This is a genomic window from Rhizobium binae, assembly GCF_017357225.1.
In the GTDB taxonomy this organism is placed as follows: Bacteria; Pseudomonadota; Alphaproteobacteria; order Rhizobiales; family Rhizobiaceae; genus Rhizobium; species Rhizobium binae.
On the sequence record NZ_CP071604.1, the window covers coordinates 65001 to 122671 of the forward strand.

The 57671-nt window shown below is 60.8% G+C and carries 44 protein-coding genes, 2 tRNA genes and 2 rRNA genes; 27 read left to right on the forward strand and 21 right to left on the reverse strand.

Going from position 1 to position 57671, the window contains the following annotated elements; genetic code table 11:
• Positions 1–371 precede the first annotated feature (371 nt).
• The 3 genes from J2J99_RS00320 (at position 372) to J2J99_RS00330 (ending at position 3880) form a co-directional block, all read left to right on the forward strand.
• A 23S ribosomal RNA gene (locus tag J2J99_RS00320) occupies positions 372–3258 on the forward strand.
• 217 nt (positions 3259–3475) lie between these two features.
• Positions 3476–3590, forward strand: a 5S ribosomal RNA gene (rrf, locus tag J2J99_RS00325).
• A 213-nt stretch (positions 3591–3803) separates the two neighbouring features.
• A tRNA-Met gene (locus tag J2J99_RS00330) sits at positions 3804–3880 on the forward strand.
• A gap of 375 nt (positions 3881–4255) precedes the next feature.
• Here J2J99_RS00330 and tnpC read toward each other — a convergent pair.
• From tnpC to J2J99_RS00350, 4 genes are all read right to left on the reverse strand, one after another.
• Positions 4256–5842 carry an IS66 family transposase gene (gene tnpC / locus J2J99_RS00335; RefSeq protein ID WP_207600943.1) on the reverse strand — a complete coding sequence of 529 codons (1587 nt, stop codon included), beginning with the start codon at positions 5840–5842 and terminating at the stop codon, positions 4256–4258.
• Between the two features lie 51 nt (positions 5843–5893).
• Positions 5894–6247, reverse strand: a complete 354-nt coding sequence (gene tnpB / locus J2J99_RS00340; protein ID WP_168302461.1) for an IS66 family insertion sequence element accessory protein TnpB — start codon at positions 6245–6247, stop codon at positions 5894–5896.
• A complete protein-coding gene (gene tnpA, locus J2J99_RS00345; RefSeq protein WP_205919397.1) occupies positions 6228–6647 on the reverse strand; it encodes an IS66-like element accessory protein TnpA in 420 nt (139 codons plus the stop codon). Before tnpA ends, tnpB begins: the two co-directional genes overlap by 20 nt.
• A gap of 120 nt (positions 6648–6767) precedes the next feature.
• A complete protein-coding gene (locus tag J2J99_RS00350) occupies positions 6768–10175 on the reverse strand; it encodes a DEAD/DEAH box helicase (protein ID WP_168295814.1) in 3408 nt (1135 codons plus the stop codon).
• Positions 10176–10709: 534 nt separating this feature from the next.
• Here J2J99_RS00350 and J2J99_RS00355 point away from each other — a divergent pair.
• Positions 10710–11489: a helix-turn-helix transcriptional regulator gene (locus J2J99_RS00355; RefSeq protein WP_168295813.1), complete on the forward strand. Its 780-nt coding sequence runs from the start codon at positions 10710–10712 to the stop codon at positions 11487–11489.
• 53 nt (positions 11490–11542) lie between these two features.
• Here J2J99_RS00355 and J2J99_RS33845 read toward each other — a convergent pair whose 3' ends face one another.
• Positions 11543–11863, reverse strand: a complete 321-nt coding sequence (locus J2J99_RS33845; RefSeq protein ID WP_168295826.1) for a hypothetical protein — start codon at positions 11861–11863, stop codon at positions 11543–11545.
• A 386-nt stretch (positions 11864–12249) separates the two neighbouring features.
• Here J2J99_RS33845 and J2J99_RS00360 point away from each other — a divergent pair, with 386 nt between their 5' ends.
• The 5 genes from J2J99_RS00360 to J2J99_RS00380 are packed head-to-tail and all read left to right on the forward strand — an operon-like array spanning position 12250 to position 17656.
• A complete protein-coding gene (locus J2J99_RS00360) occupies positions 12250–13272 on the forward strand; it encodes a UDP-glucuronic acid decarboxylase family protein (protein WP_168295812.1) in 1023 nt (340 codons plus the stop codon).
• A 1-nt stretch (position 13273) separates the two neighbouring features.
• On the forward strand, positions 13274–14257 hold the full coding sequence (gene galE, locus J2J99_RS00365) for a UDP-glucose 4-epimerase GalE (protein ID WP_168295811.1): 984 nt from the start codon (positions 13274–13276) through the stop codon (positions 14255–14257).
• Positions 14254–16125 (forward strand): glycosyltransferase family 2 protein, encoded by a 1872-nt coding sequence (locus J2J99_RS00370; protein ID WP_168295810.1) that lies wholly within the window; start codon positions 14254–14256, stop codon positions 16123–16125. Before galE ends, J2J99_RS00370 begins: the two co-directional genes overlap by 4 nt.
• Before the next feature lie 34 nt (positions 16126–16159).
• Positions 16160–16681, forward strand: coding sequence for a DUF995 domain-containing protein (locus tag J2J99_RS00375; protein WP_168295809.1), 522 nt, complete (start codon positions 16160–16162; stop codon positions 16679–16681).
• 3 nt (positions 16682–16684) lie between these two features.
• Entirely contained in the window at positions 16685–17656 is a 972-nt protein-coding gene (locus J2J99_RS00380) for a glycoside hydrolase family 26 protein (RefSeq protein ID WP_168295808.1), read from the forward strand.
• 103 nt (positions 17657–17759) lie between these two features.
• Here the strand turns inward: J2J99_RS00380 and J2J99_RS00385 are convergent, their stop codons facing one another.
• Positions 17760–19046 carry an ABC transporter substrate-binding protein gene (locus J2J99_RS00385; protein WP_168295807.1) on the reverse strand — a complete coding sequence of 429 codons (1287 nt, stop codon included), beginning with the start codon at positions 19044–19046 and terminating at the stop codon, positions 17760–17762.
• 144 nt (positions 19047–19190) lie between these two features.
• Here J2J99_RS00385 and J2J99_RS00390 point away from each other — a divergent pair, with 144 nt between their 5' ends.
• From J2J99_RS00390 to J2J99_RS00400, 3 genes are read left to right on the forward strand one after another with little or no spacing between them, the layout of a single operon-like run.
• Positions 19191–20222, forward strand: a complete 1032-nt coding sequence (locus tag J2J99_RS00390; protein WP_168295806.1) for a LacI family DNA-binding transcriptional regulator — start codon at positions 19191–19193, stop codon at positions 20220–20222.
• A gap of 4 nt (positions 20223–20226) precedes the next feature.
• Positions 20227–22083, forward strand: a complete 1857-nt coding sequence (locus J2J99_RS00395; protein ID WP_168295825.1) for a DUF2264 domain-containing protein — start codon at positions 20227–20229, stop codon at positions 22081–22083.
• Positions 22080–23090 (forward strand): hydroxyacid dehydrogenase, encoded by a 1011-nt coding sequence (locus J2J99_RS00400; RefSeq protein WP_168295805.1) that lies wholly within the window; start codon positions 22080–22082, stop codon positions 23088–23090. The genes J2J99_RS00395 and J2J99_RS00400 overlap by 4 nt, the downstream gene beginning before the upstream one ends.
• Positions 23091–23110: 20 nt before the next feature.
• Here J2J99_RS00400 and J2J99_RS00405 read toward each other — a convergent pair whose 3' ends face one another.
• From J2J99_RS00405 to J2J99_RS00425, 5 genes are all read right to left on the reverse strand, one after another.
• Entirely contained in the window at positions 23111–24388 is a 1278-nt protein-coding gene (locus tag J2J99_RS00405) for a Gfo/Idh/MocA family protein (RefSeq protein ID WP_168295804.1), read from the reverse strand.
• Between the two features lie 153 nt (positions 24389–24541).
• The gene (locus tag J2J99_RS00410) at positions 24542–25366 is read right to left on the reverse strand and encodes a sugar phosphate isomerase/epimerase family protein (RefSeq protein WP_168295803.1); all 825 of its coding nucleotides are present in this window, start codon (positions 25364–25366) and stop codon (positions 24542–24544) included.
• A gap of 26 nt (positions 25367–25392) precedes the next feature.
• Entirely contained in the window at positions 25393–26556 is a 1164-nt protein-coding gene (locus J2J99_RS00415) for a dihydrodipicolinate synthase family protein (RefSeq protein WP_168295802.1), read from the reverse strand.
• 3 nt (positions 26557–26559) lie between these two features.
• Positions 26560–27708 carry a Gfo/Idh/MocA family protein gene (locus J2J99_RS00420; protein ID WP_168295801.1) on the reverse strand — a complete coding sequence of 383 codons (1149 nt, stop codon included), beginning with the start codon at positions 27706–27708 and terminating at the stop codon, positions 26560–26562.
• Between the two features lie 131 nt (positions 27709–27839).
• Positions 27840–28517 (reverse strand): TetR/AcrR family transcriptional regulator, encoded by a 678-nt coding sequence (locus J2J99_RS00425; RefSeq protein WP_168295800.1) that lies wholly within the window; start codon positions 28515–28517, stop codon positions 27840–27842.
• A 304-nt stretch (positions 28518–28821) separates the two neighbouring features.
• On the opposite strand from J2J99_RS00425, the gene J2J99_RS00430 reads away from it, so the two are divergent.
• The 7 genes from J2J99_RS00430 to J2J99_RS00460 all read left to right on the forward strand — a co-directional run bounded on the left by J2J99_RS00430 (position 28822) and on the right by J2J99_RS00460 (position 37602).
• Positions 28822–30108, forward strand: a complete 1287-nt coding sequence (locus J2J99_RS00430) for an ABC transporter substrate-binding protein (protein WP_168295799.1) — start codon at positions 28822–28824, stop codon at positions 30106–30108.
• A 6-nt stretch (positions 30109–30114) separates the two neighbouring features.
• Entirely contained in the window at positions 30115–31074 is a 960-nt protein-coding gene (locus tag J2J99_RS00435) for a carbohydrate ABC transporter permease (RefSeq protein WP_168295798.1), read from the forward strand.
• Entirely contained in the window at positions 31067–31954 is an 888-nt protein-coding gene (locus J2J99_RS00440) for a carbohydrate ABC transporter permease (RefSeq protein WP_375337293.1), read from the forward strand. Before J2J99_RS00435 ends, J2J99_RS00440 begins: the two co-directional genes overlap by 8 nt.
• A complete protein-coding gene (locus tag J2J99_RS00445) occupies positions 31954–33051 on the forward strand; it encodes a Gfo/Idh/MocA family protein (RefSeq protein WP_205918699.1) in 1098 nt (365 codons plus the stop codon). The genes J2J99_RS00440 and J2J99_RS00445 overlap by 1 nt, the downstream gene beginning before the upstream one ends.
• Positions 33052–33100: 49 nt before the next feature.
• On the forward strand, positions 33101–34177 hold the full coding sequence (locus tag J2J99_RS00450; protein ID WP_168295796.1) for an ABC transporter ATP-binding protein: 1077 nt from the start codon (positions 33101–33103) through the stop codon (positions 34175–34177).
• Between the two features lie 98 nt (positions 34178–34275).
• Positions 34276–35151, forward strand: a complete 876-nt coding sequence (locus J2J99_RS00455) for a choline/ethanolamine kinase family protein (protein WP_168295795.1) — start codon at positions 34276–34278, stop codon at positions 35149–35151.
• Positions 35152–37602: a GcvT family protein gene (locus tag J2J99_RS00460; RefSeq protein ID WP_168295794.1), complete on the forward strand. Its 2451-nt coding sequence runs from the start codon at positions 35152–35154 to the stop codon at positions 37600–37602.
• 70 nt (positions 37603–37672) lie between these two features.
• Here J2J99_RS00460 and J2J99_RS00465 read toward each other — a convergent pair whose 3' ends face one another.
• Positions 37673–39130 carry a mannitol dehydrogenase family protein gene (locus J2J99_RS00465; protein WP_168295793.1) on the reverse strand — a complete coding sequence of 486 codons (1458 nt, stop codon included), beginning with the start codon at positions 39128–39130 and terminating at the stop codon, positions 37673–37675.
• Positions 39127–40542 (reverse strand): glucuronate isomerase, encoded by a 1416-nt coding sequence (gene uxaC / locus J2J99_RS00470; RefSeq protein ID WP_168295792.1) that lies wholly within the window; start codon positions 40540–40542, stop codon positions 39127–39129. The genes J2J99_RS00465 and uxaC overlap by 4 nt, the downstream gene beginning before the upstream one ends.
• A 403-nt stretch (positions 40543–40945) precedes the next feature.
• Here uxaC and J2J99_RS00475 point away from each other — a divergent pair, with 403 nt between their 5' ends.
• Positions 40946–41155 (forward strand): SlyX family protein, encoded by a 210-nt coding sequence (locus J2J99_RS00475; RefSeq protein WP_010055195.1) that lies wholly within the window; start codon positions 40946–40948, stop codon positions 41153–41155.
• A gap of 46 nt (positions 41156–41201) precedes the next feature.
• Here J2J99_RS00475 and J2J99_RS00480 read toward each other — a convergent pair whose 3' ends face one another.
• Together J2J99_RS00480 and J2J99_RS00485 are read right to left on the reverse strand one after the other, a co-directional pair.
• A complete protein-coding gene (locus J2J99_RS00480; protein ID WP_207600944.1) occupies positions 41202–42683 on the reverse strand; it encodes an NAD-dependent succinate-semialdehyde dehydrogenase in 1482 nt (493 codons plus the stop codon).
• Positions 42684–42740: 57 nt separating this feature from the next.
• Complete coding sequence (locus tag J2J99_RS00485; RefSeq protein WP_168295790.1) at positions 42741–44021, reverse strand: 4-aminobutyrate--2-oxoglutarate transaminase; 1281 nt, start codon at positions 44019–44021, stop codon at positions 42741–42743.
• A 164-nt stretch (positions 44022–44185) separates the two neighbouring features.
• Between J2J99_RS00485 and J2J99_RS00490 the strand changes: the two genes are divergently transcribed.
• The 3 genes from J2J99_RS00490 (at position 44186) to J2J99_RS00500 (ending at position 47550) form a co-directional block, all read left to right on the forward strand.
• Positions 44186–44992, forward strand: coding sequence for a MerR family transcriptional regulator (locus J2J99_RS00490; protein ID WP_168295789.1), 807 nt, complete (start codon positions 44186–44188; stop codon positions 44990–44992).
• A 105-nt stretch (positions 44993–45097) separates the two neighbouring features.
• Positions 45098–45724, forward strand: coding sequence for a ribonuclease D (locus J2J99_RS00495; RefSeq protein ID WP_168295788.1), 627 nt, complete (start codon positions 45098–45100; stop codon positions 45722–45724).
• 275 nt (positions 45725–45999) lie between these two features.
• The gene (locus tag J2J99_RS00500) at positions 46000–47550 is read left to right on the forward strand and encodes a hypothetical protein (protein WP_168295787.1); all 1551 of its coding nucleotides are present in this window, start codon (positions 46000–46002) and stop codon (positions 47548–47550) included.
• A 78-nt stretch (positions 47551–47628) separates the two neighbouring features.
• On the opposite strand, the gene rpsA is transcribed toward J2J99_RS00500, so the two are convergent.
• Positions 47629–49332, reverse strand: a complete 1704-nt coding sequence (rpsA, locus tag J2J99_RS00505; protein WP_097608069.1) for a 30S ribosomal protein S1 — start codon at positions 49330–49332, stop codon at positions 47629–47631.
• 176 nt (positions 49333–49508) lie between these two features.
• Positions 49509–50156, reverse strand: coding sequence for a (d)CMP kinase (cmk, locus tag J2J99_RS00510; RefSeq protein ID WP_168295786.1), 648 nt, complete (start codon positions 50154–50156; stop codon positions 49509–49511).
• Positions 50157–50485: 329 nt separating this feature from the next.
• Between cmk and J2J99_RS00515 the strand changes: the two genes are divergently transcribed.
• Together J2J99_RS00515 and J2J99_RS00520 are read left to right on the forward strand one after the other, a co-directional pair.
• Positions 50486–50869, forward strand: coding sequence for a TIGR02300 family protein (locus J2J99_RS00515; RefSeq protein WP_085776500.1), 384 nt, complete (start codon positions 50486–50488; stop codon positions 50867–50869).
• A gap of 148 nt (positions 50870–51017) precedes the next feature.
• Positions 51018–51093, forward strand: a tRNA-Ala gene (locus J2J99_RS00520).
• 503 nt (positions 51094–51596) lie between these two features.
• Here the strand turns inward: J2J99_RS00520 and J2J99_RS00525 are convergent.
• Positions 51597–53387, reverse strand: a complete 1791-nt coding sequence (locus J2J99_RS00525) for a hypothetical protein (protein WP_168295785.1) — start codon at positions 53385–53387, stop codon at positions 51597–51599.
• A gap of 262 nt (positions 53388–53649) precedes the next feature.
• Between J2J99_RS00525 and J2J99_RS00530 the strand changes: the two genes are divergently transcribed.
• Together J2J99_RS00530 and J2J99_RS00535 are read left to right on the forward strand one after the other, a co-directional pair.
• A complete protein-coding gene (locus J2J99_RS00530; protein WP_168295784.1) occupies positions 53650–54117 on the forward strand; it encodes a hypothetical protein in 468 nt (155 codons plus the stop codon).
• A 141-nt stretch (positions 54118–54258) separates the two neighbouring features.
• On the forward strand, positions 54259–54768 hold the full coding sequence (locus J2J99_RS00535) for a CYTH domain-containing protein (protein WP_168295783.1): 510 nt from the start codon (positions 54259–54261) through the stop codon (positions 54766–54768).
• 24 nt (positions 54769–54792) lie between these two features.
• On the opposite strand, the gene J2J99_RS00540 is transcribed toward J2J99_RS00535, so the two are convergent.
• The 3 genes from J2J99_RS00540 to J2J99_RS00550 are packed head-to-tail and all read right to left on the reverse strand — an operon-like array spanning position 54793 to position 57500.
• Complete coding sequence (locus tag J2J99_RS00540) at positions 54793–55731, reverse strand: DUF2950 family protein (protein ID WP_168295782.1); 939 nt, start codon at positions 55729–55731, stop codon at positions 54793–54795.
• 29 nt (positions 55732–55760) lie between these two features.
• Positions 55761–57143: a DUF3300 domain-containing protein gene (locus tag J2J99_RS00545; RefSeq protein ID WP_168295781.1), complete on the reverse strand. Its 1383-nt coding sequence runs from the start codon at positions 57141–57143 to the stop codon at positions 55761–55763.
• Between the two features lie 42 nt (positions 57144–57185).
• Positions 57186–57500, reverse strand: coding sequence for a hypothetical protein (locus tag J2J99_RS00550; RefSeq protein ID WP_168295780.1), 315 nt, complete (start codon positions 57498–57500; stop codon positions 57186–57188).
• Between the last annotated feature and the right edge of the window lie 171 nt (positions 57501–57671).

Genomic DNA, 57671 nt, shown 5'->3' on the forward strand with positions numbered 1-57671 from the left:
TTTGGGTTTGATCTGGCGTCCGAGCCCAGTTCCAATGATGTCGTGGATGGTCTAGCCGACCGGAAACGAAAGAGGGACTGGAGGGTGGTAGGAAGCTTGTCACTCTGGATCGTTTGTTGTTCGCTGCCTTCGGGTAGCGTCTGATGAACGATCGGATTACCGTTGCCTGACCGCGCGGTATCGGATCCAATCTCGAGAAGCTGGTCTTAAGACAGGCTGCAAGTGGGCTGCTCGGCGTAGCTCCAATAAAGCAGACCTGTCGAACACGTCGATGGCATTGTTGGATTGACTGGGTTGTAAAAGGTAACCCGGTCTGTTGCCGTTTCCTTCGGGAGATGAGCAACGAGATGATGAGCATTGGCAATGAGAACGATTAAGTGTCGTAAGGGCATTTGGTGGATGCCTTGGCATGCACAGGCGATGAAGGACGTGATACGCTGCGAAAAGCCGTGGGGAGCTGCGAATGAGCTTTGATCCATGGATCTCCGAATGGGGCAACCCACCTTAAGATACTTGGGAATCTGATGCGCCGTTGGTGCATGAGCGAATAGTTCTTGGCGAATAGCGAATAGGGTTCAAAAAACTATTCGCTACTCGCTATTGGCTATTCGCCCATGTCGAAGACGCATGAGGTTCCAAGTATCGATAATAAGGTATCTGCACCTGAATACATAGGGTGTAAGAAGCGAACGCAGGGAACTGAAACATCTAAGTACCTGCAGGAAAGGACATCAACCGAGACTCCGCAAGTAGTGGCGAGCGAACGCGGACCAGGCCAGTGGCAATTGTGATTAAAGTGGAACGCTCTGGAAAGTGCGGCCGCAGTGGGTGACAGCCCCGTACGCGTAGATATCACGATTGTCCTAGAGTAGGGCGGGACACGAGAAATCCTGTCTGAACATGGGGAGACCACTCTCCAAGCCTAAGTACTCGTGCATGACCGATAGCGAACAAGTACCGTGAGGGAAAGGTGAAAAGCACCCCGACAAGGGGAGTGAAATAGAACCTGAAACCGGATGCCTACAAACAGTCGGAGGGGGCAACCCTGACGGCGTACCTTTTGTATAATGGGTCAACGACTTAGTGTAACAAGCAAGCTTAAGCCGGTAGGTGTAGGCGCAGCGAAAGCGAGTCTGAACAGGGCGATATAGTTTGTTGCATTAGACCCGAAACCGAGTGATCTAGCCATGAGCAGGTTGAAGGTTGGGTAACACCAACTGGAGGACCGAACCCGCATCTGTTGCAATAGATTGGGATGACTTGTGGCTAGGGGTGAAAGGCCAATCAAACTCGGAAATAGCTGGTTCTCCGCGAAATCTATTTAGGTAGAGCGTCGAGCGAATACCCCCGGGGGTAGAGCACTGGATGGGCTATGGGGACTCACCGTCTTACTGATCCTAACCAAACTCCGAATACCGGGGAGTACTACTCGGCAGACACACGGCGGGTGCTAACGTCCGTCGTGAAAAGGGCAACAACCCTAACCTCCAGCTAAGGTCCCCAAGTCATGGCTAAGTGGGAAAGGATGTGAGGATCCCAAAACAACCAGGATGTTGGCTTAGAAGCAGCCATCATTTAAAGAAAGCGTAACAGCTCACTGGTCTAAATAAGGGTCTTTGCGCCGAAAATGTAACGGGGCTGAAGCCATGCACCGAAGCTGAGGATTTGCGAGCAATCGCAAGTGGTAGCGGAGCGTTCCGTAAGCTGATGAAGGGAGACCCGTGAGGGCTCCTGGAGGTATCGGAAGTGCGAATGTTGACATGAGTAACGATAAAGAGGGTGAGAGACCCTCTCGCCGAAAGACCAAGGGTTCCTGCTTAAAGTTAATCTGAGCAGGGTTAGCCGGCCCCTAAGACGAGGCGGACACGCGTAGTCGATGGGAACCACGTTAATATTCGTGGGCCTGGTGGTAGTGACGGATTGCACAAGTTGTTCTGGTTTATTGGATTATCAGGGCAGCGGAGCGGTTCCAGGAAATAGCTCCACCGTATAGACCGTACCCGAAACCGACACAGGTGGTCAGGTAGAGTATACCAAGGCGCTTGAGAGAACTATGTTGAAGGAACTCGGCAAATTGCACGCGTAACTTCGGAAGAAGCGTGACCCCATTTTACGCAAGTATGATGGGGTGGCACAGACCAGGGGGTAGCGACTGTTTATCAAAAACACAGGGCTCTGCGAAGTCGCAAGACGACGTATAGGGTCTGACGCCTGCCCGGTGCTGGAAGGTTAAGAGGAGAGGTGCAAGCTTTGAATCGAAGCCCCAGTAAACGGCGGCCGTAACTATAACGGTCCTAAGGTAGCGAAATTCCTTGTCGGGTAAGTTCCGACCTGCACGAATGGCGTAACGACTTCCCCGCTGTCTCCAACATAGACTCAGTGAAATTGAATTCCCCGTGAAGATGCGGGGTTCCTGCGGTCAGACGGAAAGACCCCGTGCACCTTTACTATAGCTTTACACTGGCATTCGTGTCGGCATGTGTAGGATAGGTGGTAGGCTTTGAAGCGGGGACGCCAGTTTCCGTGGAGCCATCCTTGAAATACCACCCTTATCGTCATGGATGTCTAACCGCGGCCCGTCATCCGGGTCCGGGACAGTGTATGGTGGGTAGTTTGACTGGGGCGGTCGCCTCCGAAAGAGTAACGGAGGCGCGCGATGGTGGGCTCAGACCGGTCGGAAATCGGTCGTCGAGTGCAATGGCATAAGCCCGCCTGACTGCGAGACTGACAAGTCGAGCAGAGACGAAAGTCGGTCATAGTGATCCGGTGGTCCCGCGTGGAAGGGCCATCGCTCAACGGATAAAAGGTACGCCGGGGATAACAGGCTGATGACCCCCAAGAGTCCATATCGACGGGGTTGTTTGGCACCTCGATGTCGGCTCATCGCATCCTGGGGCTGGAGCAGGTCCCAAGGGTTTGGCTGTTCGCCAATTAAAGCGGTACGTGAGCTGGGTTCAGAACGTCGTGAGACAGTTCGGTCCCTATCTGCCGTGGGTGTAGGAATATTGACAGGATCTGTCCCTAGTACGAGAGGACCGGGATGGACATATCTCTGGTGGACCTGTTGTCCTGCCAAGGGCATAGCAGGGTAGCTATATATGGACGGGATAACCGCTGAAGGCATCTAAGCGGGAAACCCACCTGAAAACGAGTGTTCCCTATCAGAGCCGTGGAAGACGACCACGTTGATAGGCCGGGTGTGGAAGTGCGGCAACGCATGAAGCTTACCGGTACTAATAGCTCGATCGGCTTGATCGTTCTCATTGACCATGCTCATCAGCCAAAGGCTGATGATGCCTGACCTTGTCCTGACGCGCCAGGGGCGCTGCGGACGGCCCGCCAAACGAGTGGCGACACGCCTTGCGCTTGCGGCCTACGGCCGAAAGTGCCACGCGAAAGGTCATGAAAGACGTGTTTAAACAAGCAGGCCTTCGGCCTGCACCAGCTTCTCAAACAACAAGTTGCGCTTTGCCGACCTGGTGGTTATGGCGGGGTGGCTGCACCCGTTCCCTTTCCGAACACGGCCGTGAAACGCCCCTGCGCCCATGGTACTTCGTCTTAAGACGCGGGAGAGTAGGTCGCTGCCAGGTCTGCAAAGCGCAACTTAACTAAACAATCTTCTCATTCACAGCCAACGGCCCAAAGCCGAGACAAAAAGGGCCGCCCACAAAGCGGCCTTTTGTGTTAGAATACCTGCCATGGAAACACGAGACAAATTGCAAGCAATTTGCTCGGGCAGTAGCGTAAATCGCCAAAGGCGCTTTACGCAGTCGGTATTTCGCCTGATGGCAAATACCTGGTAACGCGGGGTGGAGCAGCCCGGTAGCTCGTCAGGCTCATAACCTGAAGGCCGCAGGTTCAAATCCTGCCCCCGCAACCAACTTCCCCGATCTCACCCACACCAGTTATCGCTGGCCGAAAAGCTCACCTTTCCCTGGCGATGGTAGCTCGTCGTTCGCAAAGCTCACCATAACCTCAAGGCCGCAGCTTCAAATCCTGACCCCGCAACCAAACAGATAGCCCGCCTCAAGCGGGCTTTTTTGCTTGGTAACGGGTCGAGGATTTAACGCCTCTTCAGGAGCCCGCAAGGAGGCAAAGCCGAAGAAACGGGATGGGAAACGACTAATCCTCCCCCCGCAATCAAACTTTCCCAAAAGCCCGCCGCGCACGGGCTTTCTGTAAGCGCGATTTTCAATGCGCATTGACGGCAGTTGACGGACACTTGCGCTTAGCTGGGTAGCAGTACCCAGCTTTATCAGGCCGCAGTGGTCTTGGAGTAATTGAAGGGCAGCAGGTCGCCGATGTCGTCGGCTTCGTCAAGCTGAGGCAGCTCAGTGAGGACGTGGCGCAGCCAAGAGAGCGGATCGACGCCACAGGCGCGGCAGGTCAGCATCAGACTGTAAATCACAGCGCTGGCCCTGGCTCCGTCAGCGGTATCGCTGAACAGCCACGATTTTCTTCCGGTGGCAAAAACTCTGATCTCGCGTTCCAGAATGTTGTTATCGATCGGCATCCTGCCATCGCTGGTGTAGCGCGTCAGATAATCCCATTGGTTCAGGGTGTAGGACACAGCATCGCCGAGCTTGGTATCCGGTACGACCTTCGGCGCGATGTTATCGAGCCACGTCTTTAGGGCGTTCAGGACAGGCAGGCTGTGCTGCTGGCGGAAACGGCGAATGCAATCGGCCTTTGTCTCCCCTGGATCTGGGGTCTTGTCTCTCGCCTGCCTTTCGATCCGGTAGAGCTGTTCGAAGAACCGGAGTGCCTGTTCCGGCGGTCCGCCTCCATTCTTTCTCGCCTTGAGGGCATCAACGAAGCGCCGCCTGGAGTGAGCCATGCATCCGACATGGGTTGCGCCATTCAATGTGCGCCAGGCAGTGTAGCCATCAGTGACGAGTATGCCACGGTAGTCACCAAGGAAGGTCTGCGGATAAATCTGACCGCGGCCGGGCTGGTAGTCGAGAAGCACGATCGGCTCGTCACTGTTCTCGCTGCTGCGGTACGCCCACATGTACGACGTGCTGGTGGCTTCCTTGTCCTTTTCCTTCAGCACCTGAACCGTCGTCTCATCGCCATGGATGAGAGACTGCGATTTCAGCCGCAGCTTCAAAGCATCATAGATGCGGTATAGATGCTTCTCGCTCGAGCCGATGACCCAATGCGCAAGAGCGCCACGGCTGATCGGAACGCCAGCACGCTCGAATGTCTGAGCCACGCGGTAGAGCGGCGTGCCATCTACGTATTTGTGGACGAGAGCAAAGGCGAGCGTCGACGCGGTGGCGATGCTGCCCGGCAGGGGTTGCGTGGGCATGGGCGCGATTACGACAGGCGTGTTAATCCCTGTACGGTCACAGTGCCGGCAGGCGTATTTGAACCGTACGTTCTGCAGGACCTTTGCCTTGATCTCGATATGGAGCTGCTCGCTAACGGCTTCGCCCATTCGATGCATTTGGCTTTTGCAGCACGGGCAAGCCTTCTGATCATCAGCAAGGTCGTATTCGACACGCTCGCGCGGCAGGTCTGCCGGCAGAGGCCTGCGTCCCCGCTTTTTGCCCGTAACGCCCTCGGCCGCAGGCAAGCCAGTATCCGGAAGCTCGACGTCATCGTCTTCCTCGCTACCACCTTCGACCGCAGCCTCTTCGGCCTCGTTGAAGAGACGATCAATGTGCTTCTCACTGCGGGGTGCAAAGCGATGGAGCTTTGCCAGTGCCAGTTCTTCTTCCAGCTTGACGACCCGCTGCGAGAGCGCTTCCTTCTCGGCTTTGAGCGCGGCGATTTCGGCAGCGTTGGCTGCTAATTGCGCCATCAGTTCTGCAATGCTCGGTTCGCCGGTGCGCGTCATCAGATTCTTGAATCTGAACCGCCCCTGCGCGTCAATCTCAATTCGCCATCCTCAGCCAGCAATCTGATACTGCCGCACGGGATGGCGGACCATCGCATCGATATCGATGCCGTCGAGGATCCAGTGGAGTTGCTCTGTCGTCAGCGTCACCACCGCAGTTTCCCGACGGGGCCACCTGAACCGGTCTTCCGTTAGCTTCTTCAGGACCATAACAAACCCGGACCGATCAAAGAACAAGAGCTTCACCCGGTCACGCCTGCGATTGCAGAAGGCAAACACCGATGGAGCAAACGGGTCCAGCTCCATCACCTCTTGCACAAGGACCGCGAGGCTGTTGATGCCCGCGCGGAAGTCGATGGGTTCCCGGTGGAGGTAGACCTGCAGATCAGCGCCCAGTCTGAACATGGCTCAACGCTCCTATGATTGCCGCCAGACCATCGACATCGCTGCATTCCAGCGTCAGGCTGACCCCGTTCGGCAGCACCGCGCTCAGCTTGGATGCATGAGATCGCTTGCCCACCGGCTCCACCTTCGTCAGTGGACCGCTGGCAGAAGACGAGTGCATATCCGTAGCTATCTGAACCGGAACGAACGTAGATACCGCAGGCAATGCACTATCTTCTTTGGCTCTCTTCACCCATTTGCGAACGAGATTGGCGTTGACGCCGTGCTCCAGAGCTAGACGCGAAACCGAAACGCCGGGCTCTAAACACGCTGCGACAAGCTGATCTCGGGAGGAAGGGTCATATCGACGGCGACCGTCGCGGCCAACAAGCCGCACCTGCAGTTTAGGAGCATCGTCCATGATTTGGTGTCCACCTGTTTTTGGTGGACACTTCATGCATCAGAGCACTCCGCTTCAAAAGGCGCATAGAAATTCGCGCTTACGGCTTTCTTAATTCCGAAAGACATCCTAGCAAAGCACTCAGTCCCAAAGGACCGTGTTCTGATCCCTGACGAGCGCATTCCGTGCCAGGAAATCCGCACCCTGGACCGTCTCCAGGGCGTTCGCCGCCTCTCTGAAATACGGCAGTGTTTGCCAGAGCGTGCGATCGCCGACGATGTAGAAACGGCGCTTGGCGCGCGTCAGCGCCACATTCAGGAGGTTCGGCTTGGAGGCGGCCCAGCCAGCCGCGCCGCGATGATCGGCATCGGCGCCGAGCACCATGAAAACCATATCCTCTTCCTTGCCCTGGAACGTATGCACGGTGCCGATCCGTTCCTGGAGCCACTTCTGCAGTTTCGGGGGAGATGCGCCCGTATATCCATCCTGGTCGACCCATCGCGCCTGGGCTAAAGCCCGTCGGAGGCTGTTCTTTACCTCCTTGAACGGCGAGATGATGTAGAGGTCGGGCAGGGCACCGGAGCGGCGGCAGGTCGCGGTGAGGAGATCGACGATGAAGTCCGTTTGCTCCGCAACGGCCTGTTTGCCCGATACCTTGCCCTTGACGTCGATCCAGGCGCTGTCGCCGTAGAAGGGCGGTGTGTCACCGGCCGGCCGGCGCTCTGCCAGGCCAAAAATCATCTTGTTCTGGTAAGCGATCTGGTTGGCGAGGCTGAACATCGGATCGAGGCAGCGTCGATGCACTCTGAGGGGGCTGCCGATCCAGAGCCCATCGCAATCCTCGCCTTGAAGTGTTGTTCCGTAGCGATTGGCGGCATCGGCCAGCATCTGCACGGACACCCTGTTCGGCGAATATTGGCCTTGCTCCGTGTGGGGTGATAGAGCCGCAGCGGCGCCAATCAGTGCGCTCGGAAGGGTGAAGACCGGTTCGATCTGCTGGGGATCGCCGATCACCATGACGCGGCGCCCCCGCAACAAAGCCCCGACGGCCGCCTGCGGTACGGCCTGGCCGGCTTCATCGATGAAGATCCAGCCGATCGAGCCGGGGTCGAGCCCGCGGAACTGCCGGGCAAAGGAGGCGAATGTCGTCGAGACGATGGGAACGACCATGAAGAGGCTTTGCCAGATCGATGCAATGGGTTTGTCATCGACGGGATTATTGTTGGAAAGCAGCTTGCAGATGGCAACGATATTGCCGCCGAAACCTCCGCCTTTTCGGCCAACCTCAGCCAGCCACGCTTCATGCAGCGTCAACGCTGCTTCGAACAATGCCGAACGCAGTGCCGCCAGTTCGCCTTGATGCCAGAGGCCGTCAATCTGCACCTGATCACTGTCAAGGTCGGCGAGGCGTTCCGGTGCGGCCGGATGACCGAGAATTTCTCCCAGCCGCTCGAGTTCCTCTGTTTTCGCGATCCAGATCTTCTGCCGTGACCGCAGTGCCCGTTCGGCTTGGTCATGCGCCCGCAAAGCGCCTTCCAGCGCGGGTTTCTCCGTCTTCGCAAGCCGGTGTTCGAATTCTGCCAGCGCCTTGCGCAGGTCGAGCTGCTTGCGCGCATTAACGACGACGTCTTGCCGATGCTGCCGGGCGGGGTTGGTCGCGAGCATCCTCTTCCATCGTGCAGGAGCGCTGCGGTCGAGCAGCTGTTCCTCCTCCTTCAAACAAGATAAGCGGTCCTTGATCCGGCCGATCTCGGCCATGACCTCGTCGCATCGGTTCTGCGCATGACGACGTTCGTCAGCAGCGGCGGCTAGCGTTTCAAGCATTTCGCGGCAGAATGCATCCTGGGTAACCAGCGCGATTTCATCGCGGAGATCGGCATAGCGCGCATATTGGCCGACCTTATCGCGAACCACGTCGTCGGCGGCGTGAAAGGCGGCCGATGCTTCGGCGAAGGTCGGTCCCTCGTAGCTCTTCAGCCATTCCCAGATAGTCTGCGGCTTCTGCGCGCCCGACCAGCCAGGCTTCGGCCTGTCGGGGATTTCCATGAAGGCGAAACGCTCCTTGAACGCTCGGCGATTCCTGGAATTGCCGAGCGCACAGGCGATCAATCCCCAAGGGCGATCGCCGTCGGAGAGTTCGATCACGCCGCCATTGTCCTTCTGGCAGGCGACTTTATGAGCGACAGTCCGCAGATAGTGGAAGGAAGACGTCTTGGAAATCGAGCGCTGCTTGGGAAGGTCGCGCGAGATATTCTCGACGGCGGCATTGTTGGAGGAAGCGACGATCATTTCGAATCCGGCGAGCGCCGGGATCAGCGCCGATAACGAGGCCGTGCTGCGGTCGGCGAAAGTAACGCGGCGCGGCGGGCCGTCGAAGGCATCGCGCGCCGTCTCGAGACCGCTCAAGATCCGGGCGCGCCGAACGATATTATCCGCGAACATGTCGCGCAGTAGGGTGGTCTTTCCGGTGCCGGGCGGACCGTTGACTGAGAAAAGCGCGGTTTCCGACCGGTCGCCGATGGCCGAATTGATCGCGAACTGTTGCATGAGGCTCATGGCGAGGTGAGGTTCGCTCAGCCAGCGTCCGCGGTTGAGATTGGCTGGATGCAGGGCCCGAACGATTGCGGCGCGCCCATCCGGCGAATAAAGGTCGACCCGCTTTTCATGGGCCAGCGGTGTGAGATATCGCCTGAGCGGCGCCGGGACTTTGCCCCGCTTGACGCAGATCATCGCCCGTTCAATGTCCTCGACGAAGAAGCTGTTCAGGATGCCAATGTCTTCTTCGACGTCTGCACTCTCGTCGTGCTCGTCGCCGGCATTGGGGGCAGTGTCCTCCTGTTGTGGCTGTAGGGAGATGAGATCGGGTCTCTCCGCTTTGTCCCGGTAGCGTATCTCGACGGCGGCAATCGGCTTTTCCTGATGTGAGGCAAAACCCGCCCAATCGCAGAGCAATTCGTGCAGCGCCAGGATTTCGCCGGCATCGATCGGCTGATCGGTGCTGGCCTCGAAGGATGAAGATGTCAGCTGTCGCTGCGACCGAAAGTTTTGAAGCAATTCCGACAGCTGCTGTTTGCTGCCGGCAAATGCCTCATGGCTGAGCGAGGCGAGCCCGGATTTCTGCACGCGGCCGATAGCCCATGGAAGCGTGGAAACCGCAAAGGTTTCGAACATCGGCTGCCCCAGGGGCGTGAGCTGCAGGCTGGCAAAGCAGGTATCGCCATCGAGATCGCCGCGTTCGGCATCCTCGTATTCGGCAATATCGGCCGCGACGCGGTCGAAGTGCCTGCGGATATCGGCAATTTCGGATTTGCTGAAAACACCGAGAAACAAGGTAAAGCCGGTAATCTGCTTCTCCTCGGGTACCACAGGACGGCTGAGTGCGGCGCCATCCTGCCACAGCGTTTTTGCATGCAGCCAGAAAACGGTCCGTCCATCAACTGAGACGAGGCGACTGGAGAGATCGTAAGGTATGAAAAACTCGATCTTGTGCCAGAAATCGAGAATCGCCAGAAGCCGTTCCCGTTCCGCCCTGTTTACATCGGTTTGCATGACGTCTCACTGAGGAGTTACCAAGTGACTTTCGCCTCTTTTAGCAACGATTGCAGCTCAAAATCAAAGATGAATGAGACTCGCTTCGACCGCACCAACCCGGCCGAGGTCTCGGCCGCAGATCAAACCGCGGAATGCGAGCAGCCGGGATTCCGCAGCTTACGCCAGCTGGCGCCGGGAGTTGAGCCACAACCTGCGAGGGGTCTGTTCGCCTTCATACTCTAGGGGCAAAGATGATATAAATATTACAATTTGTACTGAAGCATTACATTCGCTCGATTATCTATAGTGAGAGCAAATATAAGCCTACAGTGTGTATCATAGTGTAAATACAACCGAAGCGTAGTAACGTATCGTTTTTTGCCCCTGAAAACTAATCACTTTGGGCCATTTCCTTCCTTCTCAATCCGTATTAACATAATTAAGAAATGTCTAAAAAAGAGGGCGGTGACACCAAGGGGGCGGCATTTCATACTATCTTATACCCGCCATCGCTTCACGTTTGAGTAAAGTGTAACGCTAGGGGAGGCGTATATGTTCATGACAGGCTCAGGAACGGAGAATACCGAACAGGCGAAAAAGTCTAGTCCCTCCGGAGATACTATTCTTGTAGTTGCCAAGGCGGATCTGTTTTCAGAATGCATGGTAGAAGCGCTGGCAAAGAAATTCCCAAACTGCGACGTGCCAAGCATATCAAACACGAATCCGATGCTGGCAAAAGATACCAGCGATCTAAAACTCGTTTTATTCTACCATATACCCCAGCCTGAGCTTCAGGAAGCGTTGACGGCGGTGCGGGAAAATCACCCTGAGACCTCGATCGGACTTGTCGTCGAGGCCATCGACATGCTGGAACCCTATGTCAGCCGTTTGGTCGAGGCAAGGATCATCGACGGTGTCCTGCCGCTCAACCTTCGGCTCGATGTCTTCATGGCTGCGGTGGATCTGCTGATGAAGGGCGGGGAGCATTTTCCTTCGGCGCTCCTAAATCGCCTCGCCAACAAGAGCCAGCTGGAGCCTTCACTCTATCAGACGAAATCGGTCGATGCTGCGCGTAACAATGCGCTCAAACTGCGGCGCGACAGCATCTCTGCCTTGACCACCCGCGAGGTTCAGATTCTGGATCTCATCTGCAAGGGGACGCAGAACAAAATCATCGCCGACAAGCTCCATCTTTCCGAAAACACCGTGAAGGTTCACGTCCGCAACATCTACAAGAAGATGAACGTCCGAAACCGCACGGAAGCTGCGTCCCGCTTTTTCAATGAGCACTCCGCCGGCGATGACGAGATGTCCAGCCGTTGGCGCAACTGATTTGTTGCACGACGGCGCCTCTGTTCGGACGCCCAGGAACGCTGCAGCACATTTCAGGTCGACGGACGCGCAAAGCAGCGCGATTTCTGTCCGAAGCCGCTGGGAGAGCAGATATACGGGGCTGACCCGTGATAGGCGACGACGCGGGCAGGTGCCGCGGCCGGCCGAACTGCCCGGTTTTCTGGGTATGCGTATGCCTTTGAGACGCGGGGCGCCTCGACGACGACATTCTTTTTCGCGACGGCGGCTATGTCGTCATCAACGACTGCGCAGGCGGTCGGTCCGACCGCAAGAAGCGTCGTCCCCCAGGCAAACATCGCAAAATGAAATAGCCGCCAGCCTTTCGGCTGCGCCCCAACTTGTTTTTTCGACATGGCCAAACCCCTCGCATATGGCGTTTCCGGATGCAAGACCGGTCGTGAAGTCCCGCGCGGCCAGCCCTTCTTTTCTCTTGTATCCATTCTTTATTGAGCAAAGCTTGAGCAATCTATAGATTCCCGTTCCACGTGAAAAAAGGGAGAAAATGATTAATCATTTGTTAGTCGAAAGAACAAATGCGTAGTTATTTTGGATTGATTCAGTTTTTAAAGTTGACCGTCATAACAATCGTCCTATCATTTAAATAGTAATTCAGCTATCCGAAGAATAACTACAAAGTTATTCCAGTTGAGATGCTCGGGATAACGAGTATCAATCCGGATAATCGAGCACGCAGCGCCTGAATAAATCAAAAGACTAAAACATGGGAAGGAGTTTTGTAATGCGTAGTTTCGTTCCCGGCGAAGGCTATTCTGAAGTGGGAGGCGTGCCGGTGCTCAAAAATCTGGGCGCTGCTCTTGTCAATGGCGGAGCCGGTTTTCTTGGCTCGCATCTCTGCGAAAGGCTTCTGCTACGAGGCCACAGCGTCATATGCCTCGATAATTTTTCGACCGGCCGCCGTGTGAATGTCGATCATCTCCAGTCGAACCCTCGTTTCCGCATCATTGAGCACGATGTCCGTCAGCCCTTCGATATCGAAGCTTCGCTCATCTTCAATTTTGCCTCGCCCGCCTCTCCGCCCGACTATCAGCGGGATCCGGTGGGCACATTGCTTACCAATGTGCTTGGCGCCGTCAACACCCTGGACTGCGCGCGAAAAACCGGCGCGGTCGTCGTTCAATCGTCGACGTCGGAGGTTTATGGCGATCCGAACCAGAGCCCGCAGCGCGAAACCTATTGCGGCAATGTCAACCCGATCGGGCCGCGCGCCTGTTACGACGAAGGTAAGCGCAGCGCCGAAACCCTGTTCTTCGACTACCAGAGAACCTATGGCGTCGACATCAAGGTTGGTCGTATCTTCAATACCTATGGACCGCGCATGCGCCTGGATGATGGCCGGGTGGTCTCCAATTTCATCGTGCAGGCGCTGCGCAACGCCGACCTGACGATCTACGGCGACGGCCAGCAGACCCGCTCCTTCTGTTATGTCGACGATCTCGTCGAAGGTTTCCTGCGTTTCTCGGCAGCCGGCAGCGCATGCCACGGCCCGATCAATCTCGGCAATCCGGGCGAGTTCACCGTCCGGCGCCTGGCGGAAATCATCCGGGATCTCACGAATTCGCGTTCCCGCATCGTTCACCTCCCTGCTGTCGTCGACGATCCCCGCCAGCGGCGGCCGGACATTTCCCAGGCGATGACCGAGCTGGGATGGCAGCCTCACATCGAGCTCGAAGCCGGCCTGGCGCGCACCGTCGAATATTTCGACGGCCTGCTTGCCCGGGCAGAGAAGGCGGAGGCCGTATGAGATGCCCCGCTACATTCTCGTCACCGGCGGCGCCGGTTTCATAGGCAGTCATATCTGCAAAGCGCTGTCGCGCGCCGGGATGATTCCGGTGACCTACGACAACCTGTCGACCGGACATGCCGACAGCGTCCGCTGGGGCCCGCTCATCCGGGGCGAACTCGGCGATGCGGCCGCGCTGCGCCGGACGATGGCCGAATTTTCGCCCGATTGCGTTATCCATTGCGGCGCCAACGCCTATGTCGGCGAATCCGTCGAGATGCCGAGGAAATATTACCGCAACAACGTCGTCGGCAGCCTGACGCTGCTCGAAGCCTGCCTCGATCAGGATATCGACCGGATCGTCTTTTCGAGCAGTTGCGCCACCTATGGAGTTCCCGCTTCGTTGCCGATACGGGAGGAAACCCCGCAGCAGCCAGTCAATCCCTATGGCCGCACCAAGCTGATCTTCGAGATGGCGCTAGAGGATTTTGCCGCCGCCTATGGCATCCGCTTCGCCGCCTTGCGCTATTTCAACGCCGCCGGCGCCGATCCGGATGGCGAGCTCGCCGAGCGTCACGAGCCCGAGACCCATCTCATTCCCCGCGCCCTTCTCGCCGCCGCCGGCAGGCTGGAACGGCTCGATATCTTCGGCACCGACTATTCGACGGCGGATGGAACCTGCGTGCGCGACTATATTCATGTCAGCGATCTCGCGCAGGCGCATCTGGCTGCCGTCAATCACCTGATCGCAGGCGGCGCCTCGCTCAGCGTCAATCTCGGTTCCGGCCGGGGCACTTCCGTGCGCGAAATTCTCGAGGCCATCTATCGCGCGACCGGACGCGAGGTGCCTGTCCGATATCGTGCCCGTCGTGCCGGCGACCCGCCGATCCTTTTTGCCAACACGGCAAGGGCAAAGGCGGAACTCGGCTTCGCGCCGACGCTTTCGGACATCGATACGATCATCCGCACCGCCGGTCCCACCTTCGGGCTGAAGGTGACGGCATGAGCGACGCTTCGCACATCGGCTATGACCTCGCGCCAGCGAAAGCCGCCACCGCCACTGAAGCATTCGATCCTGTTTTCACCGGCGGTAAACGCGTCGCCTATGGTTTCGGCATCCTCTGCTGGCTGGCCGCGCTCGGGTTTTTCTGGATCTGGTGGTGCCAGTCCGCCCATATCATTTCCTGGGCTGCCTTCGCCGTCATCACCGCCGTGCTCGCCTGGATCACACTCGTCCCGGCCTATTTCATCCTGATCTTCCTCCATGCCAGGAGGATCAGTTCGCGTGTACGGCCGCCGGAGGGGCGCGTGGCGATGGTTGTCACCAAGGCGCCGTCCGAGCCCTTTGCCGTCGTCCGCGCCACGCTGCAGGCGATGCTCGATCAGATCGACGTCGAGTTCGACGCGTGGCTGGCCGACGAGGATCCTTCAGAGGAAACCCGACGCTGGTGCTCCGAGCACGGCGTGCTGATCTCCTCCCGCAAGGGCGTGGCGGAATATCACCGCACGACCTGGCCGCGCCGCACCCGCTGCAAGGAAGGCAACCTTGCCTATTTCTACGACCATTTCGGCTATGCGCGTTACGATTTCGTCGCCCAGTTCGACGCCGATCACGTGCCGACGCCGACTTATCTGCGGGAAGTCCTGCGCCCCTTTGCCGATCCTGACGTCGGTTATGTCTCCGCGCCCAGCATCTGCGATGCGAATGCGGCGGCAAGCTGGGCGGCGCGGGGTAGGCTCTACGCTGAAGCAAGTCTGCACGGTTCGCTACAGATCGGGTACAACAATGGCTGGGCGCCGCTTTGCATCGGCTCCCACTATGCGGTTCGCACGTCAGCGCTTCGCAAGATCGGCGGCCTCGGCCCCGAACTTGCCGAAGATCATTCGACAACGCTGATGATGAATGCGGGCGGGTGGCGCGGTGTCCATGCCGTCGATGCGATCGCTCACGGCGACGGTCCGGCGAATTTCGTCGATCTCGCAGTCCAAGAATTTCAATGGTCGCGCAGCCTCGTCACCATCCTGCTGCAGCATTCCCGCCGTTACCTCACCCATCTGCCCTGGCGGCTGAAATTCCAGTTCGTGTTTTCGCAACTGTGGTACCCGCTTTTCTCCACCTTCATGGCCGCGATGTTCCTGCTGCCGGTTGCCGCTTTGCTGACCGGCCGTGTGTTCGTCAACGTAACCTATCCGGATTTCCTGCTGCATTTCGCGCCGATATCGGTGGTGCTGACGTTGTTTGCCTTCTTCTGGCGGGCAACGGCAACCTTCAGGCCGCACGATGCGAAACTGTTCGGCTGGGAGGGGCTTGCCTTCATCTTCCTGCGCTGGCCGTGGTCGCTCGCCGGCAGCTTGGCGGCTGTTCGCGACCATGTGTTCGGCTCTTTCGTCGATTTTCGCATCACGCCGAAAGGCCGGCAGCAACAGCAATCGTTGCCGCTGCGCATCGTCGCCCCCTATATCGGCCTCGCCGGCCTTTGCGCCGTCGCCATGGTATTTGCCACCGACGTCGCCGCCGCTCAGGGCTTTTATATTTTCGCCGCGATGAATCTCATGATCTATCTGCTGCTGACGGTGCTGATCGTCCTTCGCCATGCGATCGAGAACGGCCTGCCGCTGCTGCCGCAGTCTCGCGGCCTGTGGCTGGCGACGGCGACGGGGCTTGCGATCTGCATCACCGGCGGCATGCAGGTCGGCGGCCATGGGCTGCGCAGCCTCGATGCTCTTGCTCACGGCCAGTCGTTCATCAGCTTCAGCCAATCGCAATTTGCCGTGGCGGGTGCCGGTCTCGCTGGCGGCAAAACCCGGATCGTCAAGTTCCGCATCAGGTGGAATGGGTTCGGACACACGAGACGGGAAGAACAAGGTGTTTGAGCCGGGGGAACCGGCCAGTGTCGAGGAGGATGTCATGCGTATCGGATCGAGACTATATGGGGCGGGTCTTGTTTTCAGCCTGTGCTTGCCATTGGCGGCGCACGGTGCAGAGACCGCGAGGAAGACCGAGCCGACACCGCTCAGCGCCTATGAGCTCTATCGAATCTATGGCGACAGGACCTGGACTTGGGACACCGGCGGCGGGCGCTTCATCGGGGATGGCCGGCGGTTTGTCGCCTGGGTGAACGACAAGGGCAAACAATCCTTCGCCGAAGGCAAATGGGTCGTCGACGATCTCGGCCAGCTTTGCATGCGCGCCACCTGGACGAATGTCGAGGGTGCAGCGCGCGCCAGCACCTGTTTCGGTCACCGCAAGATCGGCAACACGATCTATCAACGGCGTCAGCCGAACGGCAACTGGTACGTCTTTCGCCACTCGTCGGTGCACCAGGATGACGAATTCCGCAAGCTTCTTGCCGCGGATACCGTCAGCGCCAAGGCACGCGATCTGAAGCAGCTCCTGCTGGACCAGGAACTTGCCCGAAAAGGAGGGTGAGCCATGAAGACGCTAGTGAAAAACCACCTCTCGACCGCCGCGATCGCGCTGCTGCTGGTCTCCGTCGCGGATCTGCCTGGCCGAAGCGAGGTGCAATATGCGGGCATTGCCCCGAACCAGGCCTCCAGCATGCGAACGACCGTCGACAAACGCCCGGTGGTTCATCCCGACGGCATCAAGTTCGGCGCCTATGACCCGCACGGGGATTTCGGCGCTCAGACGAATGTGACGACCGAAGCCCTGTTCCTGCCTTGGGAGGACGTTGATCTGGAGACGCTGCGTGTCGCTGACGCCTATGCGCAGGCCAGAGGCCGCAATCTGCTGATTACAGTCGAGCCGTGGTCCTGGGACGTCGACTGGCGGCTGACCTCCGATCAGCTCCGCAGCAAGGTGCTGCGGGGCGACTACGACGTCAACATGCGGGCAATTGCGCAGATGATCTCTCAGCTGAAGAGCCCCGTCATCGTTCGCTGGGGCCAGGAGATGGAGGATAAATCTGGCCGGTTTTCATGGTCCGGCTGGAATCCGGCGGATTACATCGCGGCCTACAAGCGGATGATGAATATCGTTCGCGAGGAGGCGCCCGGCACCGAGCTCATGTGGTCGCCGAAGGGGGAGCCCGGCCTTGATGCCTATTATCCCGGCGACGATTACGTCGACTTCATCGGCCTCTCGGTGTTCGGCCTCCAGCGCTATGACGAGCTTGCCTACAACAAGCACCGAACCTTTTCGGAAGCGCTGAAGCAGGGCTATGATCTTGTCGCCGGCTATGGAAAGCCCATCTGGGTCGCCGAGCTCGGCTACGAGGGCGGCGACGCCTATATGAGACCCTGGATCGAAACCGCGACGCTGAAACAGAGCGCCTTCCCGAACCTTCGGGAAGTGGTCTATTTCAATGACCGAGACGTGCACGCCTGGCCCTTCGATCTCGGCCGGCCGGACTGGCGCGTGGTCGAAAGCCTGGCAGCCAACTGAAAAGCATCTGAAGCGCAAATTTCCAAGATTGCAACGCACTTCAAGCAGGAGAACAGAAAGGCCCGCCGGGGTTTTGCGGGCCTCTCTTCTGGCGGGCGATCGATCAACCCTTGATCGTTGCCTTACCTTCTTCGATGAGCCGGGTCGCCGCATCGGCCGGCGAGGTCCGTTCGAAGGCGAGTTCGTCGCAGATCGGGCGCAGCACCCGCTGGTCGAACTGGGTAGCGCCCATCGGCACCGGCGGCGGATATTCCCCGACCTGATCCTTGAGCATGTTGACGTATTTGACCGTTTCCTGCTCGGTCGGGTTCAGCTGTGGCAGAATGGCCTCCCGCACGGTCGGCGACATCGGCACGCCGCGCTCGACGCCGAGAATCTTGCCGGCCTCGATGTCGTTGACGAAGAAGTCGATAAATTTCGCGGCCGCTTCGCCGTTCTTCGTCGTGGCGCCGACACTCCAGATTAGTGCAGGGCGGTAATAGTGGCCAGAAGGTCCACCTTTCTTTTCTCGCGGCAGCATGGTGATGCCGAGTTTGTTCTTGATGATCAGCTGATAGCCGATCATCTGGTTGGAATAGGCCATGCCGATTACCGATTTGCCGACGCCGAGGCTGTTGGTGTCGATGGTGTTCTGGTCGAGCGTCTGGACGTCGGCAGCAACCGTGCCCCCCGCCTTGCGCAGCCTCTCCCAGTAATCGAACCATTCCGTCGCATCGTCGGCCGTGAAACCGAGCCCGACGCCTTCTTTGGCGAAGAGGCTTTTGCCGCGCTGGCGCAGCCAGGCGTCGAACACATAGGCGTAGCGGGCCGCATAGGGGCCTCCGCTCTTGCCGGAGGACTTAGCGAGTTCCACGGCGAGCTTGGCATATTCATCCCAGGTGAGATCGGGAGTCGGCAGCGGTATGCCTGCCTTTTCGAATTCGACGGTGTCGAAAAACATCGCGAAGGAATTGAGACCGAGGCCGACACCATAGAGTTTGCCGTCGATGGTGGTTAGTTTCAGCATGTCGGCGCCGAAGGACTGGACCTTCAACGCTGAAGGGACGAACTCGTCAAGCGGCATGCAGGCGCCGCGCTTGGAATAGTCTGAGATCGTTCCCGGCTCGAGCTGGAAGACGTCAGCGATCGAGCGGCCGGCCATCTGCGTGGCGAGCTTCGTCCAGTAGCCGTCGCCGGAGAGCGATTCACCGACGATCGTAACGCCTGATGTCTTCGACTGGTAGAGTTTGGCGACGTCGAGTGTGCGCTTGGCGCGGTCATTGGACCCCCACCACATGGCGCGCAGCGACGTGTCCGCGGCAAAAGCCGGAATGGCGCTTCCCGCGCCGAAGGCCAGGCCGGCGGCAGCACCGGCTGAACCCATCAGGAATGAACGGCGGTTGACCTGCATGATATCCTCCTTTTCCCATCTGCCCGCTGCCATCCTCCAACGGCGTCTGTCGGGCATTTCGGCAAGGAGACTACGCAAAAAAATAATTATTGCAAGAAATAACTATATTCTTGCAAATTTGCGTAATTTGCATAAGCTTGGCTCATGAGTGATCAGAAAACCAGACGGCCGCGTCAGGCCGATATAGCCACATTGGCCGGCGTTTCCGTCTCCACGGTGTCGCGCGTGCTCGCCAACGAACCCGGCATCAGCGAAACCGTCCGTCGTCAGATATTGAAGGTAGCGGCCGAGCACGGTTACCCGGTCAAGCCTGCGACCGAGGCCGTTGCCGGCGGGCTGGCGCTGATCGCCAGCGATGGTGTCACGGGCGGCCTCAGCGTCTTTTACGAGGCGATCGTCGAGGGCCTGCGCGCCGGCGCCGCCGAAGCAGGCATGCCGTTCGAAGTCCGGATGGTCCGGGAGGATCGGATCACGCCGGACGCCGTGCGCGACTACATGCAGGCCGCAGCCGCTGAAGGTCTCTTTCTCGTCGGCATCGATCCGAACGAGATGCTGCGTAATTGGCTGCAAGACACCATGGTGCCGACCGTTCTTGTCAATGGCACCGACCCCGTAATGCGTTTCGATGGGGTTTCGCCGGCTAATTTCTTCGGCGCCTATCAGGCGACTGGCCGGTTGACGAAGGCAGGCCATCGCCGCATCCTGCATCTGAGCGGCTCTCATCGCCAGACGATCCGCGAGCGCATCCGCGGTTTCGAGGCCGCGATTGCCGCTGTCCCCGGCGCCGAAGGCCGTTTCGTATCTATGACGTTGCAGGGCAGCGCCAGCCGCGAGGCCCATGAACGCACCGCGGCAATCCTCGCCGAGAATGCCGGTTTCACCGCCGCCTTCTGCATGAATGACTTCATTGCGGTCGGCGTGCTCGAGGCTGTCATCGAAGCTGGCCTGCGTGTGCCGGAGGATTTCGCGATCGTCGGTTTCGATGATCTGCCCTGTGCGCTGATGACCAATCCGCAGCTTTCCACCATGCGCGTCGACCGTGCCGCCCTCGGGCGTGAAGCCGTTTTGCTGATGCTGTCCCGTTTCAGCAACAGGACGGCGCCGGCTCGCCACATCTGCCAGGCTGTCGTTCCCGTTGCGGGAGGGACCGTTGTGAATGTCGAAACCCGTGAGTGATCCGATGACCTATGATCCCGCCAGCGCCAACCCGCTCGCCGGCAATCCGCTCGAAACCCGCGCCGATATGAGCCGCGCCCTGCTTGACCTCTTCGATCCGCTGCTTGCCTGTTTTTCGAAAGGCAATGCCCGCGTCCGGCTGAGTGGCGCCGCCGCCCATTTCGACCGGGCGGCGGCCGACCTCGAAGGTTTTGCCCGACCGCTCTGGGGGTTGGCACCGTTTGGCGCCGGCAAGGGTGATTTCGCCCACTGGCATCGTTTTGCCGAAGGGCTCGCCAACGGCACCGATCCCGCCCATCCGGAATATTGGGGAACGGTCAATGGTCGTGATCAGCGGATGGTCGAGCTTGCCGCTCTCGGTTTTGCCCTGGCGCTGGTGCCGGAAAAGATCTGGGAGCCGCTCGATGCGCGCGCCCGCAGCAATGTCATTGCCTATCTCAAGCACGCCAGACAGTTCGACTATGCCGACAACAACTGGAAATTCTTCCGGATTTTCGTCGACATCGCCCTCGACCGTCTCGGTGCAGATTTCGACCGCAGCCTGACGCGGCAATATCTGGAGGAACTCGAGGGCTTCTATATCGGCGACGGCTGGTATCGCGACGGAAACGTGCGCCGCATCGATCATTACATTCCCTTCGCCATGCATTTTTATGGCCTGATCTATTCGAAGCTCGTCGACGACGATTACGCGAAGCGCTACCGCGAACGCGCGATCCTCTTCGCCCGGGATTTCCGCCACTGGTTTGCCGCCGATGGGGCGACTATCCCCTTCGGCCGCAGCCTGACCTATCGCTTTGCCTGCGCCGGCTTCTGGTCGGCGCTCGCCTTCGCCGATGTCGAGGCGCTGCCCTGGGGCGAGGTCAAACACCTTTGCCTGCAGCATCTGCGCTGGTGGAGGGACAAGCCGATTGCCGATCGCGACGGCGTGCTGTCGATCGGTTTCGGCTATCCGAACCTCTTGATGTCGGAGAGCTACAATTCCGCCGGCTCGCCCTATTGGGCGTTGAAGGCCTTTCTTCCGCTTGCGATCGCGGAGGATCATCCGTTCTGGGCGTCCGAGGAAAAGGTGCCGGAGCAGGCGCCAGAGGTCGTTGCCCAGCGCCATCCCGGCATGGTCATGATGCGGACGGGCAGTGATGTCGTGGCGCTGTCCTCCGGCCAGGAAAATCTGCAGATGCGCTTCGGCACGGAAAAATACGCGAAATTCGCCTATTCCTCCCGCTACGGCTTCAGCGTCGAGTCTGACGAACGCGGTTTTGCGCTCGGCGCCTTCGATTCGATGTTGGTCTTCAGTGATGACGGGCTGCACTACCGCGTGCGCGAGACCAATGAGGAAGCCAGGCTCGCGGGCGATGTGCTTTATGCGAAATGGTCACCTTTCCCCGATGTCAGCGTCGAAAGCTGGCTGGCGCCCGTGGCCCCCTGGCATATCCGCCTCCACCGGATCAGGGCGGCCCGGCCGCTGAGGGTCGCTGAAGGCGGCTTCGCCATCTCTCGCCGGGATTTCGGACTGGACACGCTGTCGGCGTCGGATGGTGCTGCCTATGCGATCGGCGAAGCCGATTTCACCGGCATTCTCGACCTGGGTTCGTCGGTCGAGCGCGTCGGGCTGGCGCAGAAGGCCCAGCCCAACACCAATGTGATCGTCGCCAAGACCATCGTGCCGCAGCTGCGCGGCCAGATCCCGGCCGGCGAAACCATCTTGGTGACGGCGGTGCTGGCACTCGACGATCCCGCTGCCGTCGCGTCCGCCTGGGCGCGGCCGCCGAAAGCGCCCGATGTCGCGGCGCTGGAGGCGCTGGTGCGGGAAAAGGGCGTGACGGTCAGCGCCATCGAAGCGCCGGGTCAGATGCCATGAGCCGTCCGGCAATCCTCCTTGCCATGGAGCCGTCGCGCACGGAGCACGTCCTGCCCGATGAGATCCTGCGCCGGCTCGATACCATCGGCCGCCTGCTGGATCGCGAGCCGCTGCAGCGCCTCGACGACGCGCGGGCAAGACGACTGCTTTCCGAAGCCGAAATCGTGATCACCGGCTGGGGCACACCCTATATCGGGCCCGCGATTCCCGTCGCCGCGCCGCGGCTTCGCCTCATCGTCCACGCGGCAGGCACGGTGAAGGGCATCATCGACGAGGCCATCTTCGAAGCCGGCATAGCAGTCAGCCATTCGGCCGAGGCCAATGCCGTGCCGGTCGCCGAATTCACGCTTGCGGCGATCCTCTTCGCCGGAAAACGCGCCTTCCGGTTCCGCGATCTCTACGTTGCCGACCGCAACCGCGAACGCACCTATCCGATGCAGAGCGAAGCGATCGGCAACTATGGCCGCACCCTCGGCATCGTCGGCGCTTCGCGCATCGGCCGGCGGGTAATCGAGCTCCTAAAACCCTTCGAATACAGGCTGATGCTGTTCGATCCCATGATCGATGCTGCCGGGGTTGCCGGCCTCGGAGCCGAAAAGGTCGAGCTCGATGAATTGATGCGGCGAGCCGATATCGTGTCCCTGCACGCGCCCTCGCTGCCCTCGACCCGGCATATGATCGATGCGCGAAGGCTGTCGCTGATGAAGGACGGCGCGACGCTCATCAACACGGCGCGCGGCATTCTCGTTGACGAGGCGGCTCTGCTTTCCGAGCTGAAGACGGGTCGCATCGACGCCGTCATCGACGTCACCGATCCGGAAATTCCGGAGACGGGTTCGGTCTTTTACGATCTGCCGAACGTTTTTCTGACCCCGCACATTGCCGGCGCCATCGGCCTGGAACGGGCGCGTCTCGGCGAGATGGCGGCCGATGAGATCGAGCGTTTTACGACCGGCCGGCCGCTGCTCTACCAGATCCGCCGGCAGGATCTCGAAACCATCGCCTGACGCCTCGCCGGCGGCTTGCGTCAGCGCGGTGTCCTCAACGAATTGGGCGAGCCGTCATTGGCAAGCTCGGGCATCAGTTCGGCGATCTCGACCACCTTGCCGGTGCGCGAGCTCGTCAGCGCGGCAATGCCGCAGAGCACGGACATGGCGCCCGCCCGTGTGCCGGCGCGCTGGCCGAGTCTGTCTTCCATGTCGGGCTTGAAGATCATGTTGCGCATCCGGTCGTCGCCGCCGTAATGGCCGCCGGTGAAATGCGGGACGACGATGCGCTCGACGGCTTCCCTCCCGTTCGGGAAATTGCGGATGAGCAGGATAGTGTCCTCTTTCGGCTCTTCCCAAGGCTGCGCCTCATATTGACGTATCTCGATACGGCCCTTGGTGCCGTTGAATGCCAAATGATGGCCCTCGATCGGCTGGAAGGTGTTCAGCGAATAGGAGACATGGACGTTGTTGCGGTAGCGGAGACTGACCACCATCGTGTCGGGAATGTCGATGTCTTCGCGAAAAACGCAGCCGTCGCGGAAATAGCCGTCGATCTTCGAAGGATCTTCGTAGAGGTGATCGAGGAAGGGATCCCTTTCGAGATCGAGATAATAATCGCATTCATGCGCGTGCGGACAGAGCTTGCAGCGGGGCCCGCGGAACGGACCCTTGCGGCCGTAGTTCTGCAGATCGGCGAAGGACGTGACCGCCTCGGGATCGCTGTCGAGATACCAGTTGAGAAGATCGAAATGGTGGGTGGCCTTGTGAACGAACAGGCTGCCGGAATTTTCCGTATAGGCATGCCAGCGGCGGAAGTAGTCGGCGCCGTGCTTGGTGTTGAGATACCAGTGGAAGTCGACGGAGGTCAGCCGGCCGATCTCGCCGGCATTGAGCAGTTCCTTAATCCTGGCGGCCGTCGGCGCATAGCGATAGTTGAAGGAGACGTCGACCCGGCGGCCGGTGCGCTTCTCGGCGTCGAGAATCCGACGAATTTTCTCGATCGAGGTGGTCATCGGCTTTTCGGTGATGACGTCGATGCCGGACTCCAGGGCCCGCACGATGATATCGTCATGCGTTTGGTCGGGGGTGCAGACGATGACCAGATCCGGCCTCTGCTCGGCGAGCATGGAATCGATGCTTTCGTAAAGCGGCGCGTTGCTGCCGATCATGTTGCGCGCGCGCTCGCCGCGCAGCGAGTTCTTCTCGACGATGGCGGTCAGGTCGACATGTTCGCGCCAGCCGGCCAGCAGGTCCTTGCCCCACATGGTGGTGCCGCGGTTTCCGGTACCGATCAGGGCAAAACGGCGTTTCTCCATCGAAAGATCCTCCTGCATGCGTGATGAAACAAATATTGAAAATCAGGCCTGAAGCGCGTCGCGATCTTTCAGATTCGCTCAGCCCGCGCTTTAGGTCTTTGGCCTTTCCCATGTCGTGATCGCAAAACCGCTGCTCACTTTTGCGCGACATGCTTAGCAGCAGCTCCGGAAGCGCTCGACGCAGGTGGCGATCACCTCGTCGGCCGGGCGTTTCCACCAGGTCTCTGCCGAAAAGATTTCCACTTCCTGCGCCCCGAAGAAGCCGGCCGCCTCGATCATCCGTCTTATGCCTTTGAGGTCGATGACGCCATCGCCCATCATGCCGCGGTCGAGCAGCATGTCCTTTGTCGGCACCAGCCAGTCGCAGATGTGATGGGCAAAGATGCGTTTCATGCGACCGGCGCGGGCGATCTGGTTGGCAAGATCGGGGTCCCACCAGACATGGTAGACGTCGATCGCCACACCGACATCCTCGCCGAGCGGTTCGCACATGTCGAGCGCCTGGCCGAGCGTGTTCACGCAGGCCCGGTCTGCGGCATACATCGGATGCAGCGGCTCGATGGCGAGCTTCACACCTGATGCCTGGGCATGCGGCAGCACTGCGGCAATGCCATCGAACACCATCTGGCGAGCCGCGACAATATCCTTCGAGCTGCCGGGAAGGCCGCCGACGACCAGCACAAGGCAATCGGCGGAAAACGCGGCCGCTTCGTCGATGGCGCGCTTGTTGTCGTCGATGTTCTTCTGCCAGTCGGCCTCGTTTGCGGCGGGAAAAAAGCCGCCGCGGCAAAGGCCAGTCAGTTTGATGCCGTTTGACTTGACGATCCTGACCGCCTCGTCGAGGCCGGCCTTGGCGACCTGGTCGCGCCAGGGCGCGATCGAGGTGATGCCGTGCTTCAGGCAGATGTCGACGGCTTCGGCAAAGCCGCATTGCTCGCGGATGGTCGCCAGATTGATCGAAAGCCCTCCGACCTGCATCTCATTCCTCCCTTACCATCCTGGGGTCAGTGAACGCCGTGGACGGCAAGCACCTGGCGCATGCGCGCCGTTGCAAGTTCCGGGTCGGTCAGCACCCGAGCCTCGTCGGCCAGGCGGAAGAGTTCGGCCAGATGCGTCAGCGATCGCGTGCTCTGCTGGCCGCCGACCATGACGAAATGATCCTGCAGACCGTTGAGATAGGCGAGGAAGACGACACCGGTCTTGTAGAAGCGGGTCGGCGCCTTGAAGATGTGGCGCGACAACGGCACCGTCGGTTCGAGAAGATCGAAAAAATCGTGATTGCTCTTGCGGCCGAGCGCGTCGAGCGCAGCCGAAGCCGCCGGCGCGATCGCATCGAAAATACCGAGCAGCGCATCCGAATGGCCCTCTTCGTCGCCGGCAATCAGTTCGGCATAGTTGAAGTCGTCGCCGGTATACATGCGCACCGCTTTCGGCAGCTGCCGGCGCATGATCACTTCCTTCTCCTTGGAAAGCAGCGAGATCTTGATGCCGTCGACCTTGGTGCGATTCGCTTCGATCACCTGCAGACAGGTTTCCATTGCCTTCAGGTGGTCGCCATTGCCCCAGTATCCCTCGAGCGCCGGGTCGAACATTTCTCCCAGCCAGTGGATGATGACGGGTTCCTTGACCTGACGAAGGATGCGGTCATAGACCCTGACATAATCGTCCGGCCCCTTGGCTGCGACGGCAAGCGCCCGGCTTGCCATCAGGATGATGCGGCCGCCGGCCGCCTCCACCGTTTCGATCTGCTCTTCATAGGCCCGGATGATCGTATCGACGGTCACGTCGGGGCCAGGCGACAGATGATCGGTGCCGGCGCCGCAGGCGATCAGCGCGTCCTTGCGTTCGGCCGCTTCGGCAAGTGCCCGGCGGATGAGGTCACGCGCTTCCGGCCAGCCGAGACCCATGCCGCGCTGCGCCGTGTCCATGGCTTCGGCGACCCCGAGGCCGAGATCCCAGAGCCGATGACGGAAGGCGAGCGTCCGCTCCCAATCGATCGCCGGCGTCAGCCAGGGGTCATTGTCGGCGAGCGGATCGGCGACGACATGGGCGGCGGCAAAGGCGATGCGCGGAAAGGCCTTGGCGTCACGCTTCTTCAGTTCGATCGGCGTGCCCGTCAGCGTATAGGGGACGATCTTGCCGTCGAGGGGGAGATTGATCGTCGTCACGGCTCAGAACTCCAGTGCGGGAACGTCGAGCCAGCGGCGCTCGGCCCAGGATTTCAGGCCGAGTTCGGCCAGTTGCACGCCCTTGGCGCCGGCTTCGAGCCCGTAGGGCCACGGCGCATCTTCGACGACGTGACGGATGAACATTTCCCACTGCGCCTTGAAGCCGTTGTCGAAAGCCTGGGTATCCGGAACCTCGTCCCAGGTCTTGTAGAAATCGATCGTCTGCGGCTGGTCGGGGTTCCAGACCGGCTTCGGCGTGTTGACGCGGTGCTGGCTCCAGCATTTCGTCAGGCCGGCGACGGCCGAACCATGGGTGCCGTCGACCTGGAAGGTGACGAGATCGTCGCGCCGCACGCGAACCGCCCACGAGGAATTGACCTGCGCGATCACGCCGCCTTCGAGCTCGAAGGTCGCATAGGCCGCGTCGTCGGTATCGCAATCATAAGACTTGCCTTGCTCGTCGATGCGGCGCGGAATATGCGTGGCGCCGAGGCAGGAGACGGCCTTGACCTCGCCGAACAGATTGTCGAGCACGTAACGCCAGTGGCAGAGCATGTCGAGGATGATGCCGCCGCCATCGGCCTTGCGGTAGTTCCAGGAGGGGCGCTGGGCGGGCACGCCCCAGTCGCCTTCGAACACCCAGTAGCCGAATTCGCCGCGCACCGAGAGGATCTTGCCGAAGAAGCCGGAATCCCTGAGCAGCGCCAGCTTGCGCAGGCCCGGCAGGAAGAGTTTGTCCTGCACGACGCCGTGCTTGAGCCCGGAGCGGCGCGCCTTGCGGGCGAGATCGATCGCCACCTGCAGATCGTCGGAAATCGGTTTTTCGCAATAGACGTGCTTGCCGGCGTCGAGCGCCCTGGACAGAAGCTCGGCGCGCATCAGCGTCGTGCCGGCATCGAAGAAGATCGTGTCATCGGGATTGGCGAGCGCGGCATCGAGATCGGTCGACCAGCGCTTGATGTTATGCTTCTTCGCCAGCTCTTCCATCTTGGCGCCGTTGCGGCCGACGATGATCGGGTCGATCTCAAGTTTTTCGCCGGATTTCAGCGTGATGCCGCCCTGGTCGCGGAAGGCCAGAATCGACCGCACCAGATGCTGGTTGTAACCCATGCGGCCGGTGACGCCGTGCAAGATAATCCCCAATCGTGCCATTTTTTCCTCCCTGCAATCTTTTTCGGCGGGAGCGGGCATGTCGACCCGGCCCTCCCAAGCCGGTAACTAAACGGTTACTTGATGACAGAAGAGCGCGGAGCCTGTCAAGAGTCGAATCCGACTTTCGAGACTCAGCGCTTGATCGAGGCGAGCGTGACGTGGACGATATGGCTTTCCCAGGCATTGAGATTGGCCGGCTCGATCAGGTCGCGGCCAAAGATCGTCGAAAGCGTGTACTGGTTGGAGAGGTAGAAATAGCCGAGCGAGGCGATCGTCAGGTAGACATGCAGGGGGTCGGCGGTCTCGATGAAGACGCCCTGTTTCTTGCCCTGCTCGAGCACCTGGGATAGCTCGCCGATCAGATGCGAATGCAGTTCCTTGAGCCGGACGGACTGGCGCAGCCACCGGGCGCGATGCAGGTTTTCCGTGCCGAGCAGGCTCAGGAATTCCGGGTGCTGGAGGAAATAGCGCCAGGTGAAGAGCGCAAGTTCGCTGATGCCTTCCTCCGGGCTGCGGTCGCCGATATGCAGCGCGCGTTCGGCGGTACGGATGCCGACATAGGCTTCTTCGAGCACTTTCAGGTAAAGCTGCTCCTTGTCGCCGAAATAATGATAGAGCATGCGCTTGTTGGTGCCGGCCCGTTCGGCGATGGCGTCGACGCGGGCGCCGCCCATGCCGTTTTCGGCGAATTCCCGGGTTGCCGCATCGAGGATTGCCGCGCGTGTCCGCTCCGGATCGCGTTGGGCCGTCCGTTCCATCGACGGTCGCCGGGCTTGCTTCTTTCCGCTATTTCCCCCGCTATCGCTCATCTTTCCACCCCTGTCGTCACATGTTGCGCTCATAAGCCTTCGGTGCGAAATTGTAAAAACCGAATTTGGAAAGGCCCCTGCTGAAACAGGATGATGAGGCCTGTTAGCCCCAAAATCATCCTGCTCCAACTTAAGCAGTGAGAGCATGATGTCGTCCGCCCGCTTACACTTTCGGCATCATGCTTTGGCCGACACCGCTTGACAGGCTTGCCGCTTTGCCCGTAGCTTGTAACCAATTAGTTATTTGCGCAAGCGAAACTAGTTTGGAAGCGTGTGGAGGCGCTTCCCTTTGGAGGAGGAAAAAATGACTCTACGTGTAAACAGACGTAATTTCGTTGCGGGAAGCGCCGCGCTTCTGTCGCTCTCGGCGCTCGGAACGAGCGCCTTGGCACAGGAAAAGCGCCTGCGTCTTCTGTGGTGGGGCTCGCAGCCGCGCGCCGACCGCACCAACAAGGTATCGCAGCTCTATCAGACCAAGAATCCGGGGACGTCGATCACCGGCGAGTTCCTGGGCTGGGGCGACTACTGGCCGCGCCTTGCGACCCAGGTCGCGGGCCGCAACGCGCCGGACGTCATCCAGATGGATTACCGTTACATCGTCCAATATGCACGGCGCGGCGCGCTCGCCCCGCTTGAATCCTATATGCCTGCCAAGCTCGATCTCGGGGATTTCGACAAGGCGCAGATTGAAGGCGGTAGCGTCGATGGCCATCTCTACGGCGTCAGCCTGGGTGCGAACTCGGCTGCGACGGTGCTGAATACCACTGCCTTCAAGGAGGCCGGTGTCGATCTGCCGACCCAGGCGACCACCTGGGAGGAATTTGGTCGCATGGGTGCTGAGATTACCAAGGCAGGCAAGCGCAAGGGCATGTTCGGCATCGCCGACGGCAGCGGCGGCGAACCGTTGTTCGAAAACTGGCTGCGCCAGCGCGGCAAGGCGCTTTATACCGCCGACGGTAAGATCGGATTCGACGTGGATGACGCCTCGGAATGGTACGACATGTGGGCCAAATTCCGTGCGTCCGGCGCCTGCGTTCCGGCAGATATCCAGGCTCTCGACAAGAACGATATCGAAACCAACACGGTGTCGCTCGGCAAGGCTGCGGCCGGTTTTGCCCATTCCAACCAGTTCGTCGCCTATCAGGCAATGAACAAGGACAAGCTGGCACTGACAAATTACATGCGCATCAAGCCGGATTCGAAGGGCGGCCACTATCGCAAGCCGTCGATGTTCTTCTCGGTTTCGGCCCAGTCGAAATCTGTGGACCTGGCGGTCGATTACGTCAATTTCTTCGTCAAGAATCCCGAGGCAGCGGTCCTGCTGGACGTCGAACGCGGCATCCCGGAATCCGCTGCCATGCGCGACGTCGTAGCAGCTAAGCTCGACGAGAATGGCAAGGTCCCGCTGGAATATGTCAGCGGCCTTGGCGACCTCGCCGGCAAATTGCCGCCGCCCCCGCCGGCTGGTGCAGGTGAAGGCGAACTCATGCTGCGCAACATCGCTGAACAGGTCGGGTTCGGGCAGTTGTCTCCCGCCGATGGCGGCAAACAACTTGTTGATGAAATCACGCAGATTCTCGCACGAGGCTGATCCCGTATGAGCAATGCGATGCGCACGCCCGCAGGGGCCATACCAGTGGAAAGGTATCAAGGCGCGGTGGCCGAGGGACGCTTCAGGCGTCTCTGGAACGCCAACGCGCCCGGCTATCTCTTCCTCCTTCCGTGGCTTATCGGCTTTTTCGGGCTGACGCTCGGGCCGGCCCTGATTTCGCTCTACCTCTCCTTCACCGACTTCGACATGCTGCAGTCGCCGCGGTGGGTGGGAATTGCGAATTACGTGCGCATCGCCACGGCGGATCCGAAATTCTCGGCCGCCATGCACGTCACCCTGACTTATGTCGTCTTCTCTGTGCCGTTCAAGCTGACCTTCGCCTTGCTGGTCGCCATGGCGCTAAACCGCGGCCTGCGCGGGCTGACGTTTTATCGCGCCATCTTCTACCTGCCGTCGCTGCTCGGCGGCAGCGTAGCGATCGCCGTGCTCTGGCGCCAGCTTTTCGCCAGCGACGGCCTGGTCAACGCCGCGCTTGCCCAGATCGGCATCGAGGGGCCGAGCTGGATCTCGCACCCGAATTATTCGATCTATACGCTGGTGGCGCTGTCCGTCTGGCAGTTCGGATCGCCGATGATCATCTTCCTCGCCGGCCTGCGCCAGATCCCGCAGGACATGTATGAGGCAGCAAGCCTCGACGGCGCCTCGAAATTCCGTCAATTCTACAAGATCACGCTGCCGCTTCTGACGCCGGTGATCTTCTTCAACGCCGTCGTCCAGACGATCGAAGCCTTCAAGGCTTTCACGCCGGCCTTCATCATATCGGGCGGCACGGGCGGGCCGATCAACTCGACGCTGTTCTACACACTCTACCTCTATCAGGAAGCCTTCGGCAATTTCCGCATGGGCTATGCCTCGGCGCTCGCCTGGATCCTGGTGGTGATTATCGCGATTTTCACCACCTTCTCCTTCCTGACCTCGCGTTATTGGGTGCATTACGATGACTGAGATGACCGCTTCCGTCACTGCGGCCAGGCCGCCATCGGACATTACCAAACGCAGCTTGCCGGCGTCGCTCATGATCCACGCCCTGCTGATCGCCGCCTCGCTTCTGATGCTCTACCCGCTGTTGTGGATGGTCTCGGCATCGGTCAGGCCAGAAACCGAGATCTTTTCGTCGACCTCGCTCATTCCGTCCTCGATAGATTTCTCGTCCTATGCGCGCGGTTGGGTCGGCCTCGATGTCAGCTTCGGCCGCTTCTTCTGGAATTCGCTCGTCATTTCGCTGCTGGTGGTGACCGGCAATGTCATCGCCTGTTCGCTGACTGCCTTCGCCTTTGCGCGGCTGCGTTTTGCCGGCCGGAATTTCTGGTTCGCGATCATGCTCGGCACGCTGATGATTCCCTATCACGTGACGCTGATCCCGCAATATGTGCTCTTCCTCAACCTTGGCTGGGTCAACACCATCCTGCCGCTTGTCGTGCCCAAGTTCCTGGCAAGCGACGCCTTCTTCATCTTTCTGATGGTGCAGTTCTTCCGTGGCATCCCGCGCGAGCTCGACGAGGCGGCGATGATGGACGGCTGCAGCGCCTGGCGCATCTATTGGAAGATCATGCTGCCGCTGTCGCTGCCGGTGCTAGCAACCGCCGCCATCTTCTCCTTCATCTGGACCTGGGACGATTTCTTCGGCCCGCTGATCTACCTGAACGACATGAACACCTACACGATCCAACTCGGCCTGCGCACCTTCGTCGATTCGACCAGCGCCTCGGATTGGGGCGGTCTCTTCGCCATGTCGACTTTGACGCTCGTGCCGGTCTTCTTTTTCTTCCTGTTCTTCCAGCGCCTGCTGATCGAGGGCATCGCCACGACGGGCATGAAACGCTGATGGCGGCAGTGGAAAAGAGTGACATGAGCATCAAGACCGTCGCGATCGTCGGCTGCGGCATCGGCCGCTCGCATATCGTCGAGGGCTATCTGCCGCATTCCGACAAGTTCAAGGTCGTGGCGATCTGCGATTTGAACGGAGAGCGTCTGCAGGCGGTCGGCGACGAGTTCGGCATCGAGCGCCGCACCACCTCCTTTGCGGAACTGCTTGCCGACGACACGATCGACATTATCGATATCTGCACGCCTCCCGGCATCCATCTGGAACAGGTGGTCGCCGCACTCGCCGCCGGCAAACATGTCGTTTGCGAAAAGCCGTTGACCGGCTCGCTCGCCGGCGTCGATCGGATTATGGAAGCGGAAAAGAGCGCCAGAGGCGTGCTGATGCCGATCTTCCAGTACCGTTATGGCGACGGAATCCAGAAGGCCAAGCGGATCATCGACGCCGGCATTGCCGGCAAGCCCTATATGGCTTCGGTCGAAACCTTCTGGCTGCGTAAACCGGAATATTACGCCGTGCCCTGGCGCGGAAAATGGGAAACGGAACTCGGCGGCGTGCTCGTCACCCACGCGCTTCACCTGCACGACATGCTGATGCATCTGATGGGACCGGCGGCGAGAGTCTTCGGCCGCGTCGCCACCCGCGTCAACGACATCGAAGTCGAGGATTGCGCCTCCGCCAGCCTGCTGATGGAAAACGGCGCTTTCGTCTCGCTGTCCTGCACGCTCGGCTCGCAGGAGCAGATCAGCCGGCTGAGGCTGCATTTCGAAAACGTCACCTTCGAAAGCACGCACGAGCCCTACACACCGGGCAAGGACCCCTGGAAGATCATCGCGGCCAATGATGACGTCAGGGAAAAGATCGACCGCGTGATCAGCGATTGGCAGCCGGTCGCGCCGCGGTTCACCACCCAGATGGGCCAGTTCCACGCCTTCCTCAGCGGCAATGGGCCGCTGCCGGTGACAACTCAGGATGCGCGCCGCGCGCTCGAGCTTGTCACCGCTATCTATCAATCCTCCGACAGCGGTGCCGAAGTGCCGCTGCCGGTCGGTCCCGATAGTCCGAAATACGCCGATTGGCGCGCAAGAACCAGGTAACCGGCCAAGTCACCGGCCAAAGTAACCGGCAACAGAGGGTTTTGAGACGATGGCAACCAGTGTCGTTCTTCAGAAGGTCGAGAAGCGCTACGGCGCCTTCGATGTGATCCATGGCATCGACCTGACGATCGATCCCGGCGAATTTGTCGTTTTCGTCGGCCCCTCGGGCTGCGGAAAATCCACCCTGCTGCGCATGATCGCCGGTCTGGAGGAGATCACCGGCGGGGCGCTGCTGCTCGACAGCGAGCGCATGAACGAGGTGGCGCCGGCCAAGCGCGGCATCGCCATGGTCTTCCAGTCTTATGCGCTCTATCCGCACATGTCGGTCTACAAGAACCTCGCCTTCGGCCTGGAGACGGCGGGTTACAAGAAGGCGGACATCCAGCCGAAGGTCAAACGCGCTGCGGAAATTCTGCAGATCGAGAAGCTCCTGGAGCGCAAGCCGAAGGCGCTCTCGGGCGGCCAGCGCCAGCGCGTCGCCATCGGTCGCGCCATCGTGCGCGAGCCGCGCATCTTCCTGTTCGACGAACCGCTGTCGAACCTCGACGCCGAATTGCGCGTGCAGATGCGCGTCGAAATATCCCGACTGCACCGGCAGCTCGGCAACACCATGATCTACGTCACCCATGACCAGGTCGAGGCGATGACGATGGCCGACAAGATCGTCGTCTTGAATTCCGGCCGCATCGAACAGGTCGGCGCGCCGCTCGACCTCTACAACAACCCGGCCAACCGCTTCGTCGCCGGTTTTATCGGCAGCCCGAAGATGAACTTTCTGCAGGCGCGCATCGAAGCGGTCGGCGAGGCCGAAACCAGTATTCATGTCTGCGGCAATTCCGTCCGCCTGCCGCGCCGGCTGAAGGGCGAGGCAGGCGAGGCCGTGACCTTCGGCATCCGCCCTGAGCATCTCTCCCTCACGCAGGGCACCATCGCGCTCTCGACCGTCAATGTCGATCTCGTCGAAAATCTCGGCGGCGCCACCATGCTCTATACGACGACGCCGGACGGACAGCTGCTGACGATTGCCCTCGACGGTCAGCAGAAGGTCGAGCGTGGCACCAATGTGCAAGCCTTCTTCGATCCGGCCCGCTGCCACGTCTTCGACGCTGCCGGCAAGACGATCTGACCCTATAGCCCGTCGCGCGTCCGGAAGGACGCGCGCCGCTGCTTGACAGCCCATCCCGCTCTGCCCCATCATTTTGCCAGCGCCGCAAGGGGGATAGCATGACGCCTGAGGATAGGATTCATGCGCTTGGCATCTGGCAGGGTCCGATTGAAATTTCGCCGATATCCGGCGGCATCACCAACAGGAACTATCTGGTCAGCGATGCCGTCGCGCGTTGCGTGGTGAGACTCGGCGCCGATATTCCGATCCACCACATCATCAGGCAGAACGAGCTTGCCGCAAGCCGCGCGGCGCATGCCGCCGGCCTGTCGCCTGCCGTCATCCACCATTCGCCCGGCGTGCTGGTGCTCGACTATATCGAGGCGCGGGCGCTGTCGCCCGAGGATATCAGGACGCCGGAAATGCTGGCCCGGGTCGTGCCGCTGCTGCGCGCCTGCCACCGTGACATCGCGCGGCATTTCCGCGGCCCGGCGATGATCTTCTGGGTCTTCCACGTCATCCGCGATTACGCCGCCAGCCTGAAGGAATCGGGCAGCCTCCACCTTCCGCTGCTGCCGGCGTTGATCGCCAAGGCCGAGATGCTGGAAGCAGCGGCAGCGCCGTTCGAGATCGCCTTCGGCCATAACGATTTGCTGGCCGCCAATTTTCTCGATGACGGCAAGCGGCTCTGGCTGATCGATTGGGATTATGCCGGCTTCAATACGCCGCTGTTCGATCTCGGCGGATTGGCCTCCAACAACGAATTCTCGCAAGCCGCCGAGCAGATGATGCTCGAGAGCTATTTCGACCAGCCGCTGACCGATGAGTTCAGCCGCCGCTACGGCGCGATGAAATGCGCCTCGCTGCTGCGCGAAACGCTGTGGAGCATGATTTCTGAAATCCATTCGACCATCCAGTTCGACTATGCCGCCTATACCGCCGAAAATCTCGGGCGTTTTGAACGCGCCTATCAAGCCTTTGAACAGGAACGATAAATGACGAAACAGTTACCGAAGACGGCAAAAGCCGTGGTCATCGGCGGCGGCATCATCGGCTGCTCGACAGCCTATCATCTCGGCAAGCTTGGCTGGACCGATACTGTTCTCCTGGAACGCAAGAAGCTGACATCGGGCACGACCTTTCATGCCGCCGGCCTCGTTGGCCAGCTGCGCAGCAGCGCCAACATCACCCAGCTGCTCGGTTATTCCGTCGATCTCTACAAGCGGCTGGAAGAGGAAACCGGCCTCGGCACCGGCTGGAAGATGAATGGCGGCCTGCGGCTTGCCTGCAACGAGGAGCGCTGGACGGAGGTCAAGCGCCAGGCGACCACGGCCCAGTCCTTCGGCCTCGAAATGCAGTTGCTGACACCGCAGGAGGCCTTCGATCTCTGGCCGCTGATGACAATCGACGATCTGGTCGGCGCCGCCTTCCTGCCGACCGATGGCCAGGCCAATCCCTCCGACATCACCCAGGCGCTGGCGAAGGGGGCCCGCATGGCGGGCGTTTCGATCTTCGAGGATACCGAAGTCCTCGACCTCGAGATCGACAAGGGACGAATCCGCGCCGTTGTGACCGCCGAGGGACGTATCGAATGCGAGCGCGTCATCGTCTGCGCCGGCCAATGGACGCGCGCCTTTGGCCGGCGTTTCGGCGTCAACGTGCCGCTGGTCTCGGTCGAGCACCAATATATCATCACCGAATCCTTCGGCGTGCCCTCCAACCTGCCGACGCTGCGCGATCCCGATCGCCTGACCTATTACAAGGAAGAGGTCGGCGGCATCGTCATGGGCGGCTATGAGCCCAATCCCATTCTCTGGGCAAAGCAGGGCATCCCGCAGGATTTCCATTACACGCTGCTGGATAGCAATTTCGACCATTTCGAACAGATCATGGAACAGGCGCTCGGCCGCCTTCCGGCGCTGGAGAATGTCGGCGTCAAGCAGCTGCTGAACGGCCCGGAAAGTTTTACGCCTGACGGTAACTTCATTCTCGGTGAGGCGCCGGAGCTGAAGAACTTCTTCGTCGGCGCCGGTTTCAACGCCTTCGGCATCGCCTCGGCCGGCGGCGCCGGCATGGCGCTTGCCGAATGGGTGACGAAGGGCGAGCCGCCCTATGATCTCTGGCCGGTCGACATCCGCCGCTTCGGTCGCCCGCACTTCGATACCGACTGGGTGCGCACCCGCACGCTCGAAGCCTATGGCAAGCACTACACCATGGCCTGGCCTTTCGAGGAGCATTCGAGCGGCCGCCCCTGCCGCAAATCGCCGCTCTATGACCGGTTGAAGGCGCAGGGCGCCTGTTTCGGCGAAAAGCTCGGCTGGGAGCGGCCGAATTGGTTTGCCGATCTCTTCGCCAATGAGGAGCCGAAGGATATCTACAGCTACGGCAGGCAGAACTGGTTCGATGCCGTCGGCCGCGAGCATAAGGCGGTGCGCGAGGCGGCCGTCATCTTCGACCAGACCTCCTTCGCCAAATTCGTGCTGAAGGGCAGGGATGCCGAGGCGGCACTCTCCTGGATTGCCGCCAACGATGTTGCAAGGCCCGTGGGATCGCTCATCTACACGCAGATGCTGAACGACAAGGGCGGCATCGAATGCGACCTGACCGTCGCCCGCATCGCCGAGGACGAATATTACATCGTCACCGGCACCGGTTTCGCCACCCACGACTTCAATTGGATCGTCCGCAATATTCCGGCGGAGATGCATGCCGAGCTGGTCGACGTCACCTCGGCCTATTCCGTGCTGTCGCTGATGGGACCGAATGCACGCGCGGTGCTGGAAAAGGTGACACGCAGCGATGTCTCGAATGCCGCCTTCCCCTTCGGCCAGGTCAGAACCATCGGCATATCGGGCTGCCCGGTGCGGGCATTGCGCATCACCTATGTCGGCGAGCTCGGCTACGAACTGCATGTTCCCATTGAATATGCGACCACGGTCTATGACGCGCTGATGGCATCAGGCGGCGAGCTCGGCCTTGTCAATGCCGGCTACCGCGCCATCGAGAGCTGCCGCCTGGAAAAGGGCTATCGCGCCTGGGGCTCCGATATCGGCCCCGACCACACGCCAGTTGAAGCCGGCCTCGGCTGGGCGGTGAAGATCGGGAAGAACATTCCGTTCCGCGGCCGCGAGGCGATCGAGCGGCAGCTTGCGGACGGCATCAAGAAGCGCCTCGCCTGCTTCGTTCCCGAAGATCCCGATACCGTGCTGCTCGGACGCGAAACCATCTATCGCAACGGCAAACGTGTCGGCTGGCTCTCGAGCGGCGGCTTCGGTTATACGCTGGGGAAGCCGATCGGCTACGGCTACGTCCGCAACCCGGAAGGTGTGACGGAGGATTTCGTCCTCTCCGGCACCTATGAGCTCGATGTCGCCAGGGAGCGCATTCCCTGCAGGGTGTCGCTGGCGCCGCTCTATGATCCCGAGATGGCGCGCGTGAAGGACTGACAGGAAGTGGCACAAAGAGAGGGGGTGCCACACGGCAAGCCCTCTCTTCTGCTGAAAAGCCTTCAAGCTCTCAAAACAGTGGCAACCGATCGTCCTGAATCAGGATCTCCAGCTTGTCCGACACATCCTGCGTCCACGCCCGATGTCCGGTCAACGCCGCCGGGAAAAGTCCGGGAAGGGTGAAGAGAGCCGCCGAAATCGCAGGACCGGTGCGCGGGACATCGGCGATCAGCGCGGCGATTTCGCCGGCGCGGGGATCGCGCAGTTCGTAGCGCTCGCCATCGCCGTGTTCGCCGATCGCGTAGCGCATCCACGCCGCAACGGCGATCGCATAGGTTTCCGCCCTGTCGCCATGCGCCAGCGCTTCGCATGCCGGCTCCAGCAGCCGCTGCGGCAGCTTCTGCGTGCCGTCCATGGCGATCTGGTAGGTGCGGTGGGCGATCGCCTTGTTTGCAAAGCGCGCTATCAATTCGTTGGCATAGTCGTCGAGGTTGATGCCGGGCACCGGATCGAGCGTCCTCGCCGCCGCGTGCATGTGGCGATAGGCAAGCGCGGCCAGAGCAGCATCGTCCATCACATCGCGGATGAATTCATACCCACCGATATAACCGAGATAGGCGAGCAGCGAATGAGCGCCGTTCAGCATCCGGAGCTTCATCTTCTCATAGGCCGAGACGTCTTCGACCATCAGCGCGCCGCGCACCTTTTCCCAGGCCGGGCGGCCATTGGCGAAATGGTCTTCTATCACCCATTGCGTAAAGGGTTCCGTCTCGATCGCCGCCATGTCCGTGCGGCCCGTCAGCCGCTCGGCATCGGCATAGGTCGCGTCGGTGCTGGCCGGGGTGATTCGGTCGACCATCGTCGACGGGAAGGGCACATTCGCTTCGATCCAGCGATGCAGGTCGGCATCGATGCGGGAGGTGAATTCGAGCACCAGGCGTTTCAGCACCGCGCCGTTGCTCGGCAGGTTGTCGCAGCTCAGCGGCGTAAAGGGGGCGATCCCCTTTTGCCGGCGGCGCGCAAGGCCTTCCACCAGATAGCCGATGACGCCGCGCGGCGCATGCCGGTTGGCGAGATCGGCGACGATATCGGGATGTCTGAGGTCGAGGCCGCCGGTTGCCGGATCGAAGCCATAGGCCTTTTCCGTCACCGTCATGCTGACGATCCGGATCGCGGGATCTTCCAGCCGCGCCAGCAGCCCGGCCGGATCGCGCGGCGCCACATGTGCCTTCAGGATCGAGCCGATCACCTCGGCCGTCGTGCCCGAGGTGTCGCGGATCAGCACCGTATAAAGCCCGTTTTGAGCGCTCAGATTGTCGGCGACATCGGGTGTGCGCAGGCTTGCCACCTCGATGCCCCAGTCGCCGCCTGCAGCGGCGAGCGCGCCATCCGTGAACGGCGCGAAATGCGCGCGGAAGAAGGCGCCGGGTCCCAGATGCAGGATGCCGCTTTTCAGCCGGCTGCGGTCATAGGCGGGAAGCTTCGCCGTCGGGGCGAGGCCGGAAAGGGTCTGTAGTCGTTCGGTCACAGCTTATAGGCCTTCTTCGCATTGCCATAGGAGAGTTCGCCCGCCACGATCTCGGCTTCCCTTTTGGAAATCCGGTGCTCGGCGGCGAGCCCGGCGAGGAAGCGGCAGACTTCGCGGCGCCAGACATCGTGCCGCGCCGGGATCGAAAGCAGCGCCCGCGTGTCGTCGTTGAAACCGGCCATATTGGCGAAGCCTGCCGTCTCCACCACCTGGTCGAGATAGCGGCGGATGCCGAGCGGGCTGTCGTGGAACCACCAGGGCGGACCGATCATCAGGCAGGGCCAATGGCCGGCCATCGGCGCCAACTCGCGCGCATAGGTCGTCTCGTCGAGGGTGAAGAGCAGCACGCGCAGCCCCGGCGCATGGCCGTATCTGGAAAGCAGCGCATTCAGCCCGCCGACCCAGTCCGTTCGCGTCGGAATATCGGCGCCCATGTTTGGGCCACGCGTCGCGAACAGCCCGTTGTCGGTATTGCGTCGCGAGCCGGCGTGGATCTGCATGACCATGCCGTCTTCGGCCGAAAGTCCGGCCATCTCGGTCATCATCTGGCCGCGGAAGAGCTCGGCATCTTGGGGAGAAAGCGGCCCCTTCAGCGCCTTGTCGAGCAGTGCCTGCTTTTCGGCAAGTGGCAGGTCGGCGGTGAAGGCGGTGGGCACGCCGTGATCGGTTGCGGTGGCGCCGAACTGGCGGAAATAGGCGCGCCGGCGCCGGTGCGCTTCGATCAGGCCGTCCCAGCGTGTCACGTCGGCGCCGGTGATCGCCCCGAATTTTATGAGATTGTCGCAGAATCCAACGGCATCGGGATCGGTTACGCTGTCCGGCCGGTAAGTGGTGCGCACTTTGCCGATCCAGCCATCCGCGGCCATCTTCTGGTGATGCGCCAACGGGTCGAGTGCGCCCTCGGTCGTCGCGATCGTTTCGATGCCGAATCGCTGATGCAGCGCCCGCGGCCGGAATTCCGGAAGGGCAAGCTGGGCATTGATGTGATCGTAGAGCGCATCGGCGTTGTCAGGTGTCAGCGGCTCGGTGCAGCCGAGCACGGCCGACATCGCGTGATCGACCCAGAGGCTCGACGGCGTTCCGCGGAAGAGATGGTAATGCATGGCAAAGGTCTGCCAGATCGCGCGGCCTGCGGCCACCGGCTTGCCATCGAGCCTGGGAACACCGAGCTCGTCCAAGGTGACGCCGACGCTGTGCAGCATGCGGAAGAGATAATGATCGGGAATGACCAGCAGCGAAGCCGCGTCTTCAAACGGCTTATCGTCGGCGAACCAGGACGGTTCGGTATGCCCGTGCGGGCTGACGATCGGAAGATTGCGCACCGTCTCGTAGAGGTCGCGCGCAATGGTCCGTGTTGCCGGGTCGGCCGGAAAGAGCCGGTCCGGATGAAGAAAGCCGTTTCCTGCATCCATCAGTATTCCTCCCTGATGGATAAGGGCCTACCCCACAACATCAGACGCGGCAAGGTCTTTTAGTAACCAAACGGTTCAGTTTTACGCGCGGCTGCGCCGGCCATCGAAAACATTGACGGCGTGGCCTATTTCCGCTTTGGGAGAGAACCATCTGTTCTGCGGGTGTCGGCAAAGGAGGATGTAGAGCCTTTCCGGGTTAGATTGTAACATTCTGTTGGCTCAAACGGAGTCGGATGGTCGACCGGCTGGCGCGTGTCGTACCCCAGCTCTACGGCCAAGCCGGCCGGTCGAGCAGGCGGCCCGTTTCAGCCAACCCGAAGGGCCGAGCATCTTTCCGCCAGGCCTCTGCCCTGACGAAAACCTGCTCCGGCAGAATGCTACAGTCTAACCAGGAAAGGCTCTAATGTCCGACGAGACGAACCGCATCACCCGGCTGGAAGAGATGCTGGCCTATCAGGCAAAGACGATCGAGGAGCTGTCCGATCAGCTTGCCGAACAATGGAAGGTCGTCGAGCAGATGCGCACCAAGCTCGACCGGCTGACCGAACGTTTCCTGTCGCTCGAGGAACAGTCGCTGGAAGCGCCCGGTATCACCCGCCCGCCGCATTATTGACGGCACGCGGCGAGAGGTCGCGTGCCCGCTTCTCCCTGTTGGCGGATCAGACGCCGCCGATGCAGAGATATTTCATCTCGAGATAATCGTCGGCGCCGTGGCGCGAGCCCTCGCGGCCGAGTCCGGATTGCTTGATGCCGCCGAACGGCGCCGTCTCTGACGACATCAGGCCGGTATTGATGCCGACCATGCCGTATTCCAGCGCTTCCGCCACCCGCCAGACCTTCTTCAGGTCGCCGGCGTAGAAATAGGCGGCAAGACCGAATTCCGTGTCATTGGCCTCAGCGATGACATCCTCGGCGGTCTCGAAGCGGAAGAGCGGCGCCACCGGTCCGAAGGTTTCCTCGCGCGCCACCGTCATGCCGCGGGTCACGCCGGTCAGCACCGTCGGCGCAAAGAAGGTGCCGGCACCGTCGATGCGCTTGCCGCCGGTCAGCACCTTGGCGCCTTTGGCAAGCGCGTCGCTGACATGATCTTCCACCTTGGCAAGGCCCTGTTCGTCGATCAGCGGCCCGATCTCGACACCCGCCGTGAAGCCGTCGCCGACCGGCATTGCGGCGACCCTGGCGGCAAGCTTGGCCGCAAAGGCGTCATAGACGCCCGACTGGATGTAGAGGCGGTTGGCGCAAACGCAGGTCTGGCCGGCATTGCGGTATTTCGAAGCGATCGCGCCTTCGACGGCGGCGTCGAGATCGGCATCGTCGAAGACGATGAAGGGCGCGTTGCCGCCGAGCTCCAGGCTGACCTTCTTGATCTGGTCGGCGCACTGCCGCATCAGGATACGGCCGACTTCCGTCGAACCGGTGAAGCTTATCTTGCGCACCTTGTTGTTGCCGCAGAGCTCGCGGCCGATTGCCGGTCCGTCGATACCGACGATGAGATTGAAGACGCCGGCCGGAATACCGGCCTGCTCGGCGAGCACGGCCAGCGCGATTGCCGTCAGCGGCGTCTGTTCGGCGGGCTTCGACACGACCGTGCAGCCGACGGCCAGCGCCGGCGCGATCTTGCGGGCAATCATAGCCGCCGGGAAATTCCACGGCGTGATCGTGCCGACGACGCCGACCGGCTGCTTGATGACGATCATCCGCTTGTCATCGGAAGGTGCCGGGATCGTCTCGCCGTAAATGCGCTTGGCCTCTTCCGCATACCATTCGACATAGGACGCGGCATACAGGATCTCTCCGCGCGCTTCGGGGAAGGGCTTGCCCATTTCGGCGGTCAGGATCGCGGCGAGTTCGTCGGCATTGGCGACCATCAGGTCGAACCATTTGCGCAGGAGGGCGCTGCGCTCCTTGGCCGGGCGGGCAGCCCAGGCCGGCTGGGCGGCATGGGCCGCATCGATCGCCGCCCGCGTCTCGGTTGCCCCCATGTCGGGCAGCGAAGCAAGCAGTTCGCCGGTTGCCGGGTTGAGCACGTCGAAAGTCCCAGTGGCATTGCCTGAGGTCCAGACGCCGTTGATATAGCCGGCGGCGCGCAGGAACGGCGAAGAGAAGGGGACGTGCCGGGTCAGTGCAGTGGTGAAAGCCATGTCATATCTCCTTGGGAGAGGCTGCCGGTTGCCGGCAGCCATTGAAATCCGGTTCGGTTACTTGGCCGCGCTCGCTTCCAGCATCGAGGCCTCGAGAATGTCGAGCGCCTCGCCGAGAACCTCGTCCTGGATGGTGATCGGCGCGAGGAACCGAATGACGTTGCCGTGGACGCCGCAGGTCAGCAGGATCAGCCCCTTGTCGAGCGCTGCCAACCGCACCCGGTTGGCGAAGTCGGCGCTCGGCAATCCCGTCCTCCGGTCATTGAATTCGACGGCGTTCATGAAGCCCGGTCCGCGGATATCGGTGATCTCCGGCACCTTTTCACGCAAGGATTCCAGCCGCTGCTTCAGCCGCCCGCCGAGCAGGTTGGCGCGGTTGCAGAGATCCTCCTCCTTGATGACGTCGAGGACGGCATGGGCAGCCGCGATCCCGAGCGGATTGCCGCCATAGGTGCCGCCGAGCCCGCCAGGACCCGGCGCATCCATGATTTCGGCGCGGCCGGTGACCGCGGCGAGCGGAAAGCCACCGGCAAGGCTCTTTGCCATCGTCGTCAGGTCGGGGGCCACCTCGTGATGGTCCATCGCGAACATCTTGCCGGTGCGGGCAAAGCCGGTCTGCACCTCGTCGGCGATCAGCAGGATGCCGTGCTGGTCGCAGAGTTCACGCAGCGCCTTCATGAAGGCGGCCGGCGCCGGATAGAAGCCACCTTCGCCCTGCACCGGCTCGATGATGATCGCGGCGACCCGCTGCGGATCGACATCGGCGGCAAAGAGCTTCTTCAGCGCCGCAAGCGACTGATCGGCAGTGACGCCATGCAGTTCGACCGGGAAGGGGACATGGAAGACGTCGCCCGGCATGGCGCCGAAGCCGACCTTGTAGGGCACCACCTTGCCGGTCAGCGCCATGCCCATGAAGGTACGGCCATGGAAACCGCCGCCGAAGGCGATGACGGCCGAGCGGCCGGTTGCCGCGCGGGCGATCTTGACGGCATTTTCCACCGCCTCGGCGCCCGTCGTGACGAAGATCGTCTTCTTCTCGAAGTCTCCCGGCAGCAGCGCGTTCAGCCGTTCGGCAAGGCTGACATAGCTTTCGTAGGGAACAACCTGGTGGCAGGTATGGGTGAAATGGTCGAGCTGATCCTTGACCGCCGCGATGACCCGGGGATGACGGTGACCGGTGTTGAGAACGGCGATGCCGGCGGCGAAATCGATATAGCGGCGCCCCTCTTTGTCCCAGATCTCGGCATTCTCTGCGCGGTCCGCATAGATCTGCGTGGTCATGCCGACTCCGCGTGAAATCGCGGCGTTCTTCCGGTCCGTAAGGCTTGTCGCGGTCATCGGTCTGCTCCTATATCGAGGTGTGAAAATTATCTTGCATAAGTTCTGCAAGATATTATGGAAATTCCTACATTTTTCCTGCAAGAAAACAAGAGGCATTTTTTGCTTCAAACATCAGGCGTTTTGATCAATGCTCGCGCGACGAGAATCGGGGAAAGTGGCGGATGAACGATAACGGGCCTGTGCGCTACAAGGTGGCGGAGGCCGCGCGGCTCGCGGGTGTTTCCGCCTCGACGCTGCGTCTCTGGGAAAGCCAGGGTCTGGTGGTTCCCGGCCGCTCCGAAACCGGTCATCGGCAATATAGCGCAGACGACGTGGCGCGCCTGAAGCGCATCTCCTGGTATCGGGTCGAACGCGGCCTCAATCCCGCGGCCATCCGCGAGGCGCTGGAGGGTGAGGATCCCGCGGCCGAGGGCGACGCAAGCCAGGATTCCGGCCTCGGCCGCAGACTGCGCAGCTTGCGCCATGCCGCCGGCAAGACGCTGGAACAGGTGGCCGGCGACAACGGCATCACCGCGTCGACGCTGTCGACGCTGGAGCGCACCTCGCAGGGTGTCGGCTTCAAGACGCTGCACGATCTCGCCGATTATTACGGCACCACCGTCTCACGCCTCTCCGGCGAAGAAAGCGGCGAAGTGCCGGTGCTCGTGCGCGCCGGCGAATGGCGCAGCTGGCCGGAAACGACGCCCGGCGTCACCGTGCAGTTGCTTGCCGAAGGCCCCAGGATGATGGACTGCCATCGTTTCGTGCTGGCGCCGGGCGCGGCCAGCGAGGGCGCCTACCGCCACGAGGGCGAGGAATTCATGCATGTCCTGTCCGGTCGGCTCGAACTGGTGCTCGACGGCGATCAGTTCTTCGATCTCGGTCCGGGCGATTCGCTGTATTTCGAAAGCCGCCGGTACCATTCCTGGCGCAACCGCCACGACGGCGAAACCGTGCTTCTCTGGATCAACACGCCGCCGACATTCTGAACCACTCGCAGAGGAAGCGGTTTCGCATATTGCGGCTTTGCGCTATAGGGCTAAAACACGATCTCAGGCCGGTTCAGCCTGACATCCCGAACGAAAGACAGTCTCATGGCCGCCACCATACGTTATCACGAAGGCGATATATCAGCGGCCGATGCCGCCCGTTATACCGGTGCGATTGCCATCGACACCGAAACGCTCGGCCTGGTGCCGCGGCGCGACCGGCTCTGTGTCGTCCAGCTTTCGCCGGGTGACGGCACCGCCGACGTCATCCGCATCGCCGCCGGCCAGAAAGAGGCGCCCAATCTCGTCGCTTTGCTCGAAGATCCGACCCATCAGAAGATCTTCCATTACGGCCGCTTCGATATTGCCGTGCTCTTCCACACCTTCGGCGTCACCACGACCCCGGTCTTCTGCACCAAGATCGCCTCGCGCCTGATCCGGACTTATACGGATCGCCACGGCCTCAAGGACAATCTCAAGGAGATGCTCGACATCGATATCTCCAAGACGCAGCAATCGTCCGACTGGGGCGCCGAAACGCTGTCTCCCGCCCAGCTCGAATATGCCGCTTCCGACGTGCTTCACCTGCATGCTTTGCGCGACAAGCTGACCGCCCGCCTGATCCGCGACGGCCGCTTCGACCATGCCACGGCCTGCTTCGAATTCCTGCCGACCCGCGCCAAGCTCGACCTGCTCGGCTGGGAGGAGGCCGATATCTTCGCTCATAGCTGAGCGAACGGCCCGGCCAACGCTGGCACCAGCCGGTCTGCTTCCACGACTCTAAAAAGCGAATAGCTGAAGCGCGCGACGCGAATCCGCGAGGTCGCGATCCGCTTTAGCGTTTCGTTAAGGTCTCTTTACTAAAATTCCTGTTAATTTTTATGCATTCGATGACGCCGGAAGCGCGTCATGCGGACAGGAGGATCTGCTGGGATGCAGAGGGATCGGATGAGCACGATCCTTTCATAGAGCCTGCTTTCATCGTCACTTTGCGAAAGGAGCATGCCATGTTGACTCCCGTTCGTGTAGCGTCCAATGCGAGCTTTTCGTCCCCAGGCCAGACCGCCGCGATCGTCGCCGGCGGCATTGATCGTTCGGTGATCGCCCCGGCGCCTGTCAACGCGGTCGAAGCGGCAGATCTCAATTCCGCCATTGCCGGCAAGCTCAACATCCTGCTGCTTGCCGCGCGCGAGCGCATGGTCGAAGCCCTTTTCGATGTCATCGACGCGGCCGGCCGCTCGATCTCTCTCGATCGGCGCGACGACGAGACCAATCTTGCCTACGCCTCACGGCTTGCCGATGCCATCTGGCGTCTGCCGGCCGCCGGCATCGACGAGGTCGAGCGCCAGCTTGCCGGACAGGGCCACAGCCTGCCGCTCAGGATGATCGCCGAAGCCTTGAGAAATCCGACGGGTCCGGAAGCCGCCCGGATCGTCGCTTATCTCGAAATCGTCCGCTACAAGGACCGCGATCTCGCCGCCCGCGCGGTGATGCGTTCCTATAGCCAGAACGACGCTTCGCCGATGCGCGCCGATTCCCGCCCTGAAATCCAGCTGCATGAGGGCAGCCTGCCTGCCGCGCCGCGCCAGCCGGCAGAAAGGACGCCTGCGCCGGCCGACGCCCATGTCGGCGCCGAAGTGCCTATGATCGACGTGAAGACGATCGCCCCCGAAGCCTTGGAAGCGGCAGCCGAGCCGAAAACGCCGCAGCTTGAAAACAACGCCCGCTCCTCTCTCGCGACGACAGAAGAGCTCGCGCCGGAAAATCCGGTCGCCTCGCAAACCGAAGCCGCGCAATCGACGGAGACGGCCGCGGCCGCCGATAGCAGGGAGACGTTGGAGCCGCATGCCATCCAGCCGCGTGCGAATTCGGAAAAGGCCGATCCCGTCATTCCCAGAAACTGGACGGGCATTGTCGCCTCGATGACCGAAGAGGCCTCCGAGATGATCGCCACCATCATCCGCGAGCAGGACGTCGACACCGCGCTGGAGGATGGTCCCGTCGAGGCGGCAGTGGAGATCGATGCCATTCTCGATGACGCCGTCATCAGCGACGCGACCGAGAGTTTGGCGAGGCATCCCTCTGAAAATCCCGCACCCGACCTGCGCCAGGCCGCAGCACTCCGTCCCGCGCCGATGGAGAGCGCGGTCGCCGCGGCGGCTGACCGTCAGCCGAAAGAGATCGCCGCGCAGCCGCCAATACTGCCGGCCCCTGACGCCGTTGAAACCTCTTATGTGCCGCTTGCGGCAAGAATGCCGGATGGTGTTGCCTATACCCAGCTGCCTTATCAGTTCGCCAAGGATATGCCACCGAACGAGACAGCGGGGGAGACGCACCACCAGCATCAGCACCAGCGCGACGACGCTTCCGAGGATCAGCAGCAGCAAGATCAGCAGGCGCAGTCAGCCGAGGAGGCCGAGCCGGACGCCGCGGCGACCGACGCCGCACCTGCGCGAAGGACGCCGCGAATGATCGACGCCGATCCGGTGCCTCAGCCGGCCAGCGCGGTCGCCGACCCGGTCTATGCGCTCTACCAGCGCATGGTCGGCTGGGAATGATATGGTTTCATCGCCTGAAATGCAGAACCCGCCGGATTGCTCCGGCGGGTTCTTCAATTTTAGCGAAGGATGCGGGGCTTATTCGCCGCCGCGGTTCTTCAGGGCTGCGCCTAGGATGTCGCCGAGCGAAGCGCCGGAGTCGGACGAACCGAACTGAGCGACGGCCTCCTTCTCTTCAGCAATCTCCAGAGCCTTGATGGACAGCATGATCTTGCGGTCCTTCTTGGAGAAGTTGGTGACGCGGGCGTCGACGACCTGGCCGACCGAGAAGCGCTCAGGACGCTGCTCGTCGCGGTCGCGGGCGAGATCAGCGCGACGAATGAAGGACGTGATGTCCTCGTGGTTGACGAGCTTCACTTCGACGCCGCCATCGTTGATCGCGATGACTTCGCACGAAACGACGGCGTTCTTGCGCAGATCGCCCGAGGCAGCGGCGTCGCCGACTGCATCCTTGCCGAGTTGCTTGATGCCGAGCGAGATGCGTTCCTTCTCGACATCGACGTCGAGAACGACAGCCTTGACGACGTCACCCTTGTTGAACTCCTCGATGACCTGTTCGCCCGGACGGTTCCAGTCGAGGTCGGAGAGGTGCACCATGCCGTCGACATCGCCGTCGAGGCCGATGAACAGGCCGAATTCGGTCTTGTTCTTGACTTCGCCTTCGACTTCAGTGCCGGCCGGATGGCTGCGGGCGAATGCTGCCCACGGGTTTTCGAGCGTCTGCTTGAGGCCGAGCGAAATACGGCGCTTGGACGGATCGACTTCGAGAACGACGACTTCGACTTCCTGGCTGGTCGACAGGATCTTGCCGGGGTGAACGTTCTTCTTGGTCCAGGACATTTCCGAGATGTGGATCAGGCCCTCGATGCCCGGCTCCAGCTCGACGAATGCACCGTAGTCGGTGATATTCGTGACGGTACCGGAAATCTTCTTGCCTTCCGGATACTTGGCCTGGATGCCATCCCACGGATCGGACTCGAGCTGCTTCATGCCGAGCGAGATGCGGTGGGTTTCCTGGTTGATGCGGATGATCTGAACCTTGACCTGCTGGCCGATGTTCAGGATTTCCGACGGATGGTTCACACGGCGCCATGCCATGTCGGTGACGTGCAGCAGGCCGTCGATGCCGCCGAGGTCGACGAACGCACCGTAGTCGGTGATGTTCTTGACGACGCCGTCGACCACCTGGCCTTCTTCGAGGTTCTGAACGATTTCAGAACGCTGCTCGGCGCGGGACTCTTCCAGAACCGTGCGGCGCGACACGACGATGTTACCGCGGCGCTTGTCCATCTTGAGGATTTCGAAGGGCTGCGGGTTGTGCATCAGCGGCGTGACGTCGCGGATCGGGCGGATATCGACCTGCGAACGCGGCAGGAAGGCGATCGCACCGTCGAGGTCGACCGTGAAGCCGCCCTTGACCTGGTTAAAGATCACGCCTTCGACACGCTCGCCGGCTTCGAATTTGGCTTCGAGCTTGATCCAGCTTTCTTCGCGGCGAGCCTTCTCGCGCGACAGAACGGCTTCGCCAAGCGCGTTTTCGATGCGCTCGACATAGACTTCGACTTCGTCGCCGACCTTCAGCGAACCGTCCTTGGCGCGTGCGCCGAATTCCTTGAGCGCAATGCGGCCTTCAACCTTGAGGCCGACGTCGACAACGGCGACGTCCTTCTCGATGCCGGTGACGATGCCCTTGGTGACATAGCCTTCGGCCAGGTCGTTCTTAGCAAAGGACTCCTCGAGAAGAGCCGCGAAATCCTCGCGGGAGGGGGTAGCTACTGACATAAAATCTCCTGCGTGTCCCCAAATGGAATCGGACACGTGCGCGCCGGTTGGTTTGCGTTGAACGGGCCTGAACCCAGTCCGCCCTCTCTCACGAAGGCAATCCGGCGCTTGGACGGAATTTCAGGCTGCTGTCTTAAAAGCGACGTGTGGCTCTTGGCACGCAAAATCGCTTGAATTTAGGCATTTCGGCTCAAGACCGCATCGATGATCGATTGAGCGGCTTGAAACGCGGCCTCTATACTCATTTCCGACGTATCAAGCAAGTGCGCATCGACCGCTGGTTTCAACGGGCTGTCGGCCCGTCCCATATCGCGTTCGTCGCGCCGCCTGACGTCCTCGAAGATCGCATCGAAATCCGCCGTCGCACCTCGGCCGATGATCTCGTCGTAACGGCGCTTTGCGCGCACCTCCGGCGACGCCGTCACATAGAGCTTTACTGGCGCATCCGGGCAGACAACCGTGCCGATATCGCGCCCGTCGATCACCGTGCCGGGCGCCTTTTCCGAAAACCGCCGCTGCGCCTCGACCAAAGCCCGGCGCACCGCCGGCATGACGGCGATCTTCGAGGCGGCTTCGCCGATTGCGTGTTGCGAAAGTATATCGCGATCCAGTCCGCCAAGTTCAACCTCCCGCGCGATCTTTTCCGCCACCGCCTCGTCGTCGAGCGGCAGGCCGGCGTCGAGCAGCGCCTTGGCGGTAGCGCGGTAGGTCAGGCCGGTGTCGAGATGATGGAAGCCATATTGCTCGGCGATACGGCGCGAAAGCGTACCCTTGCCGGCCGCCGCCGGGCCGTCGATGGCGATGGTGAAAGTCTTCGTCATCATGGGATCAATCCTGGATCAGGGCGCCAGCGGGCCTCGACGCTGAGCCACGCGTGGCATAATCTTTTGTAAAGGCGCAGCATTTCCTTCGCAAGCCCGCCCTTTCCGGCAACCATCTTCGCTCGCTTCCGCAACCGCCGCGCCTCGTTCCGAGAGGGGTGCCGGCTGGCCACCCGCCGGCGCCAGAAATACCCGGCACCGCGATGATAAAGTTTGGCTTTGACATGCGAAGCTGCAGCGATTAAGGGGACCGGCTTATAAATTCCGATGGAACGCCGGCTTGAACGGCATTTTGCCGAATCGCGGATTCGGCCATTCTCACGAGGCTTATAGTGGCGAAAGCGGAACTTGGAACCAAGCGCACCGATCCGGAAACCGGCAAGAAGTTCTATGATCTGAACCGGGATCCGATCGTTTCTCCTTATACCGGCAAGTCCTACCCCCTGTCCTTCTTCGAGGAAACTTCGGCGATCGCCGATGTTGCCGAGGAAGACGAGGTTGCGGAAGTCGATACCGAAAACACCGAAGTCGAACTGGTCTCGCTGGAAGATGCCGATGACGCCGCCGGCGGCGACGACATCCCGGACATCGGCGACGACGATGTCGAAATCGAGGGCGATGACGACGACGATACCTTCCTCACGCCCGACGAAGACGATGACGATGACGACATGAGCGACATCATCGGCGTCACCGGCGACGAAGACGAAGTCTGATCGGACAAATGCCGGCCCGGATGACAAAAATATTCCGGGTCGGTTTTTTTAGGCTTGCCATCTGCGAAAACCGCAAGTAAGAAGCCGCCACTCCGAAGGGAATGCCCCGAGGAAATCCCAGGACCGGCTAGGGCCGGACCACCCTGATGGGGCTATAGCTCAGCTGGGAGAGCGCTTGCATGGCATGCAAGAGGTCAGCGGTTCGATCCCGCTTAGCTCCACCATTAAATTTCCCTGGCATAAATATAGAACGGAAACAGACGGAGAGCTGACTTAAAGGGCGATCGCTCAGGCCTAGTCAGACTAGTGTTTCAGACCAACTTCCGACTGTTGCCAATATTCAATCCGCGAAATCAATCCGCTGTCTGTGCGGCGACGGATCTGGTCTAATTTCTGCCCCAGCCTTACCTGGTGCATGACCGCGGACGAGCAAGGTGAGACCTGACCATGGATAGGGCGTGCCGCGTCAGCGACTGCGAGAGGGCCGCGAAAGGCTGAAGCGTTCCCTGTGATGCGCACCAGACGGCTCATCGTCGGCGCGGGGATGCCGAGCAGAAGGCGAAGTCGGCCTCAGGCAGACCATTCGCGAAGAAAAGGTCCTAGATGTAAGCTGTCAGCAGGAAGGCAAGGTGACTGCCCTACGAGGGTGCCACACGACGCTCATATGGCAAGTGCAGGCGCACCCAGGCCCTGTGCTCGCTGGCACCGGCATTCAGCACACATCGCTTCAGCGATCCGGCGCGTCGCCATCTTGCAACGACAAACCAGCAGCCTCTATTCCCGCAAAGAATCGTTCCTGATCTTCAGGCCGCGCCAGCCGGCTCACGACCTCCCGTCGAATGTTCGGGATCAGTGCGGGTGATTGGCGCCGGATCCAATCGAGTTGCTCCTTTGCCTCCTGCTGTTTTCCACGCGCCCCGAGAATGGAGAGCAATACGAGGCGATGCATCGGATTGTAATTGAGGTCCGACATGCGCGACCAAAGTTCCGCAGCCTGTGTGTCGCCCCGCATGAAGGCGCAGAGCGCCATTCCGACTTCGTAATATCCACGTGGGCCGGCATTCTTGCCGACGGCCTCTGAAATCAGCGTGCAGCCCTTGTCCCATTCTCCCGACATCGACAGGCGCAGGCCGTATTCGCCGGCAACCTCGGTGTCGTTCGGATTGCTGGCATAGGCCTCGGCGCCGGATCGGAGGGCCTCGGCCGGATCATTACCGAAAAAGTCGGCGAGCATCAGCGCCTGCAGGGCGCGCGCATTCTTCGGGTCGAGCTGCACGGCATGTTCGGCAAGTTCCTTGGCGATGCCGAGCGTAGCGGCCGTCGGTTTGGTGTGAAGCTGGTATGAAAAGCGGAACTCGTCGAGATGGATCAACGAAAGAAGGGCTGTGACATTGGAATCGGCGGGCGCTTCTTCCGCGGCCCGTTGCAGGCAGGATTTCGCCGCCGCGTGCGCCTTCACCGTCATTTCGCTGCGATAGCTGTAATAGGAGAGAACGCAGGAGAAAGCATCCGCATTGCCGGCGATGGCGGCGGTATCGGTCTGGAACATGACGCCGAACGGACGCCCGACCGCCGCGGCGATATCACCGGCAAGGCTCGCCTGCGTTTTCGGAATACCCTGCACCTTTATGTCGGCATCATAATTGCTCGCCCAGATAACTGCTGCGTCCGCTCGCCGCACCAGCCTGGCCGTCGAACGCAACTGACTGCCTTCAAGCCTCACGCTTCCCTGCAGGGCGTAGAGCGGTTCCGACGAAACCCGGCCGGTCCTGTTCCGCGGCATGGCGGTAACGACGACAATGTCATTGAAGCGGACCAGCTTTTCGATGATATCGTCGGTCATGCCCCGAGAAATATCGGAGGCGAGGCCTCCGTCCGAGACGCTCTCGAAACGCTCGACGAGAATGCTGGGGCGCGTGTCGGGTGTTGCCGTCTTGCGCGCCGCCTTCGGCGATTCCAATTGTTGAAGCAGCGCCGCTGCCGAGATAAGGATGAGCGCGAAGCCCGCCGCCAGGAGCCAATATAGGGGCCGCCATAGACGCCGATCCGGTTGCTCGCGGCCGATCGGATCCGCACCCCTATTGATCTGGCCGCTGTCATCGCCGGACAGCCCAGGCTGGTCGGGCTGTTCGGGCAGCCCCATGTCCGCGGGGCCGGCGCTCTCTATGACCTCGAAGACGGGCATGTAGCCGCCCTTGGGGATCGTGATGATGATCCGGTCGGCGGCGCCGGCGGTCAGGTAATAGTGTTCCAGTTCCCGTCTCAGTCGACCGGCTTCGATACGAACGCAGGGATCTTGTTGGGCATCGAAATTCGCGTCTCTGCCAAAAACGGCCTGCGCGATGGTGAAGGCTTTCAGATAGTCGCGCCGGCCCGCGAGCGTTTCGGTGACCACGAATTCAAGAAATCGCCTGGCTCGTTCGGGAAGGCGGAACTCGTCGCTGGAAAGAATTCGCTCGAGTTGCTGCTGAACTTCCTCCTGCGAGGCCGCGATCCTGTTTACGCTTGCACTCGTCATCGGTTCCCCCAGTTCCCCGATTGTGGACAACCTGCAGCTCGCCGTCTAAACAATGATGCCCGCTTGCCATGCCGGCAATGCCGCCCGGCTGAATAACTTGCCCTACTAAACGCATCCGACAAATACCCAGATGCTGGTTGCAAGCATCCGGGTCGCGAAATGCCGGCGTAGTATACCGTATTCTACCGGCATGGACATGTATTTTACTGCCTTGATCTTTCAGCTCGCCTTATCATCGATGGGTATTCTGGAGGAGGCTGCGATGACATCACCTGAGACCGCTACACCCCATCCCATGACAAGTGCGGAGGAATTGCGCAAACGTGCTCTGGAGCTTCAGCTTGTCGAGATGGAGCGCAGCGAAAAGATCAAGGCGCGCGAAGCAAAGAAACACGCGGAATTCGTCGAGGATTTTTTTCGCAAGCAGATCGGTGAAACGGAGCGCGCCGTGATCAAGCGGCTGGTCATGAAAGCGGCGGCGGACGGCAAGTACGAGGCGCTGATCTACAGCTTTCCATCGACCTTCTGCACCGACAGCGGCCGGGCCATCAACAACAACCTGCCGGGATGGCAGAATACGCTGCAGGGAAAGGCAAAGGAACTTCTCGAACTTTTCGAAAAGGTCGCCAAGCCGCAGGGATATGGGCTGAAGGCCATGATCATCAACTTCCCGGACGGCATGCCCGGAGACGTCGGCTTCTTCCTCACCTGGGAGCCGCCTGTCGACTGACCGGCAGGAGCAGACATGGATGTCGCCCGGCAGCCTGCAACGGCTCGGGATAACGGCTTGCGGTGAACAAGAGCAATTCAAAGTGTCAAAGCGCCTTTTGCATGTCTTTGCGGACGGGCGGCGCTGTAGGGAGCGATCGACTTGAAAGCGACCGAGATCGAGCGCAAGTTTCTCGTGCGCAACGACGGCTGGCGCCGTTGCGCCGGCATTTCGCAGGTCCTGCAGCAGGCTTACCTGTCTCGTGACGAGAACGCGGTACGCGTCCGCGTGATCGACGGTCGCTCGGCCTGCCTGACAATCAAATTCCGTACATCGGGGCTCGCCAAGGACGAATTTGAATATGAGATTCCGGTGGAGGAGGCACGGGAGCTGCTCCTCCACGCGAGCGGCCGCGTCATTGAGAAGACGCGCTACCGGGTTCTCCACGATGGTAGAAACTGGGATGTGGACGTCTTTGCCGGTGCCTATGAGGGATTGACGCTCGCCGAGATCGAAATGGCGAGCGAAGACGATCTGCCGACCCTGCCACAATGGCTCGGGCGAGAGGTCACGGGCAACAAACGCTACTCCAATCGCGCCATGGCGGCTGCCTCGCACAAGCCGTCCCTGCATGTATGGGCGGCTGAGGACGGCGGCGCCCTGCGCCTCTGAAATGGCGCGGGGTGCGGCCGGATCCTATTCGCTGACAACGGTCCAGTTGGCATCCGGATTGAAATCCTTTATCGCAGCTGCGCGCTGTTCCGTCTGCGGTCCGAGATCGCGCTGATAGATGGCGCTCCTCCCGTTGACTATAAATGTCTGCACGCCGGTCACCCGATATTTGACCGGCCAGGCGATGAGCGCGAAGCCGCCGGTCATATAACCGTTGATGACGTAGCTTTGTTTGCCGCCTAGCACGTTGTCGCCCTGAGCGGTCAGGATGCGATAGCGGTAGCCGAAATAACCCTCGCCGCGTTTGGCGGCGCCGAAGGCCGCCGTTTCGACCAGGGCGCTCGCCGGGCTTTCCTCCGGGTAGACGCTCGGATCCCAGTAGAGACCGTCCAGCTTGCCTGGACTGCTGATCAGTTTCTTGGCGAACTCATAAATGCCGTCGCCGTCGCGGTCCTCGGATGCATATTGATACTGCGCCGCCACATATTCATGCATCGTGTCGATCGTCGCCAGCTCGTTCTCGCCGATGCGCCGGTTGACGATCTCCTCGAAGCCGCGCTGCGTATCGAAGGACCATTTCCCGTCCTTATCCTCCGTCAGAGGAAACGGTAGAGGCCAGAGCCGATCGCCGATCGCAACGATTTTCGCACCTTCGGCGTCTTTGAGGATCACCTGTCGCCCGGCGCCTTCCCGGATCAATCCATAGGCGATCATCGCCTCGTTGTTGGCGCGCAGCCTCTCTGCGTTGAGACCGAGCAGATCTGCAAGGTCGCCGATATTGTTGGAAGCGAGCACCGACTTCAGCCGGTCAAGCGCAAGTGCCGGGCTGTCGAATTTCGGAGACGGCTTTGCCGCCTTGTATTCGGCGAGATCCGTCTGACCTTGCGAAAGCGCCGGTGTCGTCGGCATTGCGCAAAGCGCCGTTGCAAGCATGAGCGGGATTACGATCGATTGGCGTCTCATGATGTAACTCCATGGGCTCGGAAAGGGTCTCATCGCCGGCCTCTGCCGCCACCACCGCCACCGCGGCCGCCGCCCCCGCGCGACGGCGGCGGGCGAGAGTGCTGAGCGGGACGGGCTGACGGGCGGTTAGCGCCCATGCTTTGCGCACCTCGCTTCGAGGCGACGGCCTGCTGGCGGCCCGGCTGGACATTGCCGAGTGCGCTCGGCTGGCGTCCGCGATTGTCCGGCCTGGCGGCCATTTGCGGCTTATTGGGTTTCTTGACGGATTTCTGCGCGGGTTTCGCCGAGGGGCGGTTGGCCGATTGTTTAGGGCGGTTCTCCGGCCGCGACGCGTTCTGGCGATTGGCGGCCGTCGGCCTGTCCGCCTGCGGTTTGGCCTTCAGCCCTTGCGCCGTGCTTTTCCGGATATCGTCCGCGCGCGCCGTTGTTCCGCGATTGCCCGGCCTCTGGCTTGCCTGGAGATCCGCGGCCTTGTTGCGCAGCTGATTGCGATTGTCGGCCTGAAGGCCCGACTTGATCGTCGATCGGTCGAGCTTCGCAAGTTGGTCCTTGCCGATGCTCAGCTTGCTGCGATCGACATTCGCCCAGTCGACGTCATTCCACTTCATTTTTCCGTTGAAGTTGCGATTGTTCAGGCAATTGTTGCAGTCGATGTCGATATCGCCATCCCAGCGACCGCCCCATACGCCCCAGTCATCCCAATTGACGATGGCCGCCCAGGTAAGCCCGGTGACGGCGGCGGCAAAGAAGCCTGCGCCCGGATAGTAATAGCTGTCGTAATAATCCGGATAATAGGAGATTGGTTCTGCGGCGTAGTCCGGCTCGTAGAGCATTTCCGGCGGATATTGCGGGATATAGATCTTCTCGGGATCGGTCGGCCGAATAATGATGTTATCGTTTTCGGTGACAACCGTCACCTTGTCATCGGTCTTGATGATGTTCTTTGCCACCGCCTCGTCGCGAAGCTGTTGAATGGCAATCAGCACGTCCTTCTGCTGATTGGCGAGCGCATCGGCGAGCGATTGGGTCCAATCGAGATCCTCGCTCATCATCTTGACAATGTCCGGGTAGTTGAGCAGCGAAATGACGCTGCCATCCCAATCGCTTTTGGGTTTGAGGTCGGCATTCTTCTTTTTCGCGTCCAGAAAACGCTGGGCTTCGATGATCTGCAAGGGAAAGAGCGAGGCGGCCGAAATCGCCGCGACCAGCTCGTCGGGATAGAGCGCGATCCGCGCGACGAGCACTTCAAGCTCGTCTTCGGAGAGAAGGGCAGAGGCCGGCTGCTCGGCACCCGCCGAGGCAGGGGCGGCAGCTGGCGCGGGAGCCTGGGCTCGCACGGGCAAGGCCGGCTGCAGCGCAATGATCGCCAGCGCCGACAATCCACCAAGCAGTTTGCGGGAAATTGCTTTCATCGCACATGGACCTCCCTTGAATAGTCTGAATGACGGACGCGTTCACGGTGACTTCGGGCCGGCGACCGGTGGCCGCCTGAGAACCACAATTTTCGATTGTGATATCGCCTCCCGCATCTCTTTCAAAAGCGCATCGACGAGACCTGCATACTCCAGTCGCCGCAGTTCCTTGATCGCCTCGGGCAGCTGTTCGGCTTGCGCCAAAGCCTGCGCTGCGGCAGCAAGATCCTCGCACATGCTGTGAAAGGCCTCGTTGACGTCGAAAAGCCGCTGCACCAGCTTCGCCTGGTCGGGGAAATAAGCCTCTGCCGTTTCAAGGGCGGACGGATATGTCGAACCATTTTCTCCCGACGCCATCTCCGCCCCCGCCGCCGAACTGCCCTAAGCAGATGGGAGAAACTATATATCAGGCGAACCGGCTGGAGACGTAAAATACGCGATCTTACGATGCGACTCGCTGATCTGGCAGCTCTGCTTGCTGCCCAGGCGATCTGATGCGTTGGATCGTCTGCGAACGCCTCGATAGAG

Excerpts from the sequence above, each read along its gene's own strand:
- J2J99_RS00395 (WP_168295825.1), top strand. The coding sequence starts at position 20,227 with ATGACCTATGATCCCGCCAGCGCCAACCCGCTCGCCGGCAATCCGCTC.
- J2J99_RS00495 (WP_168295788.1), top strand. The coding sequence starts at position 45,098 with ATGGCCGCCACCATACGTTATCACGAAGGCGATATATCAGCGGCCGAT.
- J2J99_RS00370 (WP_168295810.1), top strand. The coding sequence starts at position 14,254 with ATGAGCGACGCTTCGCACATCGGCTATGACCTCGCGCCAGCGAAAGCC.
- J2J99_RS00490 (WP_168295789.1), top strand. The coding sequence starts at position 44,186 with ATGAACGATAACGGGCCTGTGCGCTACAAGGTGGCGGAGGCCGCGCGG.
- J2J99_RS00440 (WP_375337293.1), top strand. The coding sequence starts at position 31,067 with ATGACTGAGATGACCGCTTCCGTCACTGCGGCCAGGCCGCCATCGGAC.
- J2J99_RS00450 (WP_168295796.1), top strand. The coding sequence starts at position 33,101 with ATGGCAACCAGTGTCGTTCTTCAGAAGGTCGAGAAGCGCTACGGCGCC.
- J2J99_RS00410 (WP_168295803.1), bottom strand. The coding sequence starts at position 25,366 with ATGCAGGTCGGAGGGCTTTCGATCAATCTGGCGACCATCCGCGAGCAA.
- J2J99_RS00360 (WP_168295812.1), top strand. The coding sequence starts at position 12,250 with ATGCGTAGTTTCGTTCCCGGCGAAGGCTATTCTGAAGTGGGAGGCGTG.
- J2J99_RS00425 (WP_168295800.1), bottom strand. The coding sequence starts at position 28,517 with ATGAGCGATAGCGGGGGAAATAGCGGAAAGAAGCAAGCCCGGCGACCG.
- J2J99_RS00545 (WP_168295781.1), bottom strand. The coding sequence starts at position 57,143 with ATGAAAGCAATTTCCCGCAAACTGCTTGGTGGATTGTCGGCGCTGGCG.
- J2J99_RS00380 (WP_168295808.1), top strand. The coding sequence starts at position 16,685 with ATGAAGACGCTAGTGAAAAACCACCTCTCGACCGCCGCGATCGCGCTG.
- tnpB (WP_168302461.1), bottom strand. The coding sequence starts at position 6,247 with ATGTTCAGACTGGGCGCTGATCTGCAGGTCTACCTCCACCGGGAACCC.
- rpsA (WP_097608069.1), bottom strand. The coding sequence starts at position 49,332 with ATGTCAGTAGCTACCCCCTCCCGCGAGGATTTCGCGGCTCTTCTCGAG.
- J2J99_RS00550 (WP_168295780.1), bottom strand. The coding sequence starts at position 57,500 with ATGGCGTCGGGAGAAAATGGTTCGACATATCCGTCCGCCCTTGAAACG.
- tnpC (WP_207600943.1), bottom strand. The coding sequence starts at position 5,842 with ATGACGCGCACCGGCGAACCGAGCATTGCAGAACTGATGGCGCAATTA.
- J2J99_RS00525 (WP_168295785.1), bottom strand. The coding sequence starts at position 53,387 with ATGACGAGTGCAAGCGTAAACAGGATCGCGGCCTCGCAGGAGGAAGTT.
- J2J99_RS00350 (WP_168295814.1), bottom strand. The coding sequence starts at position 10,175 with ATGCAAACCGATGTAAACAGGGCGGAACGGGAACGGCTTCTGGCGATT.
- J2J99_RS00375 (WP_168295809.1), top strand. The coding sequence starts at position 16,160 with ATGCGTATCGGATCGAGACTATATGGGGCGGGTCTTGTTTTCAGCCTG.
- J2J99_RS33845 (WP_168295826.1), bottom strand. The coding sequence starts at position 11,863 with ATGTCGAAAAAACAAGTTGGGGCGCAGCCGAAAGGCTGGCGGCTATTT.
- J2J99_RS00460 (WP_168295794.1), top strand. The coding sequence starts at position 35,152 with ATGACGAAACAGTTACCGAAGACGGCAAAAGCCGTGGTCATCGGCGGC.
- galE (WP_168295811.1), top strand. The coding sequence starts at position 13,274 with ATGCCCCGCTACATTCTCGTCACCGGCGGCGCCGGTTTCATAGGCAGT.
- J2J99_RS00480 (WP_207600944.1), bottom strand. The coding sequence starts at position 42,683 with ATGGCTTTCACCACTGCACTGACCCGGCACGTCCCCTTCTCTTCGCCG.
- J2J99_RS00500 (WP_168295787.1), top strand. The coding sequence starts at position 46,000 with ATGTTGACTCCCGTTCGTGTAGCGTCCAATGCGAGCTTTTCGTCCCCA.
- J2J99_RS00540 (WP_168295782.1), bottom strand. The coding sequence starts at position 55,731 with ATGAGACGCCAATCGATCGTAATCCCGCTCATGCTTGCAACGGCGCTT.
- J2J99_RS00420 (WP_168295801.1), bottom strand. The coding sequence starts at position 27,708 with ATGGCACGATTGGGGATTATCTTGCACGGCGTCACCGGCCGCATGGGT.
- J2J99_RS00405 (WP_168295804.1), bottom strand. The coding sequence starts at position 24,388 with ATGGAGAAACGCCGTTTTGCCCTGATCGGTACCGGAAACCGCGGCACC.
- J2J99_RS00435 (WP_168295798.1), top strand. The coding sequence starts at position 30,115 with ATGAGCAATGCGATGCGCACGCCCGCAGGGGCCATACCAGTGGAAAGG.
- cmk (WP_168295786.1), bottom strand. The coding sequence starts at position 50,156 with ATGATGACGAAGACTTTCACCATCGCCATCGACGGCCCGGCGGCGGCC.
- J2J99_RS00475 (WP_010055195.1), top strand. The coding sequence starts at position 40,946 with ATGTCCGACGAGACGAACCGCATCACCCGGCTGGAAGAGATGCTGGCC.
- J2J99_RS00390 (WP_168295806.1), top strand. The coding sequence starts at position 19,191 with ATGAGTGATCAGAAAACCAGACGGCCGCGTCAGGCCGATATAGCCACA.
- J2J99_RS00455 (WP_168295795.1), top strand. The coding sequence starts at position 34,276 with ATGACGCCTGAGGATAGGATTCATGCGCTTGGCATCTGGCAGGGTCCG.
- J2J99_RS00485 (WP_168295790.1), bottom strand. The coding sequence starts at position 44,021 with ATGACCGCGACAAGCCTTACGGACCGGAAGAACGCCGCGATTTCACGC.
- J2J99_RS00445 (WP_205918699.1), top strand. The coding sequence starts at position 31,954 with ATGGCGGCAGTGGAAAAGAGTGACATGAGCATCAAGACCGTCGCGATC.
- J2J99_RS00430 (WP_168295799.1), top strand. The coding sequence starts at position 28,822 with ATGACTCTACGTGTAAACAGACGTAATTTCGTTGCGGGAAGCGCCGCG.
- uxaC (WP_168295792.1), bottom strand. The coding sequence starts at position 40,542 with ATGGATGCAGGAAACGGCTTTCTTCATCCGGACCGGCTCTTTCCGGCC.
- tnpA (WP_205919397.1), bottom strand. The coding sequence starts at position 6,647 with ATGGACGATGCTCCTAAACTGCAGGTGCGGCTTGTTGGCCGCGACGGT.
- J2J99_RS00530 (WP_168295784.1), top strand. The coding sequence starts at position 53,650 with ATGACATCACCTGAGACCGCTACACCCCATCCCATGACAAGTGCGGAG.
- J2J99_RS00385 (WP_168295807.1), bottom strand. The coding sequence starts at position 19,046 with ATGCAGGTCAACCGCCGTTCATTCCTGATGGGTTCAGCCGGTGCTGCC.
- J2J99_RS00400 (WP_168295805.1), top strand. The coding sequence starts at position 22,080 with ATGAGCCGTCCGGCAATCCTCCTTGCCATGGAGCCGTCGCGCACGGAG.
- J2J99_RS00355 (WP_168295813.1), top strand. The coding sequence starts at position 10,710 with ATGTTCATGACAGGCTCAGGAACGGAGAATACCGAACAGGCGAAAAAG.